Origin of the sequence: Marinobacter shunpengi, assembly GCF_045449695.1 — a bacterium.
GTDB lineage: Bacteria > Pseudomonadota > Gammaproteobacteria > Pseudomonadales > Oleiphilaceae > Marinobacter.
The window spans coordinates 1-57,671 of the sequence record NZ_JBJJKZ010000018.1 but is presented as its reverse complement, the minus strand read 5'-3'; the positions used below and the strand labels follow the sequence as shown (position 1 = coordinate 57,671).

The window sequence follows — 57,671 nt, the reverse complement described above, 5'->3', positions numbered from 1 at the left end:
GCAGCAGGCCCGCCAGCAATGAGCTGATCGCCAGCGAGAGAGCGATGCCCAGACCCTGCCGGTTGAACAGCAGGCGACGCAGGGACAGGCCGGCGTTGCGCAATTGCAGGCCGATCAGGAACAGCAACATCATCAGCGACCAGGTGGCCAGATCCTCCACCCAGGACAACTCCGGCAGCAGGAACCAGCCAGCCAGCAGCCCTGCCAGTACCGAGGCCAGGGGCTTCACCGCCGCCAGGAACAGGCGCCGGTAACTGGTGATGCCCCGCCCTTCTGCGTGTTCTACCGTCATCGGCTGCCAGCGATGCCATAACCACAGTGCCACGACGTTGAGCACCAGCAGGCCGGCGACCAGTATCCCAACCTGGACCGCCATGGCCGCCAGTTGCTGCCCCAGCCCATCCATCTGGCCCAGCCCCACCCCCAGAAGGGCGAGGATGAAGTACACCAGTGCGTCGACACCGTAATGAATCATGGTCATCAGCGGGCGGTAACGGATCGACAGGGCAAAACCGAGAAACAGCGGTACCAGGATCAGCAGGGCATCGGCCAGCATCGAAACCTCGACATGGGGAAATGTTCAGGGCGTAGGGGATCAGAGGGTAGGTTCGAACTGGTCCGGATCAAACACGTACTTGCCCTGATTGGCCTGTGCTTTCAGGCGCAGATCCCGGGCCAGTCGCTGGGCCCGTACCGTCCACTGGGCGGTTTCTTCACGGCAGGGTTCATAGCCCCGTTCCAGCAGGCTGCCGGTCAGCGCCCGCAGGGCGGATCCCGCCCTTTCCTGGTCATGGTAGGGGCCCCGACAGCGGGTGGTATCCGGGTGTCCCTCCGGTTCTCCGGCCAGGGCCACCACCGACCAGATACCGCTGTCCACCTTCTTGATGTGTAGTTCCACGCGGCGCTCACCCCGCCTAAGTACCAGCGTGTGCAGGGGATCGCGTCCGTGGAAGTAGTGGAGTTTCATGACAGGCTCAGTGCAGGTTCTGATCGTTGCGGTCCTGGACCAGCACCCAGGGAGCCACCACCACGGCCCAGAGTTCGGCTTCCCGGTCATACCAGGCACGGGCCAGGTCGGGGCTGACATCTCCCACCTGGTCCTGGCTCATCCAGTGCTGGAACTGAGCCTTGTTGTCGGTGGTCAGTTCCGCAGCCACATCCAGCAGATCCAGTTCCGGCGCCACGCGGACCACGTGCCCCCGTGCATAGTAGGTTTGCAGTTCGCGCCAGCCAATACGGGAGGTTTCCAGGTTGAGCCTGGTCTTGATTTCATCGCGGGATTGGGGGGATGACATGGACGTCCTCAGAAACACATTCAGCTTCAGCCAAGAGCGTCGCATGAAAGACCGCCGGCGGCAAGTGCACCGCCGGCGGTACAGGGTCTAAAGCAGACCGTTTTATGGGGCCTGTTTAATCATCTCCCGCACCACGTAGTGCAGGATGCCGCCGTGGCGGAAGTACACCGCCTCATTGGCGGTATCGATGCGTGACTTGAGGTCGCAGCTTTCGGCGTTCCCGTCCGGATAGGTGACCGTCATGGTCAGGGTCTGCCCGGGCTGGATATCGCCGGACAGGCCCTCGATGCTGATGGTTTCCTCTCCGGTCAGCTTCAGGCTCTTGCGGTCCACGCCCTCCGGAAACTGCAGGGGCATCACACCCATCCCAATCAGATTGGAGCGGTGGATACGCTCGTAGGACTCCGCCACCACGGCCTTCACTCCCAGCAACCGGGTACCCTTGGCGGCCCAGTCACGGCTGGAACCGGTGCCGTATTCCTTGCCGGCAATGACCACCAACGGAGTGCCTTCCTGCTGGTATTTCATGGCCGCATCGTAGATGGCCATCTGCTCACCGGAAGGCACATGCTTCGTGTAGCCGCCCTCGACCCCGTCCAGCATCTCGTTACGGATACGGACGTTGGCGAAGGTGCCCCGCATCATCACCTCGTGGTTACCCCGGCGGGACCCATAGGAGTTGAAGTCATGGGGTTTCACGCCATGCTCCTGCAGGTACTTGCCGGCAGGGGTGTCCGCCTTGAAGGAGCCGGCCGGGGAGATATGGTCGGTGGTCACCGAATCTCCCATCAGGGCCAGGATACGGGCGCCACGGATATCCTCGATGGCATCCGGCTCCGGCCCCAGGCCCTCGAAGAAGGGCGGGTGCTGGATGTAGGTGGACTTGTCGGACCACTCGTACACCTTGCTCTCGGGCACCTTGATGGACTGCCAGGTTTCATCACCGTCGAAGACTTCGGCGTATTCCTTGCGGAACATGTCGGTCTTGACCTTTTCCACCGCCTCGGCGATTTCATCCTGGCTGGGCCAGAGATCCTTCAGGTAGACCGGCTTGCCGTCCTTGTCCGTACCCAATGGATCCTTGGTCAGGTCCACCCGCACGTTACCGGCCAGGGCATAGGCCACCACCAGAGGCGGCGACGCCAGCCAGTTGGTCTTCACCTGGGGATGCACCCGCCCCTCAAAGTTGCGATTGCCGGAGAGCACCGAGGCCACAGTCAGATCACCATCGTTGATGGCCTTTTCCACCGGCTCCGGCAGCGGGCCGGAGTTGCCGATGCAGGTGGTGCAGCCATAACCCACCAGGTTGAAGCCGAGTTTGTCGAGGTCATCCTGGAAGCCACCCACCCGCAGGTAGTCCGTCACCACCTTGGACCCGGGTGCCAGGGAGGTCTTGACCCAGGGCTTGGTTTCCAGCCCCCGCTCTACGGCCTTCCTGGCGATCAGGCCGGCGGCCATCATCACGCTGGGGTTGGAGGTGTTGGTGCAGGAGGTAATGGCGGCGATCACCACCGCCCCCGGGTCCAGCCGGGTCACCTGGCCGCCCAGGGTCAGTTCCTGGCTGGCATGGTGTTCGTAGCTGTCCTCCACCCCGATAGCCGTCTGGCCGCCCTCGGATTCCCATTTCTCCTGACGCAGTCCGTTGGGGCCTTCGGCGGTTTCCATCAGCAGTTCGAAAGCTGCCTTCATGTTCCTCAGGGCCACACGGTCCTGGGGCCGCTTGGGACCGGCCAGGCTGGCCTCCACATCGCCCATGTCCAGTTCGAGGGTATCGGTGTACAGCGGTTCGTGGCCGGGTTCCCGCCACAGCCCCTGGGCCCTGGCATAGGCCTTGACCAGCGCGATCTGGTGGTCATCACGACCGGTGAGCTTCATGTAGGCGAGGGTTTGCTCGTCCACCGGGAAGAAGCCACAGGTAGCACCGTATTCCGGTGACATGTTGGCGATAGTGGCCCGGTCTGCCACAGGCATGTCCTTGAGGCCGTCACCATAGAATTCCACGAACTTGCCGACCACACCCTTCTTGCGCAGCATTTCGGTGACCGTCAATACCAGGTCGGTGGCGGTAATACCTTCCCGGAGCTTGCCGGTGACCTTGAAGCCGATAACCTCGGGAATCAGCATGGATACCGGCTGGCCCAGCATGGCGGCTTCCGCCTCAATACCACCTACACCCCAGCCGAGGATACCCAGGCCATTGATCATGGTGGTGTGGGAATCGGTGCCCACCAGGGTGTCGGGGTAGGCGAAGGTCTTGCCACCCTGCTCCTTATACCAGACAGTCTTGCCCAGGTATTCCAGGTTTACCTGGTGACAGATACCGGTTCCGGGCGGTACCACGCGAAAATTGTCGAACGCCTGCTGGCCCCAGCGCAGGAACTCATAGCGCTCCTGGTTGCGCTCCATCTCTATGGTGACGTTGTCCTTGAAGGCCGAGGCGTTGCCGAAGTTGTCCACCATCACGGAGTGGTCAATGACCAGGTCCACCGGCGACAGGGGATTGATCAGGGCCGGGTCCTTGCCCGCCTTCCTGACCGCCTCACGCATCGCCGCCAGGTCCACAACCCCGGGCACACCGGTGAAATCCTGCATCAGCACCCGGGCCGGTCGGAACTGGATTTCGGTGTCTGAGCGGCGGTCCTTCAGCCATTGGGCCATGGCTTCCAGGTGCGTCTTCTCCACTGTCATTCCGTCCTCGAAACGCAGCAGGTTCTCGGTCAGCACCTTGAGGGAGAAAGGCATCCTGTCGAGGTCACCCAGGGCTTCTCCAGCCTTGGGCAGGCTGTAGTAGTGGTAGGTCTTGCCATCAACTTCCAGGGAAGAGAGGGTGTTGAAACTGTCGTCGCTGGTGCTGTCGTTCGACATGTGTTGCCTCCTTTATTCAGGCTCATCAGATGCGTGAAGGCTGGCAACCGATAACAGGGTGCCCCGCTATCGGCAGAATTGACTATGCTTTACGGGAGTGTGCCCGGAAAGTCCTGTCTGCAGAAGTCTCTATTAACTATCGCACCAATTGTCGGGACTTCAACCCCGTGACTTGATATACCATTTATGTGCTTCAGTAGACACTTTGGCCACCAACATTACGTTACCTTTATTTACATGTTTGGGTCCCAAGAAAAGCCATAACAATCATAGGGAGCCTTTGAAAGAGCCCGGATTCCTTCTGCCGGCCCGCCAACCGGGCAGGCGCCACGGCATCCGGAGCTTTGCAGGAGACTCCCAAGCCCAGCAGGAGCATCCCCCACATGGCGGTCACCCATAACGCCACCATACAATCAACCGAAGCCCCCGTCGGTTACCGGCTGGTCGAGAAGATCGCCGAAGGCGGCGCCACCCAGATTTTCCGGGCAATCCGGAAATCGGATCAGCAACGCGTTATCATCAAGACGCTCAGGCCCGACGACGCCACCCGTGAACACATTGCCATGCTTCAGCATGAGGCGGATATCCTGTCCGGCCTCAACGGCGACAACATCATCCGGCTCGTGGAACAGACGCGGGTCCGCGATCTGCCTGCCCTGATCCTGGAGGACACCGGCGGCCAGTCGCTGGACCGCCTGATTCCCCACCGCCGCATTCCCCTGAAGACCTGCGTCGGTATCGGTATCGCCGTGACCACCGCCCTGAAGGATGTCCACCGGGGCGGCGTTATCCACAAGGACATCAACCCGACCAACATCATTGTCAATGCGAAGAGCAACACCGTGCGGCTGGTGGATTTCGGCATTGCTTCCCGATACGGCACGGAAAAAACCACCATCAAGGCCCCCACCTCGGTACCGGGTACGCCGGGTTATATGTCCCCGGAACAGACCGGCCGCATGAACCGGTCGGTGGATTACCGTTCCGACTTCTATTCCCTGGGCGCCACCCTCTACGAACTGGTCACCGGCCGCCCGCTGTTCACGGCGGAGGAACCCATCGAATGGTTCCACTGTCACATCGCCCGCACGCCGGTCGCCCCCACCGATATCAACAGCAGTATCCCGCGGGCACTGTCCGACCTGATCATGAAGCTGCTGTCGAAGACCGCGGAACAGCGCTACCAGAGTGCGTCCGGCCTGCTCCATGACTTGCGGGAGTGCTACCGCCAGCTCAATGCCCATGCCGCGATCCAGGATTTTCCGCTGGCCTCCCGGGATGTGCCGGACCACTTCCGGATTCCCCAGAAGCTCTATGGCCGCGAAAAGGAAGTGGGCCAGTTACTGCAGGCGTTCGAAGCCGCCTATGACCAGGTCTCCCTGGCCTTGGTGGCCGGGCGCTCGGGCATCGGCAAGAGCAGCCTCATCAACGAACTCCACAAACCGGTGACTGCCCGCCGGGGCTACTTTATCGTGGGCAAGTTCGATCTGGTCCACCGGGATGTGCCCTACAGCGGACTGGCGGTGGCCCTGCGGGACCTGGTCCAGCAGATCCTGACCGAAAGCAATGACCGCCTGGCGGAGTGGAAACGCAAACTGGAGGAAGCCCTGGGACCCAACGGCGCCCTGATGACCGAGCTGTTGCCGGAACTGAAGCTGATCATGGGCCCGCAACCAAAGGTGGTGCCGGTGGGAGCCACGGAATCCGAACAGCGGTTCCGCCTGACCCTGTTCAATTTCATCCGGGTGTTCAGCCACGCCGACCACCCCCTGGTACTGGTTCTGGATGACCTGCAATGGGCCGACAGCAGTACCCTGCGACTGGCGGACCTGCTGGTGGACCAGGTGGAGGGTGACCGGCTGATGGTGGTAGGCGCCTACCGGGACAACGAGATCACGCCGGATCACCCGCTGATCCAGACCCTGCAGCAGATGCAGGGCACCGACGTCTTCCTGACCCATATCGACCTGGCGCCGCTGGAAGTACCGGACATCTGCCGGCTGCTGGCGGATACCCTGATGTCCAGCAACTCCGAGGTGGAACCTCTGGCCCGGGTGATCCGCCAGAAGACCGAGGGTAATCCCTTCTTCGTGGAGGAGTTCCTGAAGGACCAGCACGCCCGTGGCCACATCACCGCCGATCCGGATACCGGCAAGTGGGTCTGGGACATAGGCCAGCTTACCCAGCAGCAGATGACCGACAATGTCGCGGCCCTGATGACCCGCAAGCTGGACCGCCTGCCCGACACGAGCCTGCGCCTGTTGCGACTGGCCTCCTGTGCCGGCAACCGTTTCTCCCTGGCCATGCTGTCACTGATCGCCGAGATGTCGCCGACCAGGGTCGCCGAGGCCCTGCACGTTCCCATTGAGGAGGGGTTGATCACCCCCATCAATGACGCCTACCAGCTCACCGAACTGGAACAGGATACCGACCCCGGCCGGCTCACCGTGCGCTTTGCCTTCAACCATGACCGCATCCAGGAGACCGCCTACAACCTTGTGGACCAGGACACCCGGCTGGCCGCCCACCTGGAAATCGGCCGACAACTGCTGCGCAACCTGAACGCGGTGGAGCGCAAGGAAGGCCTGTTTGCCATCGTCACCCACCTGAACCTGGCGGTCAGCCTGATCACCGACGACCAGGAAAAGCGCGAGCTGTGCCGGCTCAACCTGGAGGCCGGCCACCGGGCCCGGCAGGCGGCGTCCTATCCCATTGCCTACGGACACTTCCAGCGGGCCATCGTGTTGCTGGGCAAACACCCCTGGGACAACGACTATGCCCTGGCCCTGAGCGCCTTCTCCGCAGCCGCCGAGGCCGCCGCCTACGTGGGTGACCACAAGGCCCTACGCGCCTTCCTCAACGCGGGCCTGTCCAATGCCCGCGACCTGCTCAGCCGGGTCACCTTCCATGAGATCGAAATCGGCCACCTGATTACCCTGGGAGAGTTGGAACAGGCCATCGACGTGGCCCTGCCCCTGCTGAAGGAACTCGGGCACCCCTATCCGAGGCACCCCCGCCGGTGGTACGTCGCCCTGCGTTTCCTCAGGCTCCGCAGCCGGCTGAAGTCCATGAATCTGGAGGCTATCAAGGAACTGCCTGACATGACCTCCCCGGAGCACCGGGCAGCCATGCGCCTCGGCGCCAGTATTGGCAGTGCCAGCATGTTCGCCGAACCCATGCTGTTGCCGCTTCTATGCATTAACGGCGCCGAGATTGCCCTGAGGCATGGCCACACGCCGGAGACCACCACCACCTTTTCCATCCTGGGGATGATGTTCGCCCAGTCGATGAACGATCCGGATACCGCCCTGGCCCTGGGGCGGCTGAGCCTGGACCTGAGTGAACGCTTCAACAGCCGCCGGGGGCGTGCGCAACACCTGTACGGCTCGCTGATCCAGCACTGGAAGGAGCCGGTCCAGAACACCTATGACAGCCTTCGCCTCGGGGCCCGCTACTGCATGGAGAACGGTGACTTCGAGTATGCCGTGCATGCCTCCAACGTGCTGGAGGACAACATGTTCAGTGGCGGCGAGGAACTGTCAAAACTCGAGAACCTGTGCCGACACCACCTGAGTGAGTTCCGGGCCCTGCACATGGGTGCCATGCTCTACCACCAGGAGGCCCGCCTGCAGTTGCTCTGCAACCTGAGGGGGCTCAGCAAGCATCCCTCCAGGCTGGTGGGAGAGCACTACAATATTGAGAAGATGCTCCCCGGACACCGGGCCGCGAAGGATCTTCCCCTGGTGGATCATGTCGTATCGAAGGCGGTGTACCTGAACTACCTGTTCAATATGGACGGCACACCTGACGGAAGATCGGGTCCGGTTAAACACGGGGTGTCGGCGGATTCCGGCGCCGACGGTTTCTTCGGCAGCCGGCGAACCCAGTTCCTCCATACGCTGGTCTCGCTACGGGCCGCCGGCAATGCGCGAAATCGCCGCGAACGCCGGCAGGCACTCAAACGCGGCCAGCGGGGCCTGAAGCATCTGCAGGTGCGCCTCAAAACTGATCATTACAACGTTCCCAACAAGTACCATTTGTGCCGGGCGGAACTGCTCCGTGTCCTGGGCCGGGAGTTCGAGGCCCACGAGGCCTTTGATCGCGCCATCGAGCTGGCCCGTGAGAACCGCTTTTTGAGTGAGCAGGCCATGGCCTGTGAGCTCTGCGGCATGATGCACATGCGCTCGGGGCGCAGCACCATTGCCATGCCCTACCTGATGAAAGCGCGGGACCTGTACCGCCGGTGGGGCGCGAATGCCAAGGTCAACCAGCTTGAACAGCAATACCCGGACCTGTCCCGGGAACACCAGTCCACCACCTTTAGCGGTACTCGTGCCATGGCCATGGGTGAGGTGGACATGACCTCGCTGATGAAGGCGCTGAAGGCCATCGCCGATGAACAGATCCACAGCCGGATGGTGGAAGCCATCATCAACATCGCCATTGAGTTTGCCGGTGCCCAGCGGGGCGTGCTGGCCCTGCGGGATGGCGATGGCAAACTGCGTATCGAGGCGGAGGCCTCGGTGGATGAGGATGAGACGGTAATCCTGCAATCATCACCCCTGGATCAGTGCGAGTCAGTGTCCCGAACCACCATCAACTATGTCAGTCGCACACAGGAAAGTGTGGTGGTGGCCGACGCGCTGTCGGTGAACAGCTCGGTGCCGGGGCTGGATCGCGAGGAGTACATCCTGCGGGAGCGCATCCGGTCGATCCTGTGTCTGCCCATTGCCATTGGCAAGGGCAAGGAGCGGGCGCTGACGGGGCTTCTCTATCTGGAGAATAATCACATCAGCAACTGTTTTACTGAAGCCCGTATCGGCGCCCTGGAGATTATCGCGGTGGCCGCCGCAGGCCGTCTGGAACTGTCCCGCAAGGCGGCGGTGGATGGTCTGACCAATCTGTTCAACCACGACTATTTCCAGAACATGCTGCGCCAGGAGTTGGCGGGCGTGTTGCGCTACGGTCGGGAGATGTCGCTGCTGCTGATTGATGTGGACCATTTCAAGCAGTTCAACGATACCTGGGGGCACCAGATTGGCGACCAGGTGCTGCGGGAGGTGGCAGACCTGATCAAGGATAGCTCCCGGGAGAATGATACCGCTGCCCGGTATGGTGGCGAGGAGATGGTAGTGATTCTGCCCGGTGCCGGTCAGGATGAGGCGTCGGAGGTTGCTGAGCGTATCCGCGGGGCGATCGAGCGTCATGAGGTGCGGGTGGACGATGAGGTGCTGAGTGTGACGGTGAGTCTGGGGCTGGCCACGGCTAGTCAGAAGGACTGTGATCCGGAACGGCTGATCAAGCGGGCGGATACGGCGCTGTACAAGTCCAAGGCCAATGGGCGGAATCAGCTTACTGTGGCGGACTGAATAGACTGGGGCTGGTTTGGGAGCTGGGAAAGCATTCCTCGCAGCAATTCAGAGGCCATCCCTGTGTTACGTGCCTTGGGGGCTGGCTCATGGGGTGAAGGGGGGGTTCTCCGCCGCAATTCAGGGGCCATCCTTGGCACCCGCCTTGCTCCGCGCCATCCCTGGCGCTGCTGCGAAAACCCCCTTCACCCCATAAGCCGTCAGACGTTGGTGCCGGATTCTGTTAGAACCGGATAGGCTCCTTTTTTGATCAAAAGCCCACCTTTACACCTGCATAGAATGTCCTCCCCGGCGCCGGTTCGTAGTACCGGTCGAAGCTGGCGTTAATGCGCACGTTCTCGTAGTAGTCCTCGTCGAACAGGTTGCGGATGCCCCCGTAGAGTTCGATGGTGGTGTCGCGCCCCACCCGCCAGCTGTCACCGCCTTTCAGGTCGAACCGCCAGTGGCTACTGACTTTCTCGGTATTGGCGTCGTCGGCGTAGAAATCACCCACGTAGTGAGCGCCCGCTTCGGCGAAACGACCGCCCAGCCCCTGCCAGGAGAGATAACCATGCCAGAGGGTTTCCGGCAGGCCCGGCAGGTCGTTGCCGGAGAGGTCATCACCACTATCGGTGGTGTAGCGGTCGAAGCGGTAGCGGGCCAGGGTCAGGCTGCTGCTGGCTTCCCAGGCGTCCAGGAAGGGGTAGCTGATTGCAGCCTCCAGCCCGTCCCGGGAGGTGCGACCGGCGTTGCGGTAGAAGGTGCGGCCGCCGGGGCTTTCGAAGGGGATCAGTTCGTCGTCGACATTGACGGAGAACAGGGCCACGTCGTATTCCAGCCCCATATCGAACAGGCCCCGGGCGCCGATCTCATAGTTCCAGGCCTGCTGGGGGTCGATGTCCGGGTTGAAGCCACCACTGCCGTCCGGGCGGGCGAATTCGGTGAAGGTGGGGGTTTCGAAGGCGTTGCCGACGGTGGCATACCACTGGTGGGCTGGCTGGTAGCGGTAGCTCAGGCCCAGGCTGCCGGACCATTCCCGGAAGGTGCGGTCGCCGCTGTCATCACTGCCGTCGGCGAGAAAGTCGTCGTCGATTTCCATGCTTACCCGGTCATGGCGAACCCCGGCGCTGAGCGCCAGCTTTTCCGTCAGTGACCACTCACCCTGGGCAAAGACCCCGGTGCTCTGGGCCTGTTGGCGTTCATCGCCGGTGGTACCGGTGATTTCTCCGGTGGCGCTGACACCCCGGCGGCCCCGATCATCCTCCTGCCAGCCCAGGTCCGTACCTACCACCCAGGTGAACGGTCGCCCGGCCAATTGGTTGTCGCGGCTGTACTGCAGGCTGCCGCCGTAATAGTCCCGCTGGTAATTGATCAGGCTGGAGCCGGGGAATGGCAGTTGCTGCTCGAAGTCGCGCCAGGTGTAGAAGACCCGGGCGTCCAGGGTGCCACCTGCCAGGTTTTGGTCCTGGTAGTGAGTGCCCACCAACTGCTGGTCAACGGTCTGGCCGGCGTCGAGGATGTCGGAGAAGCGCCAGGCCTGGCGCGGGTCTTCATCGGCGGCTTCCCGGGTCAGCCCGCCAGGGTCTTCGGCCTTCGGGGTGTCCAGCAGGTTGAGCAGTAAGGTGATAGAGCGTTGGCTATCCAGTTTGTAGCCCAGCTTGCCGTTGAACAGGTACTTCTCTACCTCGCTCTGGTCGCGGTAGCCGTCGGATTTCAATGCCGATGCACTGGCGGAGTAGAACCAGTCGCCCTGCTCGCCACCGGCCCGCACGCCCGCCTGCATCAGGCCATGGCTGCCCCCTTGCAGGTCTATCACCGGCGACTGCCGCATACGTCGGCCATCGGCGGTGGTGATGTCGATGACGCCGCCGGCGGCGTTGCCGTAGAGAACCGAGGATGGCCCCCGGATGACTTCAACCTGGGTGGCGCTGGCCAGGTCCACGGCGTCAATCTGGGCCTGGCCGTCCGGCAGGGTATAGGGAATGCCATCCACCCGGATGTGGAGCCCTCGGATACCGAATGGCGCCCTGGCTCCGAACCCCCGGCTGGAGATGCGTTGGCCCTGGGCGTAGTTCTCCCGGTTCTGCAGGAACAGCCCGGGTACGGCTTCCAGGGATTCATCCAGGTGGACCCGCTGCTGCCCCTGTTGGATTTCCCGCCGGTTGAGTACTGTCACCGCCGCCGGGGTATCGTAGATATCCCTCGATAGCCGGGGAGCGGTCACGGTGATGTCCGGCACGCTGCCGACCGATGTCGTGGTGTCTTCCTGCGCCACCACGCCGCTGTTCCATCCCACCAACAGCGCCAAGGCCGAAAGCGTTCCCTGCCTGTAAACAACCCGCATGCCTGCTCCTATGCCTGTGTTTTTCTTGTCGATAACTAACAGAACGCTACAAGAATAGCAGGTCAGGTCAATGCAATCGGCCTAAATAATATTATAGACATAATATTAAGGTCATAATACTATGGAGGTGATTCGGTTGGCCGGCGGACTGTCAGGATCACCTCAGGCAACTGCCGGGCACCCACCCCACCGCAAGGAGAATGACCATGACCAACATCGTGATTGCCGGCTATGCCCGCTCCCCCTTCCACTTCGCCCGCAAGGGCGGGCTGGTCAACCTGCGCCCGGATGACATGGCGGCCCAGGTGATGCGGGGGCTGGTCAACCGGCTGGATCTGGACCCATCGCTGCTGGAAGACGTGATCATGGGCTGCGCCTATCCCGAGGGCGAGCAGGGCAACAACCTGGCCCGTATCGCCAGCTTCCTGGCCGGTTTCCCGGAAACCCCGGGGGCCGCCACCATTAACCGCTTTTGCGGATCGTCCATGGCCGCCATCCACTACGCCGCCGGTCAGTTGATGCTGGGGGCCGGCGAGGCCTTCCTGTGTGCCGGTGTCGAGTCCATGACCCGGGTGCCCATGGGCGGCTTCAGCAACAGCCCCAACCCGGAACTTCTGGAACACTATCCCCAGGCCTATATGCCCATGGGCCATACCGCCGAGGAGGTGGCCAGGCGCTACGGTGTCAGCCGGCAGGAGCAGGAGGAGATGGCGGTGGAGTCCCATGCCAGGGCCGATGCCGCCAGAGAGGACGGGCGTCTGGCGGATGAGATCGTCGCCATGACCACGCCGGACGGCGAGGTGCGGGAGGATGGCTGTATCCGACCGGGCACCAACCTGGAGACCCTCGCCGGCCTGTCGCCCGCCTTCGACGGCTCGGTAACCGCCGCCACCTCGTCGCCCCTGACCGATGGCGGCTCTGCGGTGCTGGTCTGTACCGAAGCCTTTGCGGACCAGCATAACCTGCCGGTACTGGCCCGGATCCGGTCGGTGGCGGTTGCCGGTTGTCCGCCGGAAATCATGGGCATGGGACCGGTGTACGCCACCCGCAAGGTGCTGGAACGCAGCGGCCTGACCATCGATGACATCGACCTGATGGAAATCAACGAGGCGTTCGCCAGCCAGGCCATTGCCTGCCTGCAGGAACTGGGCATGCCCCGGGAGCGGGTGAACCTGGATGGCGGCGCCCTGGCCATCGGGCATCCACTCGGTGCCACCGGTGCCCGCATCACCGGCAAGGCCGCCTCACTGCTGCGGCGCACCGGTGGACGTTATGCCATTGCCACCCAATGCGTGGGCGGCGGCCAGGGCGTGGCCACACTGCTGGAACGGGTATAGGGAGTCATGGACCGGTTCCGGGGTCCCCTTCCGAGGCTCCCGGACCGGTTATGGTGTAACATAGCAAGCAAATAAAGCCGCAGACTCGCGTAGTACTGCGGCGACGATACTCCAGGAGGCACCCCGATGCGCTATTCTCCCGACCAGAAGGAGAAGACCCACCAGCGAATCCTTGATGAGGCCGCCCGGCAGTTCCGGGAAAAGGGCGTCAGCAATACCGGTCTGCAACCGCTGATGAAGGCCCTGGGGCTGACCCACGGTGGCTTCTATGCCCATTTCCGGTCCAAGGACCACCTGGTGGAGTCAGCCCTGCAGGAGGCCGCCCGGCAGATGGATGAGGAAACCGCCCAGGTCCATGACACGGAGACACCGTTGGCGACCCTGATACGCCACTACCTGTCCCGCAATCATCGCGACACCCCGGGGCAAGGCTGCGCATTACCCACGGTATCCGCGGAACTGGGCCAACTTGGCAAGCCCAGCCAGACCACAGACCGGATCGTAAAGAACCGCCTGGCTCTGATCGACGGCGAGCTGGGCAACGAACAGACCAGCGACCACGGCATCATGATCCTGTCGGCCATGGTCGGCGGGCTGCAGCTGGCCCGAAGCGTCAGCGATCCCGAACTGTCCGACCGGATCCTGCAGGCCACGCGCTCTCAACTGCTGGCCCTTATCGGAGCGGATCCCGGCGCCTGATCCACGGATGCCACCACGCCATGGCAGCCAGCCGGTATGGCCGGGCCCGGACCGCAGGGGCTATACTCAAGCCTACGGATCTTACCAGCCACTAAGGGAACGGCCATGAGCGATCTCGAAACCCGCTTCAACGAGGCAGTTGACTACATCCAGAACGGTCGTGGGGACGCCAGCCCCTCCAACGATCTGAAGCTGGAGTTCTATGCCCTCTACAAACAGGCAACGGAAGGGGACGTCAGCGGCAAACGCCCCGGCATGATGGATTTCGTGGGCCGCGCAAAGTTCGATGCCCGGGAGAAAGTCAAAGGCATGTCCCGGGACGAAGCCATGCAACGTTACATCGACCGGCTGGACGAATTCCGCGGTTGAACCGTGTCACGTTTCCACTCGTTATTACTCAAGAAACGTGGAAGCTCCTGAACTGGTTTTTGCGGTATTAAAACGATTGTCATATGATGCCGCCATCATAACAACAACAGGGTCCGCCCCAGTGACAGGATCCAGGCACCACCATCAGGAAAACTTCCATGCATCTGACCGAAGCGCTTGAGCAAAGCGAACCCGGCCTGTTCAAACGAGTGCGGAACGCCATCCGGAATCGGCAACTGAACCAGAGGACCGAGCAGACGTACCTTCACTGGATTTCCCGGTTCGTCCTGTACCACCAACCGAAAACCCCGGAGACGCTGGAAAGTGCTGACCAACAACTCTTCCTCCTGTACCTCCAGGACCGCATACAGGTGTCCCGTGCCCGTCTCAACCAGGCCAGGCAGGCACTCGCCTTCTTCTACGCCGATGTCCTCCAGAAACACGACCCCGTGCCCGAATCCGCCTGAGCGCCCATGCGCGCCAAACTGATCACCCGCGCCGGATTCGAGGCGCTGAAGGCCGAAATGGAGCACCTGTGGCGCGTGGAACGCCCGGAAGTCACCCGCAAGGTGACCTGGGCAGCCAGCCTGGGGGACCGCTCCGAGAACGCCGACTACCAGTACAACAAGAAGCGGCTGCGAGAGATCGACCGTCGCTTCCGGTACCTGGAGCGCCGTTCCCGGGAACTGCAGGTGGTGGACCCGGCCCCCGAGCAGGAAGGGCGGGTATTCTTCGGCGCCTGGGTGGAAGTGGAAAACGAGGACGGGGAGACCCGACGCTTCCGGATTGTCGGCTACGACGAGCTGGACCTGGACCGGCGTTACATCTCCATCGACTCGCCCATGGCCCGGGCCCTGCTGAAAAAACAGGTGGACGACGAGGCAGTGGTCAGAACACCCGAGGGCCCCGTCACCTGGTATGTCACCGATATCCGGTACGAGAAACCGCCTACCAATCGATAATCGCCCATAAAAAAACCCCGCCAATGGCGGGGTTAAGGCTAGCGCTGTGCTGGAGGGAGAAGCAGACGGAACCTGTGTCTGCTTCACTACTGCAATGCCCATTATGCATACTGGCCGTTAACCCGAAGTGGCCGAGCTATGACATTTTTTTCAGGCCTCCCCCGGCGCCTGATGCCAGCCTTCTAGGTTGTATACTCTAGACCTTGCCCCCATGATTCAGGTATTCCAATCAGGACTTCTGGAGCCACCGTCGGAACCTACACCCATGAACAAAAATGACCTCACCCAGGCCGCCCTGAAGGGCGTTGACCGCCTGGGTTATCAACTGGACAGGCTGGGCATTACCAGCAAGGTGAACCGTCACAACATCGCCGCCTTCATGATGGCCGAGCAACACCACCTGGAAGGAGAGTGGGACAGCCTCCAGACCCGGCTGGACCGTTACCGGCGACGGGCCGGGGACATGCTGGAAAACCTGGAAAAGAGCCACTACCCGGTCCTGCAACCCATGGCTGAGCGCATCAACCGCTGCCGCCGCGGCGACGGCCGTCAGGCGGACTGATCTTCGTGCTGGCTGTCGTCCTTGCTGGCGGGTACCGAACGTAGCCGGCGTTTCTGGGGATTGTAGCGGGGCAGCGTCACCCGTACCCGCAGGCCCGGGTTCTCGGCGCCGGGGTGATGGTCGAACAGGCCAATGGACCCTTGGTGGATCTCAGTGACCGCACTTACAAGGCTCAGGCCAAGGCCGTTGCCGGGTTTGGAGCGGCTCTTGCCCACCCGGTAGAAACGCTGGAAGATCTGCCCCTTCTCGTCGTCGGGTACCCCGATACCGCTGTCCCCTACCTCAAACACCGCCGACTCGTTATCCAGCATGACCCGCACCACGATTTCCCCTTCTTCCGGGGTGTACTTGATGGCGTTATCGATCAGGTTACTGACCATCTGGAACAGCAGATCCCGGTCCCCCTCCACCATCACTTCTTCGTCGATTTTCTGGGTGAAAGTCTGCTGTTTGTCTTCCGCCAGTGCCTCATAAAGTTCGCAGGCGTCACTGACCAGCATGCCCAGGGATACCGGGCGCACATCGGCAGTGGTGTTGCCCCGGGTCTCCAGCCGTGCGATCCGCAGCAGGGCGTTGAACGTGGCCAGTAGCTGGTCGGCCTCCGACACCGCCTTGGCGGCCTGATCCCGGGCCTCGTCGTTGTCCACCATCATCAGGGTGGTTTCCAACTGGTTTCGCAGTCGGGTCAGGGGGGTCCGCAGGTCGTGAGCGATGCTGTCGGAGACGTGACGTATGCCTTCCATCAGGTAAACAATCCGGTCCAGCATCTGGTTCAGGTTTTCGGCGAGCTGGTCGAAGTCGTCCTGGGTACCACGGGTGGGTATGCGCTGGGACAGGTGGCCGTTCATGATCTTGCGGGAGGTGTTGTTGATGACCTCAATGCGCCGGGTAGTGCTGCGGCTCATCATGAAGCCGCCGAGCAGGGCCAGCGCCAGGGTGATCCCCATGCCCCAGTTGATGGCGGTCTCGATCAGTGCCTTCAGGGTATTGAGATCATCCACGTCGCGACCCACCAGCAGCCGCAGGCCACCCTGGACCTCGAAGACCCGTGCCCGGGCCATGCGGGGCGGGCCGGTCCAGCCCAGGCTTTCGTCCAGGGTAAAATTGATCCAGCTACCCTGGGACTCGGCTCCTTCGGGCCAGGTGTTGAGGTTGCCGGCCAGCTTGAGGTAGTCCTCGGTGGTCAGCAGGTACAGGGATTTGGCGTTGGGGTCACGGGCCACCCGCTCACGGATGATCGTGATCAGGCCGTTAACGCCCCGACCCCGGTATTGCTCCGCCAGCCCTGCGATTTCCGCCTCAATGGTTTCGTCGGTCTGGGCGGTCATGAAACCGGCGGTGCGCCAGTAGATGAACGCCAGCAACAGAAAGACAGAGGTGGCAAACACCACCATGTACAACAGGGCCAGCTGGAATGTGGAGGTTCTTAGCTGGCTAAGCAGTTTCACGCAACATGTATCCCGCACCCCGGACTGTCTGGAGCAGCGGGGTCTCGAACTCCTTGTCGATCTTGGCCCTGAGACGGCTGATGTGCACGTCGATCACGTTGGTCTGGGGATCGAAATGATAGTCCCAGACCTTCTCCAGCAGCATGGTACGGGTGACCACCTGCCCGGCGTTCCGCATCAGGTACTCCAGCAGACGGAATTCCCGGGGCTGGACATCGATATTCTGGCCGGCACGCTTGACGGTGCGGGCCAGCAGGTCCATTTCCAGGTCCGCCACCTTGAGCACGGTCTCGGTTTCCGCCGACTGACGGTTACGCCGCACCAATGACTCGATACGGGCCAGCAGTTCGGTGAACGAGAAGGGCTTGGTCAGGTAGTCATCACCGCCCCCGCGCAGTCCTTCAACCCGGTCATCCACGTCGCCCAGGGCGCTCAGGATCAGTACCGGCACCTGGTTGCCCGTGGCCCGCACCGTCTTAATGATGGACAGGCCGTCCATACCCGGTAACATCCGGTCCACGATCATGATGTCGTAGTCCTCGCTGGCGGCCATCATCATGCCTTCCTTGCCGTCAGCAGCGTGGTCCACCACGAAATCGGACTCCTTGAGCCCTTTGACCAGGTAGCTTGCCACGTCGTGATCGTCTTCGATTACCAGTGCTTTCACCGGTTTTCCTCCCGCCTGACTGTCAACTCGTGATTTCAGGGTTCAGGCCCCGTATTACAGGGGCTCTACCGCTGTTAATGTTTGCCCAGAGTAAGGTCTGTCCTGATTGGCTGCCAGTTACGATCCTGTAAGAGGGTGTCGTCAACGACGACGGTCGCACCAGGGCGGCCTATCACCCCACCATCCAGCCCAAACCCTCGACTGTACGGGCTTTTGGGCGATATTCCGCACTGACCCAACCAGCATACCCCGCTTCGTCCAGCGCCTCAAAGATGGACCGGAAGTTAATCTCCCCGGTACCCGGTTCGTGCCGGCCCGGGTTATCGGCAAACTGGATGTGACCGATGCGGGGCATCAGGCGCCGCAGGGTACGGATCAGGTCACCTTCCATAATCTGCATATGGTACAGGTCGTATTGCAGGCGCAGGTTGTCGGCACCCACCTCATCCATCAAACGGATCACCTTGTCGGAGGTGTCCAGCAGGAAACCCGGCATATCCACCCGCGAGTTGATGGCCTCCAGGCACAGGGTGATACCCTCTTCCCCCAGACGCCGCGCCGCATGGGTGACGTTGTCACGCAGGGTTTCCCAGAGCCGGCCCTGATCCGCTTGCGGCGGTACAAGCCCGGACAGGCAGTTGAGCCGCTGGCAGCCAAGGGCACGGGCATAGCGGATGGCGTCGTCGACACCGGCGCGGAACTCCTCCTCACGGCCGGGCAGGCAGGCGATACCGCGCTCACCGGCATCCCAGTCCCCCGGCGGCAGATTGAACAGCACCTGGGTCAGGTCATGCTCCTGCAACCGCCTGGCCAGCTCAACCTCGGGCCAGGCATAGGGAAACAGGTATTCCACACCGTCAAAGCCCGCCTGGCGGGCGGCGGCGAACCGCTCCTCGAACGGCACTTCGTTGAACAGCAGGGTCAGGTTGGCAGCAAAACGGGGCATGGCGTCAGTCCCTGCCCCCGACCCCGGAGCGACCACCACCCAGGCGGACGCCGTTGACGTGTTCCAGTTCCAGCAACAGTCCGCTGTGGTCCACATCCGCATGACCATTGGCCACCAGCGACAGGTAACCGTTGTGGGCCTGCTGGGCCAACGGCAGGGTGAGCCCTTCCGCCCGGGCCTCGTCCAGGATCATGCACAGGTCCTTGAGCTGGATACGGGCGGGGGCACCGGGGGCGAAATCCCGGTCAATCATCCGCTGGCCGTGCTGCTCCAGTATCCGGCTACCGGCGAAGCCGCCCATCAGCGCCTCCCGTACCGCTTCCGGATCGGCGCCACCCCGGGCCGCCAGCAACAGCGCCTCGGAAACCGCGCCGATGGTGACACCAACGATGGCCTGATTGGCCAGCTTCGCAAGCTGGCCGGCACCCACCGGGCCGATATGGGTCACCTTGCCCAGTGCCGACAATGCCGGCGCAGCCTTCTCCAGGTCAGTGGTGATTCCTCCGGCCATGATACTGAGGGTTCCGGCTTCGGCACCCCGGGTGCCGCCGGATACCGGGGCATCCAGGTAGCCCGCGCCCCGTTCCGCCGCCAGCGAACCGTGCCGGCGCGCCAGGGAGGGCTGCACGGAGCTCATGTCCACCAGTACGGCACCGGCCTTCAACGCGTCCATGGCACCCTGCCGGATCAGCACATCGTCCACCACGTCGCCGTTCTCCAGCATGGTGATGACGATATCGGCATCGGCGACCGCCTCTGCCGGGCTGGCGGCAATACCGGCCTGCTCCCTGAACGGCTCACACTTGCTGGCGGTACGGTTCCAGAGGGTCATGGGAAATCCGGCATCCAGCAGGTTGCGGGTCATGGGGGCGCCCATCAGGCCGATGCCCAGGAAGGCGATGTGGGGAGTTGGCATTGAGTGTTCCATCCGGTTAATTCGTTAACTGACCTAGTGTTCCACCGTAGATTAACGAATTCACCAGACAGGAGATCAGTTTCGCTGCAAACAAAAACGCCACCAGCGGGTGCTGGTGGCGTTGTGGAGCTTTCGCCTGGTTGGTCAGTCGGGCATCAGGCCGCCTCGGCCATCCGCGTCCTGATCTTCTTCATGGCGTTCTTCTCGAGCTGGCGGATGCGCTCGGCGGACACGCCATACTTGTCGGCCAGTTCATGGAGCGTGGACTTGCTCTCCGACAACCAGCGTTCCCGCAGGATATCCTGGCTGCGCTCGTCCAGGGTTTCCAGGGCCTGCATCAGGCGACCGTTGGAATCCTCAGTCCAGTCGGACTGCTCCAACTGGGTGGCCGGGTCACCGCGTTTGTCTTCCAGATAATAGGCCGGCGCCTGGTAGGCGTGGTCATCGTCATCGTCCTGGGGACCGTCGAAGGCCGTGTCCTGGGAGGCCAGGCGGCCCTCCATTTCCCGTACCACGCGGGGTTCCACACCCAGGTCGTTGGCCACGGCGTTGAGTTCTTCCTGGTTCAGCCACGCCAGCTTTTTCTTCTGGCTGCGCAGGTTGAAGAACAGCTTGCGCTGGGCCTTGGTGGTGGCCACTTTCACGATGCGCCAGTTGCGCAGGATAAACTCGTGAATCTCAGCCTTGATCCAGTGCACGGCAAAGGACACCAGACGAACCCCATACTCGGGGTTGAAGCGCTTGACGGCCTTCATCAGACCGACATTCCCTTCCTGAATCAGGTCCGCCTGGGCCAGGCCGTAACCGGAATAACTGCGGGCAATGTGGATCACAAAGCGCAGGTGCGACAGTACCAGCGTGCGCGCGGCGTCCACATCGCCTTCGTAGTGAAGACGTTCAGCAAGTTCACGCTCTTCGTCTGCGGATAATACCGGGATCTGACTGGCCGCCTGGATGTAGGATTCCAGGTTGGCACCGGGAACCAGGCGATCAGCCAATTGTAGACTCGTACCCATTCGTATCCTCCGTACTTGGCAGCCTGAGAATATATCAACTCAAACTATGACAGCCAAGTTTCTGATTAGTTCCGCAATCCGCACGCTACACCAGCAATCCATAACCTGTGGTCAGACTGCGATAAACGGTCACAAAGCGCCGTTTTCATGGTACCCCGGCGACCGAACGCCAGCGAGTACCTGTTACCCTACGTAACATAGAGCCGGTCCGCCGGATGCAACCATACGGTGTTTCCCGTACAAGGGTTTACATCAGCAGCACCCGTCACCACATGACATTGTGCGTTCAGGTTAGCACAGCCAGGGCGACAACAAATTAACAAGCCTTTAAAATGATAGCCAGCCGTCATGCACCGGCGATTTCACCGGGTTCTATGGCATCCAGATGACGTCGCACTGCCAGCCAGGCGCCCAGCCAGCCCAGGGCCACCGCCACCAGCAAGAGCCCGGCGGCACCATCCAGGGGCAGCCCACCAAGGGCAAAATCACTGTTATACAGCACCGCCAGCTCCCGGACCGGCCCGTTGAGCCACCAGATGGACAACTGCAGGATCAGCAGCGCCACCACGCCGCCGCCCAGCCCATACCAGGCGCCGGTATAGAGGAATGGGCGACGCACAAAGGCGTCGGTGCCCCCCACCAGCTTGGCCACCAGGATCTCATCGCGACGGTTTTCGATCGCCAGCCGGATGGTGTTGCCAATCACCAGGATCACCGCCGCCGCCAGCAGCAGGGTCAGCACCCACACGGCCCGGGCAATCAGATCGGTCATGGCCGCCAGCCGCTGCAACCAGCCCAGGTCCACCTGCACCCGCGCCACCTGGTTCCCCGATTCCAGAGCATCGGCCAGGGTATCCACACCCGATGCGGTCCGGGCCTCATCCACAGGCGTTACCAGTAACGTATGGGGCAGAGGATTCTCATCCAGGTAGTCCAGGGCATCCGCCAGGCCCGACTCGGCGCGGAATTCCGCCAGTGCCTCGTCCCGGTGGATCATCACCACCTCGGCCACATCATCACGGCCTGACACCCGCTCCTGTAACTCCCGGGCTTCCGCGTCCGACACCTCGTCTGCCAGGTAGACCGTCACCCGGGCGGCACTCTCCCAGCCGGCGCTGACGCCCTGCAGGCTCGACAACAGCAACAACAGGCCCACCGGCAGCGCCAGGGCAATGCCCATCACCGCCCAGGTCATGGTACTGGCCACCGGGGCCTGCCACAGCCGGCGCGCGCTGTCCTTCGCCACCTTCAGGTGATGGGAGCGGTAGCCAGCCAGTATGGAGGCCAGGGACGAACGGGAACGACCGGCCCCACGGGCCCGGCGCTCGCCTGACGGGCGCTCCTGTCGACTCATGATCTCGCTCCCGCCGTCGCCGCCTGGCCAGTCTTCAGCTCTCCATGGGACAGGGTCAGACGTCGCCGACCCATGGACTCGATCAGGGCGATATCGTGGGTGGCGATCAGCACCGTGACACCCACCTGGCTGAACTGTTCGAACAGATGCATGATGTCCGCCGACAGCTCCGGGTCCAGGTTACCGGTGGGCTCATCCGCCAACAGTACCGGCGGTTTGTTGACCACGGCTCGGGCGATGCCCACCCGCTGTTGCTCACCACCGGAAAGCTGGATCGGGTTCATCCGTTCCTTGCTCAGCAGCCCCACCTTGTCCAGGGCCGCCCTCACCCGGCGGCCGATATCCTGATGGGGTACCCCCATCACCTCCAGGGGCATGGCCACGTTGTCGAACACAGTGCGGTCGAACAGCAACTGGTGGTTCTGGAACACGGCGCCGATATGGCGTCGAACGTAGGGAATCTGCCGACGGGGCATAGTGTTGAGCAACTGGCCACCCACCACCACCTTGCCGGCAGACGGACGCTCCATCAGCAGGATCAGCTTGAGCAGGGTACTCTTACCGGCACCGGAATGGCCGGTGAGGAAGGCGAGCTCCCCCCGGTCCAGCTCAAAGGATACATGCCGCAACGCGGTGTGATCGCTGTCGTAACGCTTGGTGACCTGCCGAAACTCAATCATTGCGGCCTACTTCCATATCCAGTGCCAGCCGGATCACCCCACAGGGGGATCTCTCAGTCATCAAACCGTTCAGTCATCAAACAATGCATCCACGAAGGTTTCCGGCTCGAACGGCCGCAGGTCTTCCACCTGCTCGCCCACTCCGATGTAGCGGATGGGCAGGCCAAGCTGACGGGCAATGGCGAAGACAATGCCGCCCTTGGCGGTGCCATCCAGCTTGGTCAGGGTAATGCCGGAAACCCCCACCGCCTGCTGGAACACCTGGGCCTGACTGAGGGCGTTCTGGCCGGTGCCGGCGTCCAGCACCAGCATCACCTCGTGGGGTGCCGACTCGTCCAGCTTCTTCATGACCCGAACCACCTTTTCCAGTTCGGCCATGAGATTGTCCTTGTTCTGCAGTCGCCCCGCTGTGTCCGCTATCACGACATCCGTACCCCGGGCCTTCGCGGACTGCACTGCATCGTAGATCACCGAGGCACTGTCGGCCCCGGTGTGCTGGGCGATCACCGGCACTTCGTTGCGTTCCCCCCAGACCTGCAACTGCTCCACGGCCGCCGCCCGGAAGGTGTCCCCGGCGGCCAGCATCACGCTGCGGCCTTCCTTCTGGAACTGACGGGCCAGCTTGCCAATGGTGGTGGTCTTGCCCACACCGTTCACGCCTACCATCAGCATGACCCAGGGCTTCTTGCTGGTGTCGATGGCCAGCGGCTCACGGCTGCCATCAAGCAGGTGACGAAGCTCATCCTTCAGCGCCGCCTTGAGGGCCGCGCCGTCCTTGAGCTGGCTGCGGTTCAGCTTCTCGGTCAGGGAGTCGATAATCTCGGTGGTGGCAGTGACGCCGACATCCGCCATCAGCAGGGTGGTTTCGACCTCCTCCAGCAGGTCTTCGTCCACCTTGCCGGAGAACAGACCGGACAGGCCGGAACCCAGGTTTTCCCGGGTTTTGCCAAGACCGGACCGTATACGCTGGAAAACGCTGACTTTCTTTTCGGGCTCTGGCTCTGGCTCAGGCTCTGGCTCTGGCTCAGGCTCTGGCTCAGGCTCTGGCTCTGGCTCTGGCTCTGGCTCTGGCTCTGGCTCTGGCTCTGGCTCTGGCTCTGGCTCCCTGACAGGCTGGGGCTCCTCAGCGGGGCTGACCACCGTCTCCTCGGAAACCGGAACGTCGTCCGCCGAGGGCGCCACTTCGGGTTTCGCCTTTTCCCGATCATGGACTTCCGGGGCCGGTCCCCGTCCGGCTTCGGGTTTACGCTGGGGAACCGGTTTCGGGCGGGGCGCCGATGCCCGCCGGCCAGCCACATCCACCACAAAGGCCAGTACCAGCAGCACCAGCAGGCCGATCAGAATCCACTCTGCCATCATTTGTCTTACCATGTTTGCTGGAGGGTCAGCCGCCCAACAGGCGTCTGCGCGGTAGGAAATCGCAGACAGCCAACAGGGCCGCTGTTCAGGAAAGCGCCCATTCTAGCGGCAGGGGCGTTCCGGGTCCAAACCTGCCTGCAATTCCGCTACCATGAGCGTCCCGACCGCGACCACCGGATCTCCCCATGCCCCGACAGTCCCGAAAAATCCGCCCATCCGGCCCCCGACGCCCGCAGCTGCACGGCCAGGGCGAACTGCGCATTATCGGTGGCGACTGGCGCAGCCGGGTGCTGCGCTTTCCGGACGAGGGCGGCGTCCGCCCCACCCCGGCCCGCACCCGTGAAACCCTGTTCAACTGGCTCCAGTTCCAACTGCCCGGCAGCCGGTGCCTCGACCTGTTCAGCGGCAGTGGTGTACTGGGACTTGAGGCCCTGTCCCGGGGGGCCGACCGGGTCACCTTTGTCGACCATACCCCAGCCCTGGCGCGGGCCCTGCGGGACAATCTGCGACTGTTGAAATCGGACCGGGGCGAGGTGGTTTGCGGGGACGTGCAGGCGTTCCTGCAGCAGCCAGCCGACCGGGCGCTGGATATCCTGTTCATGGACGCACCCTTCCGGCAGGGCTGGCTTGAAGCGCTGATGCCCCTCATTGCGGATAATGGCTGGGTTACGACGGGCAGCCGGATTTACCTGGAATACGAAAGTGACCGGGCCGCTCCGGCGGTCCCGGAACACTGGCACCTGCACCGCAGCAAGACCGCGGGGCAGGTCACCTATGCCCTGTACCAGGTATCAGATCCTCAGGAGGCCGGACGCAACGAATAGGCCCGCAGGTGGGCAGCGAAGTCCTCTAGGTAACGGATACCGCTGGCCTCCGCCTCCCGGCACCAGGCCATCAGCGCCTGCAGCTTGTCCTGGGGCTTGAGCCCACGACGGCGCCAGAGTGCCTGCAACTCCTGGTTCATGTCGTAGATCTGTCGCAGCACCGGGTAGGTTTCCAGCACAGACTCCAGGTGCACCTGCTCCTGGGGCTGGATCAGCGAGCTTTCCCGGGACAGCAGCTTCTTCACCCGGCGGTAGCGCGGGCGGATGGTACCGTCCATCAGCGACTTCTGTTGCCGTAACACGGGCTCCATCACCCGCTTGCGGTACTGGCGCATGATATCGAAACGGTTGTTGGCAATGGCCTGCACCGTATCCACATCCACCTCCTGTTTGCCGGGCACCCAGTGCACGACGGGCCGATGCCCCTTGGGATGCGCCAGCCCCAGCACCTGGAACAGGCGGATATAGCCCCAGCCCATGTCGATCTCGTACCAGCGCCGGGACATCTTGGAGGAATTGGGATAGGTATGATGATTGTTGTGCAACTCCTCGCCGCCAATAAGAATGCCCAGCGGGGCAATATTGCGGGCATTGTCGCGGCACTCGAAGTTGCGATAACCAACGTAGTGACCCAGACCGTTCACGACACCGGCCGCCCACACGGGGATCCACATCATCTGAACCGCCCAGATCCAGATGCCGTGAACACCGAACAGCGCCAGGTTCAACACGAACATCAGGGCAATGCCCAGGTTGCGATGGCGGGTATAAAGGTTGCGCTCGACCCAGTCATCCGGCGTATTCTTGCCGAAACGTTCCAGGGTTTCCGGTGTTGTAGCCTCCGCGTATAGTTCAGCCCCTTCGAACAGGACCTTGCGGATACCCTTGACCACCGGACTGTGGGGGTCGTTCTCGGTTTCGCAGGTGGCATGGTGCTTACGGTGGATGGCCGTCCACTCTTTGGTATTGATACTGGTGGTCAGCCACAGCCAGAAGCGGAAAAAATGCTTCAGCACCGGGTGCAGGTCCAGCGAATTGTGGGCGGAATGACGGTGCAGGTAGAGCGTGACACTGACGATAGTGACATGGGTCAGCGCAAGGGTGACGACCACCAGCTGCAGCCAGGACAGGCCAAGAAGACCATTGTACCACATAGAAAACCTCAACTTATTGAAATAACGCCGTTTCTCAACTCTCGGCGATACCGTCCCCATATCGAGGACTGAGTATCACTCTAGCGTACACCTGTTCGCTGAAACAACGGGATTTACACGACGTTTTGTTACGGTTTGATTAGGAGCATTTCCACCGTGCCTGAACTACCTGAAGTTGAAACCACCCGCCGGGGCATCTCGCCCCACAGCGAAGGCAAACAGGTCGCGGAACTGGTGATCCGTGACCCACGCCTGCGCTGGCCGGTACCGGATGACCTGCCACAACGACTGGCCGGCCACACCCTGCGGGAAGCGGACCGGCGGGCCAAGTACCTGCTGCTGCGGTTTGACCACGGCACCGTCATTGTCCACCTGGGCATGTCCGGCAGCCTGCGCGTGATTACTGACGATAGCGCCCCGACGAAGCATGACCACATAGACCTGGTATTCACCGACGGCACCCGCTTGCGCTTCAACGACCCACGGCGCTTTGGGTGCTGGCTGTGGGATGACACCCCCGATACCCACCCGCTGCTTGCCAGCCTGGGCCCGGAACCCCTGGGCGCTGATTTCAGCGGCCCCTACCTGTTCCGCAGATCCCGGAACCGCAGGACACCGATCAAGAGCTTCCTGATGGACAACCGCATTGTGGTGGGCGTGGGCAACATCTACGCCAACGAGGCCCTGTTCAAGACCGGCATCCACCCTAACCGGCCCGCCGGCCGGATCAGCGCCGCCCGCTACCACCAGCTGTGCGAGGCGATCCGGGAAACCCTGAGCGCCGCCATCCTGATGGGCGGCACCACCTTGCGGGATTTCGTCAACAGCGAAGGCAAGCCGGGCTATTTTTCCCAGTCGCTACTGGTCTACGGTCGTGGTGGCCTTCCCTGCGTGGAGTGCCAGCGCCCGCTGCGGGAGGTTCGCATGAACCAGCGCAGCACGGTCTACTGCACCCGGTGTCAGCGATAATCCCCATTGAAGCGCCCACCTAACTGGGGCACCCTGAAACCTCAACCCGACAGATGGCAGTGGCACTATGATTGACTGGTCCCGCGCAGACCATGTGTTCCTGGATATGGACGGAACGCTCCTGGACCTGCACTTCGACAACCACTTCTGGCTGGAGCACCTGCCCCGCCGATACGCGGAAAAACACCGGATGACCGCTGACCAGGCCCGCGACCTGGTGGTTCCCATGATCATGGCCGAGCGGGGCACCCTCAACTGGTACTGCACCGATTACTGGAGCGACCGGCTGGAACTGGACATCACCGCCCTCAAGGCCGAGGTGGGCGACCGAATTGCCTACCGGCCCCAGGTCCGGGAATTCCTCCTGGCACTGCGCGAGAACCGCCTCAAGCCGGTCATCCTCACCAACTGCCATCCGGATCCGCTGCGCCTGAAACTGGACCGCACCGGGCTGGACCGGTTGGTGGACGACGTCATCTCCAGCCACGATCTCGGCGCTGCCAAGGAAGACCAGGCCTTCTGGGACAGCCTCCTGAACCGGCTGCCCCACGACCGGGAGCGGGCCATCATGGTGGACGACAGCATCCCGGTGCTGGAGAGCGCCCACCGCGCCGGCATCGGCCAGTGTCTGACCATCCTGTCGCCGGACAGCCAGCAGCCTGACCGGGCACCTCACCCGGACATTCCCGCCGTGGCGCACTTTGCCGAGGTGCTGCCGACACTGCGGGTGAATGCCCCTGCCATCCCGGAAACAGGACCGTTATAATAGGGCTGGAATCCCTCATTGCCTGCGGAGGATCATGAGCTCAAAAAGCCAGGACACCGGCAAGTCCCAGGTTCGCCTCGACAAGTGGCTGTGGGCCGCGCGCTTCTACAAGACCCGCACCCTGGCCAAGGAAGCCATCGAGGGCGGCAAGGTCCACTACAACGACCAGCGCTGCAAACCCGGCAAGACCGTGGAAACCGGGGCCATGGTGAAACTGCGTCAGGGCTGGCAGGAAAAGATCGTGATCATTGACGGCATCTCGGATAAACGGCGCGGCGCCCCCGAGGCCCAGACCCTGTACCACGAGACCGAGGACAGCGCCCGTCGGCGGGAGGAGTTGTCCTGGCAACGCAAGACCATGCAGGCGGCGCAACTGCCCCCGGCCCGTCGGCCCACCAAGAAGGACCGCCGCGACCTGCAGAAATTCCGCGAGCAGCAGGGGCTCTAGTGAGCCAACGGCACCCCGCCCGTATTGATACAGGATTTCCAATGCAAGCCAAAGACCAGTTCCGCAAGTTCCTCTTCGAACACAGCCAGATCCGGGGCGCCTGGGTGCACCTGACCGACAGTTACGGCGAGATCCTTGCCCAGACCCGCTACCCGACCCCGGTCACCCGGCTGCTAGGGGAATCACTGGCAGCCAGCGTACTCATGAGCAGCACCCTCAAGTTCCACGGCACCCTGTCACTGCAGGCCAATGGTGACGGCCCAGTGACCACCCTGCTGGCGGAATGCAGCCACGACCGTCATATCCGCGGCATCGCACGTTTCGAGGATGCCGACGGCCCCCGCGGCGACAACCTCAATGAACTGCTGGGCCAGGGCCGTATGGCCATCACCATCACCCCGGAACAGGGCCAGCGTTACCAGGGCGTGGTTCCACGGGAGTCGGACACCCTGGCCGGCGCGCTGGAGGAATACTTCGAACGCTCGGAGCAGCTTGCCACCCGCCTGTTTCTGTTCGCCGACGGCGAGCAATGCGCCGGCCTGCTGCTGCAGCGCCTGCCTGGCGCCACCGAGGAAGACAACGAACTCTGGGAGCGGGTGGCCCACCTGGCCGCTACCATCAGCGCCGACGAACTGCTGGGCCTGGACAGTGAAACCGTCCTGCACCGCCTGTTCCACGAAGAGGAAGTGCGCCTGTTCGACCGGGAACCCGTGGCCTTCCGCTGTACCTGTAGCCGTGAGCGCACCCTGGCGGCCCTGCAGTCCCTGGGCAGAGATGAGTGCTACAACATTCTGGAAGAACAGGGTAGCATCGAGATGGACTGTCAGTTCTGCCATGCCCACTACCAGTTCCAGCGCATCGATATCGACCAGTTGTTCTCCGGCCATACGTTGCACTGAAGCGGCATTATCAGAGCGTTCAGGCAAAACGGAACTTCAGCCCGCCCGCCAGCTGTAATAGGGGCTCTCGGGCTGTCGTTTTTTAGGGCCGCCTCTGGCATAATAGCGCGCCTGAATTGACCCGACTGTTCATAATTCCGCCAACCCGCTGCTGTTCCGGGGGCACGTGGGCCGAACAGTCCAAAGACACCTTGAGGGCGAGGTCGAAGTGAGCACAACCTATACTGATCTGAGCTCAGCGCGATTGGTCGAGCTGGCACTGGAAAGACAAGAAGGTCAACTGGCCGCCAACGGTTCGCTGGTCGTCAAGACCGGCAAGCGCACCGGCCGTTCACCGATGGACCGGTTCATTGTTCAGGAACCCGGTACGGAGAACTCCGTCCACTGGGGACCGATCAACCGGCCCTTTGACCCGGACAAATTCAATGCACTGTGGGACCGCGTGGAAAGTTACCTGTCCGCCAAGGAGCACTTCCTCTCCCACGTGCACGTAGGCTCGGACCCGGCACACTACCTGCCGGTGCAGATGCGCACGGAAACCGCCTGGCAGAACCTGTTCGGCCGCAACCTGTTCATCCGCCCGGACAGCTACAACCCCTCTGGCAAGGACGAGTGGCAGATCCTCAACGCCGCCAATTTCGAGTGCGACCCGGACCGGGACGGCACCAACAGCGATGGCTGCGTGATGATCAACTTCGCCGAGCGCAAGGTGCTGCTGGCCGGTATGCACTACGCCGGCGAAATGAAGAAGGCCATGTTCTCGGTGCAGAACTTCCTGCTGCCGGAGAAGGACGTGCTGCCCATGCACTGCTCCGCCAACGTGGGCGATGACGGCGACACCTGCCTGTTCTTCGGCCTGTCCGGCACCGGCAAGACCACCCTGTCCGCCGACCCGGACCGTTACCTGATTGGTGACGACGAGCACGGCTGGGGCACCGGCACCGTGTTCAACATCGAGGGTGGCTGCTACGCCAAGTGCATCGACCTGAGCAAAAAGAACGAGCCGATTATCTGGGACGCCATCCGCTTCGGCGCCATCGTGGAGAACGTGGTCATCGACCCGGACACCCGCGAGCCGGACTACACCGATGTCTCCCTAACCGAAAACTCCCGTTGCGCCTACCCGCTGGAGCACGTCGAGAAGCGCGTCGAGGAGAACCGTGCCGGTGAGCCGTCCCACATTGTCTTCCTGACCTGCGACATGACCGGCGTACTGCCGCCCGTGTCCATCCTCAGCAAGGAAGCCGCGGCCTACCACTTCCTGAGCGGTTACACCGCGCTGGTGGGCTCCACCGAGATGGGGTCCTCCTCCAAGCTGAAGTCCACCTTCTCCACCTGCTTCGGCGCCCCGTTCTTCCCGCGCCCGGCCGGCGTTTACGCCGAGCTACTGATGAAGCGGATGGAAGCCTTCGGCAGCAAGGTGTTCCTGGTCAACACCGGCTGGACCGGCGGCCCCTACGGCGTGGGTGAGCGCTTCAGCATCCCCACCACCCGGGGCATCATCAGCGCCATCCAGAACGGCGACCTGGACAACGCGGAAACCGAGCACCTGCCCACCCTGAACCTGGACGTGCCCAAGGCGGTTCCCGGCGTCGACAGCAACCTGCTGAACCCCCGCAACACCTGGGCCAGCACCGAAGACTACGACGCCAAGGCGAAAGAACTGATCGGTCAGTTCGTGGAAAACTTCAAGAAGTTCGACGTCTCCGACGCCATCGTGGCAGCCGGCCCGAAGCTGTAAACGCAACCGGCTGAACGAAAAAAGCGCCCTGCCTCAAGGCACGGCGCTTTTTTTATACCTGCGGGCCCAAGGCCTCACGCAACGTTATCCCAGCCTGTAGGCCACCTGCCCTTCACATACGGTCCAGTGCGCAACACCTGTCAGGGCCTGCCCCGATACCGGCGCATGCAGTCCACGGGACAGAATACTGTCCGGAGTCGCCTGCCACTGACCAACGAGATCCCATAGGCTGAAACTGGCTTCGCCGCCCTGTTCCAATCCGCCGGTAACGCCAATGACACTGGCGGGACCATCAGTGAGGGCTCGCACCAGGGCCGCCAACGACAACTCTTTCCGCTCCACCAGCGATAGCCCCATGGAAAACACGCTCTCCACGGTGGACAGTCCCGGCTCGCTCACCCCGAGGGGCGCCTGCTTGGCGGCCGAATCGTGGGGCTGGTGCTGGCTGACGATGGCGTCGATGACGCCGTCTTCCACGCCCTGCAGCAGGGCCTTGCGGTCAGCCTCTGTGCGCAGGGGCGGCACCACATGGTAGCGGCTGTCAAAGCCGGACAGGGCCTCTTCGGTAAACAGCAACTGGTGCATGGCCACATCGGCGGTGACCGCCACGCCACGATTCCTGGCGTCGGCCACCATGTCCACACTGCGGGCACAGGACAGTTGGCCCAGGTGCAGACGCACGCCGGTTTCCTCCGCCAGCAGCAGCATTTCCATCACGGCGGCGGTTTCCGCCACTTCCGGCACACCCAGCAAGCCGAGGCGGGCCGCCACCTTGCCGTCGTGGGCGTAGCCGTCTGCGGCCAGGGCCTGATTAACCGGCTGAAGCATCAGGGTCAGGTCGAAGGTGCGGGCATAGGCCATGCAACGGCGCAGGATGCGGGCATTGGCCATGGCCTGGCTGCCATTGCTGAAGGCCACGCAGCCGGCATTGCTGAGCCCCACCATATCGCTGAGCAGTTCGCCGGCCAGGCCCCGGGTGGCAGCGCCCACAGGCAACACGCGGATGGCCGCTTTGGTCCGGGCCACATCGCGGATCAGGTTGGTGACCGCGCCGGAGTCGTTCACCGGCGAGGTATCCGGGGACGCACACACGTTGGTGAAACCGCCCCGGGCGGCAGCCCGGGTTTCGGAGGCGATATTGCCTTTCTGGCCGTTACCCGGCTCCCGAAGATTGCAGCACAGGTCCACAAAGCCGGGCAACAGGGTCAGATCGCTGGCGTCGATTACCGTGTCGGCAGATTCAGCCAGGGGGCCAGAGCCCATGGACTGTATCACCCCATCCCGCACCAGCAGATTAACGGTGGCATCCTCACCCGGCAGCCGGGCGTTGTCGATACGCAGGCTGGCGCTCATTGCTCACCTCCCTGCTGACGGGCCCTGGCAGTTCGATCCGCCACCTGGCCACTCATGGCCATGGACATGACCGCCATGCGGATAGCAATCCCGTTGGTCACCTGGTTGAGGATCACCGACTGGGGCCCGTCCGCCACCGCGGATTCAATTTCCACGCCCCGGTTGATGGGACCCGGATGCATCACGATGCAGTCGGGTTTGGCCAGCGCCAGCTTTTCAGTATCCAGGCCGTAGAGGCGGTAGAATTCCCGCTCGCTGGGCAGTAATGCGCCTTCCATCCGCTCTTTCTGCAATCGCAGCATGATCACCACATCCAGGTCGTCCATACCACGACGCATATCGTATTCCACGGTACAACCCAGGCTGTCCACGTCCGCCGGCAGCAGTGTACCCGGCGCAATCAGGCGCACCTCTTGGGCGCCCAGGGTCTGCAGGGCTCGGATCTGGGAGCGGGCCACCCGGGAATGCAGGATATCCCCCACGATGGCGACTTTCAGACCCTCAAAGCGCTGCTTGTGCTGGCGGATGGTGAGCATGTCCAGCATGGCCTGGGTGGGGTGGGCATGGCGGCCATCGCCGGCATTGATGATAGCCACGCCAGGGGTCACCGATTCGGCGATAAAGTGGGGCGCCCCGCTCTGGGAGTGACGCACCACGAACATGTCGCTGGCCATGGCCTCCAGGTTGAGCAGGGTATCCGACAGGGATTCCCCCTTGGAGGTGGCGGAGGTATTGATGTCCAGGTTGAGCACGTCCGCCGACAGGCGCTTGGCGGCCAGCTCGAAGGTACTGCGGGTGCGGGTGCTGGACTCGAAGAACAGGTTGACCACGGTACGACCCCGCAGCAGGGGCACCTTCTTGATAGTGCGCTCCCCCACCTCGATAAACGAATCCGCGGTGTCGAGGATATCGGTGAGCATGGCCTGGTCGAGGCCATCCAGGGTAATGAAGTGCCGCAACTGGCCCTCGTCGGTCAATTGCAGTTTCCGGGACGCCTGGTCATGGGCACTGAGCGGGGCCGCCACGGTCATGCCTTTACCTCCCGCACTTCAATCTTCAGGGGGGCCGGGCCCACCAGCTTGACTCTCTGAGTCGATGGCAGCTCAAGGCGGTGAGCCACCACATCCGGCTGGATGGGCAGGTCGCGCCCACCCAGGTCAATCAGCGCCACCAGGGTAATGGAACTGGGCCGCCCGTAATCGAACAGCTCGTTCATGGCGGCGCGAATGGTACGGCCACTCATCACCACATCATCCACCAGCACCAGGTCCCGGTCCTCGGTTTCGAATGGCAAGTGGGAAGGGGTGACCCGGGGGTTGAGGCCAATTCGACTGAAATCGTCCCGGTAGAAGGAAATGTCCAGCTCGCCGAAAGGCTCATCCAGCCCCAGGCGCCGGTGCAGTTCCCGGGCAATCCAGACGCCGCCGGTACGGATGCCTACCAGCAGGGGGTCGGCAATGCCCCTGTCACTCAGGGTGTCCCTCAACGACTGCTCCAGGCTGTCGAGCAGTGCCGGAACCTCGGGTATGTCGGTCATGGTGGCGTCAGCCTCCGCTACATCAGTTATTCAGGTCGGGTGCGCTGGTGGTTGAACCAGCTCTCCAGGATCAGCACCGCCGCCAGGTCGTCCACGCCATGGCGACCGAAATCGCTGCTGCCGCCCTCTGCCAGCACCGCTTCCTTGGCCTCGAAGCTGCTCAGGCGTTCATCCATCATCTCCACCGGTACATGGAAGCGGCCATGGATGCGTTTGCCGAACTTCCGCGCACGGGCACACATGTCGCTTTCGGTGCCATCCATGTTCAGGGGCAGGCCAACCACCACCAGGTCCGGGTGCCATTCCCCGATCAGGGATTCAATCCGGTCCCAGTCAGGGATGCCGTCACGGGCGGGTATCATGGTGACCGGACGGGCCGAGCCCAGCAGTTCCTGACCGCAGGCAACACCGATGCGACGCAGGCCGAAATCAAAGGCCAGCACCTGGCGCTGGCGCGCGGTGCCGGAATCTGCCTCAGGCATGGCCCACCGACTGGTCGAGCTGGCCCGGCTCAATACCCATCCGGGCCAGTACGGACCGGTAGCGGTCCTGCCAGGGGGTGTCGAAGAGGATGGCCTCACTGGCCGGACAGGTGAGCCAGGCGTTGCCGGCGAGCTCGTCCTCCAACTGGCCGGCGCTCCAGCCGGAGTAGCCCAGGGCCACCAGGTAGCGCTCGGGGCCCACGTCGTTGCCAATGGCCTGGAGGATATCCCGGGAGGTGGTCACCTGGAGGCCATCGCTCATGGTGACCGTGCTCTGCCATTCCCGACCCTGTGGGTGCAGCACGAAGCCCCGCTCCTGCTGGACCGGGCCGCCGGCGTAGACCGGCTCTTCCAGGTGGCCGCCATCCATGTCCAGTTGCTCCAGGATTTCTCCCAGGGACACGTCCAGCGGCTGATTGATCAGCAGGCCAAAGGTGCCATCGGCATCGTGATCGCAGATATAGACAATCCCGCCATGAAAGTTGGGGTCGCCAAGCCAGGGCGACGCCACCAGGAACTGCCCCTTCAGGTTCTGGGTCGGCTGCGTGTCTCCGCTCATCCTGATGTCAGCCCCCGGCGCTGGAAGGACCAGGTGCGTATGATTTCAAGCTCATCGGTTTTCTCCCGCATTTCATCCGGGAACGGCGCAAACGGCGCCGCCAGGCGAATAATGCGAATGGCGGCGTCGTCCAGTACCGAGCTGCCGGAAGATTCAAGAATGCTCACTTCCTTGACCGTACCATCCTTACGCAAGGATACCAGCAAACGCAGGTCGCCGTAGATACCCTGGGTACGCGCTTCCGGGGGGTAGTTGCTGTTGCCTACCCGGGTGATCTTGTCCACCCAGTTGCGCACGTACCAGGCATTGGACGATTGCAGGGTGGATGCGGCGGTCACCCGGGTGACCCGGGGCCGGCGGGCGTAGGCCTGCTGCTGGGCATCCAGCCGCGCCTCCAGGCTGGCGATCTCCAGGCTGCGCTCCATCAGGCTTTTCTTTTCGGCCACCGGCAGATCTTCCTCCGGCGGCTCCTCCACCTCCTCACGGGCTTCGGCGGTTTCGGACCGGGCCTGTGCCTGCACCACTTCACGCTCTTCCCGGGGCTGATGCTCGGTCACCGTCGGCGGCACTGGCTGCACCTGCTCCACTTCACGGGCGTTGACCTCCGCCATTTCGGTGGTGGTCTGCTCCAGCTTCTCTTCCGCGTCGCCGCTGCCCTGCTGGTTGCTGGCGGCCAGGAAGTCGGCCTCGTCCGGCGCCTTCTGGTCCTCGAACCGGGACAGGGTGATTTCCATGGTGGAGGCGCTTGTGGCGGGCTCCTCGGGAGCAAAGGTCACCCCCAACAGCACCACCGCATGCACCGCGAGCGCCATGAACAATGTAAACATCAGGCGATCATTCGCCGTGACCTGTGCTGCCATTCCTGCCACTTCCAGGGGGTTTCCTATTCAGGTGTCGTCACAAACAACCCATTATCCCAGACGACGCTCGATGGCATCCATGAGCTGGCCCGCAATATCGATACCGAACGCCCGGTCCAGTTCCCGAACGCAGGTGGGGCTGGTGACGTTGATCTCCGTGAGGTAGTCGCCGATGACATCAATACCCACAAAGATCAGGTTTTTCTCCTTCAGCACCGGCGCCACCCGCGCACAGATCTCCCGGTCACGGGCGGTGAGCTCCCGGCCCTCACCGCGCCCGCCGGCGGCCAGGTTGCCACGATTCTCGCCCACGGAGGGGATGCGGGCCAGGGCGTAGGGTACCGGCTCACCGTCGATCAGCAGGATGCGCTTGTCGCCGCCCTCGGTAATCTCGGGAATGTACTTCTGGGCCATGCACTGGTGCTGACCGTCATTGGTCAGGGTTTCGATGATAACACCCAGGTTGAAGTCGTTCTCACGGATGCGGAAGATCGACTTGCCGCCCATGCCGTCCACGGGCTTCATGATGACGTCACCGTGTTCGTGGTAGAACCCCCGCAGGCGATCGGCGGACCGGGTTACGATCAGCGGTGGCGTGCAGTCCTCGAACTGGGTCGCGAACAGCTTCTCGTTGCAGTCCCGCAACGCCTGAGTCGGGTTGACCACCAGACAACCCTGGCGCTCCGCCGCTTCCAGGATGTAGGTAGCCATGAGGAATTCCCGGTCCACCGGCGGATCCTTGCGCATGAGAATGACGTCCAGGTCGCCCAGGGCCACATCCGCCTCACGGCCGAAGGTGTACCAGTCCTCCGGGTCCATGCGCACGTCCAGCTCCCGGACACTGGCCCGGGCCTGGCCGCCCTTCATATAGAGGTCGGGCAGCTCCATGTACTCGATCTGCCAGCCCCGCTGCCGTGCGGCCCACAACATGGCCAGAGAAGTGTCTTTCTTGAAATGGATATCCTGGATCGGATCCATCACCACGCCGATTCTCAGAGTCATCGAATATCCCCGGTCAATTGATGAAAAACAGGAACCCGTCTACAGAGCATACTTGTTAAACAGTGCTATGCTGAGCAGGAGCCCAAGAATAAGCCGCTGGCACAGTCAGGGCCTATTCGGAAGTTCCGTGAATGGTATTGCACCCGGCCCAGGAATGCACCTGCCATTGCCTGGCGCCGGAAAACCGTCACTGCCGGCGGCCCAAACTGTGCGCGTGTACAATACGTCACAAACAAAAACTTTGTTGCAGGTCACGAATAACCTATAAATAGAGCGGCTTGATAGCACACCTTCACTTTGTGTGTTAAAAAGCGAATCTCTGAATACCGACACCCGCAGAGCGCAAGGCAGTTGCACAATGGACGACAACTTCGAGAACCTGAAAATCATGGTGATCGACGATAGCAAGACTATCCGTCGCACCGCAGAGACGCTGCTCAAAAAAGTTGGCTGCGAAGTAATCACCGCGACCGATGGCTTTGATGCGCTCGCCAAGATAGCCGATTCCCATCCCGACATCATTTTCGTGGACATCATGATGCCGCGGCTGGATGGTTATCAGACCTGCGCCCTGATCAAGAATAATTCTGCCTTCCGCAAGACGCCCGTTATCATGCTGTCGAGCAAGGACGGGCTGTTTGATAAAGCCAAAGGGCGCATTGTCGGGTCGGACCAGTACCTGACCAAACCCTTCAGCAAGGACGAGCTGCTTAACACAATTCGCCAGTATGTTCCCCAGGCGGAACAGTGAGTCCATGCTGTAAAGAGAACCATTGAGGATAACATGGCCCGTATTCTGATCGTTGACGACTCCCCCACCGAAATCAAGAAGATCTCCACCATCCTGGAGAAGCACAAGCATGAAGTTCTGACGGCCGACAACGGCGCCGACGGCGTCGCCATGGCCCGGGCCGAGAACCCGGACCTGGTCCTGATGGATGTCGTCATGCCCGGACTGAACGGCTTCCAGGCCACCCGACAACTGACCCGTGCTCCTGAGACCGCTTCCATCCCGGTGGTCATCGTGACCACCAAGGACCAGGAAACCGACCGCGTCTGGGGTACACGCCAGGGCGCCAAGGGGTATCTGGTCAAGCCGGTCAACGAAAGTGACCTGATCAGCACTATCGAGAGCCTCGTTTCCTGATCCGTCCCATGGAGTAAGCATGTCTGCCCAGGCCGCACCCTTTGCCGTATTGACGGATATTGCCCGGCGAAGCCGGTCCCTGGCGGCCGGCCTGCCGGAACAGCAGCAAGCCGTTACCCTCTGGAATGGTATCGGCTTCATGCTGGCCGGCCAGCGCTACGTCGCCCCCATGGGCGAGGTCGTGGAAATCCTTCACGTCCCCCGCTACACCCATGTACCGGGGGTCCGTCCGTTTATGCTGGGTGTGGCCAATGTCCGTGGCCGCCTGCTTCCCCTGATCGACCTGGCCCATTTTTTCGGTCTGCCACGGGGCGCCCGCAGCAACCGGGACCGCCGCATTCTGGTGGTGGAGCAGGACGATATTTTCACCGGCCTGGTAGTCGATGACGTGGCGGGCATGCAGTATTTCGCCGAGGACAGCTTTCAGGCCCATCCTGGCGAGGTTCACGAGGCGGTCCAGCCGTTCGTCCAGGGCGGTTACGTCCGTGACGATGAAACGTGGAACGTGTTCTCAACTTTTGCGCTAATCGATGATGAGCGCTTTCTGGATGTGTCACAGTGGTAATGTTTACGGCCGTGCCGGCATCGCTGGCCGACTTACCCTCTGAAACCTAATTGCCAATAAGAGAAGAGGCCGGGAGCCAAAGATGAAAAACAAAGCCGGAAGATTCAGCATGGGACAGGGCGCCAACAAGCTTGTTGCCGGCCTGATCGCAACGCTGATCGTACTGACCGTGCTGCTCGTTGTGGTGCTGTTCATTGTGAACCAGGACAGCCAGAACGATCAGGAATACATCGCCTACTCCGGTGAACTGCGGGTACTGTCCCAGGAGATCACCAGTAACGCCACCGAGGCCGCGGACGGCAACGCGGAAGCATTCGCCCGGCTCCAGGGCAGCCGCAACGAGTTCTCCGAGCTGTGGGGTTACATCCTGGAAGGTAATCCGGAAACCGGCCTCCCGGCCAGTAACCTGGCCGCCAAGAGCGAAGTCCAGCCTTACTGGGATACCGTTCGCGACAACGCCGACCGTATCGTGAACACCAAGGACGACGTACTCGCCCTGCACGAAGTGGCAAACCGGCTCAACAGCACCATTCCCAACCTGCAGCGGGACTATCGTGACATCGTCACGGTACTGCTGGACAATGGCGCCCCGGCCCAGCAGGTGGCCCTGGCCCAGCGCCAGTCACTGCTGGCGGAACGTATTGCCCGGGCGGTAAACAGCGTACTGTCCGGTGACGAGGACGCGGTCGTGGCCGCCGACCGTTTTGGTCGTGACGCTACCGAATTCGGTCGTATCCTTCAGGGTCAGCTCGAGGGCAACCCGGCCCAGAACATCTCCCGCATCGATATTGAGGAAGCCCGTTACGGCCTGGAAGCCATCCAGGAACAGTTCCAGTTCGTGTCCCAGAACATCGACGCCATCCTGGACGCCTCCCCCTACCTCAAGCGGGTCCGTGAAGCCTCCAACGAGATCTTCCAGAACTCCCAGCTGCTGCTGCAGGAAATCTCCACCCTGGCGAACAACTTTGCCAACCAGGCAGGCGCCCGGATTATCAGCCCGCTGCTGGCCTACCTGATCCTGGCCCTGATGGTGGCCACCGTTGTTGCCATCGGTGTGGTTCTCTACCGTGCTGCCCAGGAGCGCCTGGCCACTACCCAGGCCCAGAACGAGCAGAACCAGAACGCGATCCTGCGACTGCTGGACGAACTGGCCGACCTGGCCGATGGTGACCTGACCACCGAGGCCACGGTAACCGAAGACTTCACCGGCGCCATCGCCGACTCCATCAACTACGCCATCGACCAGATGCGCGGCCTGGTACAGGCCATCCGGGGCACGGCGGTACGGGTTGCATCCGCCGCCCAGGAATCCCAGTCCACGGCCATGCAACTGGCCGACGCCTCCGAGCACCAGGCCCAGGAAATCGCCGGCGCCTCCGCGGCGGTGAACGAGATGGCGGTGTCCATCGACCAGGTATCCTCCAACGCCGCCGAATCCACCGCGGTTGCGGAGCGCTCGGTTGCCATCGCCAAGAAAGGCGCCGAGGTGGTACAGAACACCATCCGCGGCATGGATAACATCCGTGAGCAGATCCAGGAAACCTCCAAACGGATCAAGCGTCTGGGTGAGTCTTCCCAGGAAATCGGCGACATCGTATCGCTGATCAACGACATCGCCGACCAGACCAACATCCTGTCCCTGAACGCTGCCATCCAGGCCTCCATGGCCGGTGACGCAGGCCGGGGCTTCGCGGTGGTTGCCGACGAGGTTCAGCGCCTGGCGGAACGTTCCTCCGCGGCAACCAAGCAGATCGAGGCACTGGTCAAAACGATCCAGTCGGATACCAACGAAGCGGTTATCTCCATGGAACACACCACCGCCGAGGTGGTCCGTGGTGCACGCCTGGCGCAGGACGCCGGTGTTGCCCTGGAGGAAATCGAGAACGTATCCATGAGTCTGGCGGAACTGATCCAGAACATCTCCAACGCCGCACGCCAGCAGGCGTCCTCGGCGGCCCACATCTCCAACACCATGAACGTCATCCAGGAAATCACCTCCCAGACGTCCTCCGGTACCAATGCCACCGCGCAGTCTATCGGTAACCTGGCCGAGATGGCTTCCGAACTGCGGTCTTCCGTTGCCGGCTTCACCCTGCCGGAGGAAGAGTCCGCCGATACCATGGACAGCGAGGAAGACAGCAACGTACCGGTGGTCAGCTGACCACCCTGGCCAGGGGCGATGAGTGTTTATGTCAGAAACACCCCGCAACCTGTCACCCGGCTCCGAACACTGGGCACTGCGCCCGCTTCCGGATATGGACGAGGCGCAGTTTCACCAGTGGAAGACATTGCTGGAGCACCGGACCGGCATGGCCCTGGCGCCTGAACGCAAGTCCTTCCTGGAAACCAACATCGGTATCCGCATGCGCGAGATCGGATGCGGCAGTTTCCAGGCGTATTACGAAAAGATCGTGGCAGGACCGGAAGCGGTGGTGGAATGGGCCACTCTGGTGGACCGCCTCACCGTCCAGGAAACCCGTTTCTTCCGGGATCCGGATGCCTTCCGGCTGGTGTCCGACTACGTCATGACCCGGCCACGGGAGCAGCTTCGCAAGCGCCCGCTGGAGGCCTGGAGCGTAGGCTGCTCAACCGGCGAGGAGGCCTACACCCTGGCTATCCTGCTGAACGAGAGTATGGAGCAGCTTGGGCTGCCGCCGCTGTACGGAATCACCGGTTCTGACATCAGCAAGCCGGCTCTGGAGAAGGCGCAGAAGGGGTTGTTCAACCCCCGTCGCCTAAACGGCATGGATGACAGTCTCCGGCAGCGGTACTTCCGGGCAGGTGCCCGTAACAGTGCAGAAATTACAGAGGGAATTCGCGAACGTGTCTGTTTCACCCGGCTCAATGTGCTCGATCTGAAACAGGCCCCCATGCAGGGGATGAATATTATCTTCTGCCAGAATCTGCTGATCTATTTCCGCCGCTGGCGCCGGCGGGAAATCGTCAGCCGGCTGGCAGAGCATCTGGCTCCCGGCGGCCTGTTGGTGCTGGGCCAGGGTGAGATCACCGGCTGGCAACCTCCCGGAATGCAGCGGGTTCCCTCGGAACATGTACTGGCGTGGATACGCCGCCAGTCAGACGACGAATAACCGGAGTGGTTATGGGCAACAACCATGACAGCATCGCCCTGGACTGGGTTCGCGGCGAAATAGAACAAACCCTCAAACAGGGCCAGCAGGCGCTGGAAGCTTACGTTGAGAACCGTGACGATACAGCGCGCCTGCGTTTCTGTCTGAACTACCTGCACCAGGTCAACGGCACCCTCCAGATGGTCGAACTGCAGGGTGCCGCCCTGCTCACCGAGGAAATGGAGAAGCTCACCCAGAGCATTCTCAAGGAACAGGTGGACAGCCCGGACCAGGCCGTCGACATCCTGATGGAAGCCATTCTGCGTCTCCCCCGTTACCTGGAGGGACTGCGCTCCAGTGCCGACGACCTGCCGCTGACTCTGCTGCCGCTACTGAATGACCTGCGGGCGGCCCGGGGAGAAGGCCTGCTGTCCGACCTGTCGCTGTTCCGCCCGGACATGAGCCAGGCCCTGTTCGAGGCCTCACCGCGAGTGGCGCGCCTGCTGCAGGATCCGAAGATCCTCGATAATGTGGGCAAACTGGGCAAGATGTTTCACCGTGCGGTGGAAAGCACAGCGCCGGGCGCCGACAACACTGTCCACTATGAAAACCAGCAGAAGGTGATCCAGCGGCTGGTCAAGCTTTGCACCGGCACCCCGCGCGAAGAACTCTGGCGCTCCGCCGGCGGTTTTATCGAAACCCTGCAGCAGGACATCAACGAGCTGGCCCCGGCCACACGCGCCCTGCTGCAGGAGCTGGACCACGAGATCGATCGCCTGACCCGGGAGCCCAAGGACATCCTGCGCCAGCCGGTGCCGGAAACCCTGTTCCGCAACCTCCTCTATTACGTGGCGCAGGCCAGGGAAGCCACCTCTTCCTATATCACCGACCTGCGCGAACGCTACCGCCTGGACCAGGCGCTGCCGGGGGATGTGACGGAAAATACCGGCAGCGGTCCCGGTCGTGAGGCCATCCAGTCGGTTGTGCTGGCCCTGAACGAGGAAGTGGCGCGACTGAAGGACCAACTGGACCTGTTTGTACGGGACCAGAACCGGCAGAACCAGGACCTGGAAGAACTGCTCCCGGGCCTGCGCCAGGTGGCCAATACCCTGGCGGTGATCGGCCTGGGTAACCCCCGCCGGATCATCGGCGAGCAGTTGGACACCGTTGAGCGCCTGCTGGAGCAGAGTGAGACCGCCGATGACGGCACCCTGCTGGATATCGCCGGCGCCCTGCTGTATGTGGAAGCCACCCTGTCCGGCCTGGACCAGGACAGCCAGATGTCTCCACGGAGCGATACCGGAGACGACGAGCAAGCCGGCCAGGCCGGCCCCGGCTCCCGGGAGCTGGGGGATGCCCACACCGCCCTGCTGCGGGAATCCCGCAACGCGCTTGAACAGGTCAAAAGTGCGGTGGTCAACTTCATTGCCTCCCAGTGGGATCCCCGGGAAATCGAGCATGTTCCGGAGATGCTGGCCAGCATCGAAGGTGGCCTGAAGGTCATCCCCCTGACGCGTCCGGCGGATATCCTCGCCGCCGCCCGTCACTATATCCAGCAGGTACTGCTGGAGCGCAAACGGATTCCTGACTGGAAGCAGCTTGATACGCTGGCAGACACTGTGACCAGTGTCGAGTATTACATGGAGCGGCTGGCGGACGGCATTTCCGACAACGAGTCGGTGCTGCGGGTGGCGGAAGAAAGCCTGCGCAGCCTCGGCTTCCCACCCGGGGAGACTCCCACCTGGGTCGAAGACGAGCCTGTAACCGCCGAGCCCGAGACCATCGTTGACCAGGACGTCCCCCTGGAAGCACCAGAACAGAGTGCCAAGCGTTCCGACCTGGACCTGGTGGACGACGAGATCCTGGAGATCTTCGTCGAGGAAGCCGACGAGGTCATGGACACCATCCGCAACTGGTATCCCAGGTGGCGCCAGCAGCAGGACGATCGTGAGGCACTCACCGAAGTCCGCCGTGCCTACCATACCCTCAAGGGCAGTGGTCGCCTGGTGGGTGCCACCAGCATCGGTGAACTGGCCTGGTCCATCGAGAATCTGCTGAACCGGGTGCTGGACCAGACCCTCCGCCCCACCGAGGACCTGTTCCAGCTCGTGGATGAGGTCAACAACCGCCTTCCGGGGCTGATCGATGAATTTCGCACCGGTCACGCCACCGGGGATGTGGACGCCCTGATCGGCCGGGCCGAGGCCATGGCCGACACCCGCAAGACCGGTCACGACGACGCAGCCGGGGACACCGCTGCAGCCGCCGGGAGTTCGGAACCGGCACTGACGGAATCCACCACCACCGCACAGGAAACGCCCGCCGAAGCGCCCCGAGCGCCGGAACGGATCGAGGACGAAGACGATCTGATCGATGACGAGATCATCGAGATCTTCGTGGAGGAAGCCGGTGAGGTACTGGACACCATCAACGAGTACCTGCCCACCCTGCTCCGCCAGTACGACGATCGCAGTGCCATGGCCGAGGTCCGGCGGGCTTTCCACACCCTCAAAGGCAGCGGTCGTATGGTCGGCGCCAGTGTCGTGGGCGAACTGGCCTGGTCTGTGGAGAACATGCTGAACCGGGTCATCGATGGCTCCGTGTTCATGAACGACGACATCGCCACCCTGCTGCGGGACGTGACCGACCAGATCCCCGCACTGGTTGCCGATTTCGAGCACCGTCGCCCGGCCTCGCTGGACACCGCACCGCTGGAGGCCCGCGCCAACGCCCTGGCCAATGGTGAGATTCCCGACAGCCGTGAAATGCCGTCCGCCGAGGTGGATCAGGAGACGGCCACCACTCCGGCACCGGCCGACACCGGGGCAGATGCCCCTGAACAGGACACTGCCGGGGAAGCAATGGCCTCCCTGGGAGAGGATCAGGGCGACGATCTGGTCGACCCGATCCTGGTGGAAATTTTCGAGAGCGAGGCACGTACCCACCTCAGCGCCCTTGAGGCATTCCTCGACGACGCCGGTGATCGCACCAGCGTGGCATACACCGACGGGGTATCCCGTGCCCTGCATACACTCAAGGGCAGCGCCAATACCGCTGCCATCGAACCCATTGCCCGGGTGGTCACTCCCCTGGAACAGTTCGTCAAGCAGGCCCGGGCCGAGAACCGCCGGGCCGATGCCGACGTCATCGAGTTGATCCGCCAGTGCTGCAACTTCCTCAAGGCGGGCCTGGACCAGCTCCACAGCACACCCCAGGAGCCGCTGCACGGCACCGAGGCCTACCTGGAGCAACTCGCGTCGGTCTCCGCCCGCACCCTCGGGCGCAGCGGCCAGGATGACCCGCAGGCAACCGGGGCGCAGGACACCCAGCTGATCACACTGTTCCTCAGCGACGGGCTGGATGTGCTTCTGGATGCCGACCGTATCGTCAGGGAATGGGCCGACACCCCATCGCAAACCGACAATATGGACCGGCTCTCCCATGAGCTTGAGCAGCTAACCAAGGGCGCCCGGGAGGTTGGCCTGGTGGATGTGGCTGAGCTCACCGACGCGCTGGCCGGTGTCTATCACAACGCCCTGTCCCATCCCGAGGGCCCTGACGAATGGTTCATGGAAACCGTGCAATCGGCCCACGAACACCTGATTGACCTGATGGACCAGGTGGCAGCCGGCCTGGCAACCAAACCGGACCATACCCTGCAGACTGAACTGCAGTTGCTGGCGGACTCCCTGTCCACGCCGGACGAGTCTGCGGAAGAAGTGGACTACGGCAGTTTTGACCTGCCCACCGCCGACGTGGAAGAGGATACGGCCACCAGCGGTGATGACCGGGCTTCCGAGGATGTGGACGAGGAGCTGGCCGCTATCTTCCTGGAGGAAGCCGAAGACCTGATTGCCAGCACCGCCGACGCCCTGGAATCCTGGCAATCCCGCCCGGACAACAATGAACTGCTGCGCCTGCTGCAGCGGGACCTGCATACCCTGAAGGGGGGCGCCCGCCTCGCCGACATCCATGCCATCGGCAACCTGGCCCATGACCTGGAGAGCCTGTTCGAAGGCTTGGCCGAACACCGCCTAGGCGTGACCGACGAGCTGTCGGACCTGCTGTTCCGCTGCCACGACCGGCTGGCGGGCATGGTGGACTCACTGGCCAATGGCGAGCCGCCCCGACCGGCACCGGATCTGGAAAGCGATATCCGGCACTACATGGATACCGCCAGCGGCAGCCGCCCGGTCACCGACGTGCACGACGACATGGGCACACCGCCGGAGGAAACATCCGACGCTGCGGAGACACCGACCGACGACACCGGGGAAACCGCCGACGGGGACACGGTTGAGGACAGTGAAGCCGCCAATCTCGAGGAAACCGCCGCCGGGGAGGACGACGAAGACCTGTCCGAACTGGATGTCAGCGACCTGGAAAACGAACTGGAACAGCTCCACGAGGATATCGGTGAGGTTCAGGACCAGGCCCCGTCCGATGATGCCGAGGCGGACGAACCGGCGGAGACCTTCGACCTGTCTCACCTGGACCCGGACCTGGTGGCCATCTTCCTTGAGGAAGCCTACGACCTGGTCAACTCCACCGGCAGTGCCCTGCACAGCTGGAGCGAGAACCCCTCCGACACCAGCCTGGCCGGTGAGCTTCAGCGGGATGTGCATACCCTCAAGGGCAGCGCCCGCATGGCCGGGGTCAACCCCATTGCCGATCTGACCCATGTGCTGGAGGACCTGTTCGAGCGGGTTGCCGACGGTCGTATCAGCCCCAGCAAGGACATGCTGGACCTGCTGTTCGCCTGCCATGACCGGCTCGCCAACATGGTGGACGAGGTCGCCACCTCCCGTCCCTGCGCCCCGGCCAAACAGCTGGTGAGCCGGGTGCGCGCCATCATCGACGGCAAGGTCCCCCCCGCCGCCGAAGCGCCTACCACCAGCGTGACGGCAGAGTCTGAGGACGCAACCACATCGGAGAACGCTGAAACCACCGGTGACAACGCCGACCTGGAACTGAGCGCCGACGAGATCACCGGCATGTTCCTGGAGGAAGGGCTGGATATTGCCGAGTCCATCGAGGAAGCCCTGGTGCAGTGGCGCGAGGACCCGGAACAGCTCACCGGCATCACCCAGCTCCAGCAGGAACTGCATACCCTTAAGGGCGGTGCCCGGCTTGCGGATATCGACGCCGTGGCCGACCTGGCGGAAGCCTGGTCCGATGCCCTGGGACCACTACTGGAAGGGTCCGGCAACCAGCCCCTGGTGCTGTCCCTGAGCGAACGGGCCAACGAAGGCCTGCGCACCATGCTGGGCGAGCTGGAGGAAGGCAACCGGCCGCAACCGGACAATGGCCTGCTGCGCCTGCTGAAAGAAGCGGCCAGCCACCTGGACGACGCCGACACCGGCCAACCGGACGCCCCCGAGACCAAGGCCGACGCCGAAGAGGAGCCGGATACCGAGGTACTGGAAATCTTCCTGGAAGAAGCCCAGGAAATCCTCGACCAGCTTGAACAGCTGCTGGCGGACTGGCGCCAGGAGCCGGACAGCCATCACTTCAGCCAGGAAGCCCAGCGGGCCCTGCACACCCTCAAGGGTGGCGCGCGCCTGTCAAAGCAACTGGAACTGGGGGATCTGTCCCACGATTTCGAAACCCTGCTGACGGACCTGGGTGAACAGGCGCCGTCCCAGGACGACTGGAAGAGGATCACCAAACACCATGACGGCCTGATTGCCGCCGTGGGCGAGGTTCGCAAGTCCTTCGACGACTACCTGGCCAGCCACGACACCGGCGGGGCGGACACCAGACCGACGGACAAGGACACCCGCAAAGCCGACGACACCGGGAAGGCACCCGCCAAATCCGATGCCGGCACCAAGCCGCCGCAACCGGCCCGCAAGGCCATCGAGCAGCGCCGTAAAGACAGCGCCCGGGCGGCCCAGGAAACCATCCGTGTATCGGCGCCGCTGCTGGACGACCTGGTCAACCTGGCCGGTGAAACCAGTATTACCCGTGGCCGCCTGGAGCAGCAGAACAGCGACTTCGGCCACACCCTGGACGAAATGGCCGCCACCATCGACCGTCTGCGCGAGCAGCTTCGCCGGATGGACATCGAGACCGAGGCCCAGATCCTGTTCCGGGCCGAGCAGGAGCATGGTCCGGACTACGGCGAGGACTTCGACCCACTGGAAATGGACCGCTACTCCTCCATCCAGCAGCTGTCCCGGGCCCTGAGCGAGTCCTCTTCAGACCTTGCCGACCTGCGGGAGACCATGTCCGACCGGGTGCGCGACACCGACACCCTGCTGGTGCAGCAGTCACGGATCAACACCGAGCTGCAGGAAGGTCTGATGAAGACCCGGATGATCCCGTTCGCCTCCATGGTGCCGAGGCTGCGCCGGATCGTCCGCCAGATCAGTGGTGAACTGGAGAAGAAGGTGGAGTTCGACGTCCGCAATGCGGAAGGCGAACTGGACCGGAACATCCTCGAGCGCATGATCGCGCCCCTGGAACACATGCTGCGTAACGCCCTGGACCACGGTATCGAGACACCGTCCGACCGGGCCAGGGCCGGCAAACCGGAAACCGGGCAGGTGACCCTGAACCTGACCCGGGAAGGCGGTGAAGTGGTGCTGCGGATGAGCGACGACGGCGCCGGCATCCCCAGCGGCGTGATTCGCCGCAAGGCCATCGAACGGGGTCTGCTGGGCGAGCAGGAGGACCTGAGCGAGCGGGAGATCCTGCAGTTCATCCTGCAGCCCGGCTTCTCCACCGCCCAGGCCGTGACCCAGATCTCCGGCCGTGGCGTGGGCATGGACGTGGTGGCCAGCGAAATCAAGCAACTCGGTGGCAGCCTGGATATCGACTCCACCCTCGGTGAGGGCACCACCTTTACCGTGCGCCTGCCCTTCACGGTATCGGTCAACCGGGCGCTGATGGTGTCCACCGGCGAAGACTTCTACGCCATTCCGCTGAACACCATCGAGGGCATCGTGCGGGTCAGCACCTGGGAACTGGAAGAGTACTACCAGCCCGAGGCGCCGCTGTACGAATACGCCGGTCAGGAATACCGCCTGCAATACCTGGGCGGTCTTCTGCACAGCGACCACCGCCCCAAACTGCAGGGTCAGGCCCTGCCGCTGCCGGTGATCCTGGTACGCGGTTCCGAGCAGCCCATGGCCCTGCAGGTGGACAGCCTGCTGGGTAGCCGGGAGATCGTGGTGAAATCCCTTGGGCCACAGTTCAGTTCCGTACGGGGCGTATCCGGTGCCACCATCCTGGGTGACGGTAACGTGGTGGTGATCCTCGACCTGCCGGCGATGATCCGCTCCGACATCCTGTCCGAGCGCCAGCGCCTGGCAGAACAGGCAGCCCAGCAACAACAGTACCGGGAAGACCGCCCCACCCTGGTCATGGTGGTGGACGACTCGGTCACGGTACGGAAGGTGACCTCCCGTCTGCTGGAGCGGAACGGTATGGAAGTGGTCACGGCGAAGGACGGTCTGGACGCGGTGGCCCAGCTCCAGGACCATCGACCGGACATCATCCTTCTGGACATCGAGATGCCGCGGATGGATGGTTTCGAGGTCGCCAGCTTTGTGCGCCACGACGATGACCTGCGGGAAGTGCCCATCTGCATGATCACGTCCCGTACCGGTGCCAAGCACCGGGAGCGGGCCCTGGGTCTGGGCGTCAACGAATACCTGGGCAAGCCATTCCAGGAGACCGAGCTGCTTGAAACCATTGAACGTCTGACCGGCGAGGAGACCGGAGGCGGGGACGCCTGATGTCCACCGGGGGCGGGCGACCGGCGGTCGCAATTGTCTCTGACGACGTCTTGCAGCGCCATCGCCTACAGGAGGCTACAGGTCGTTTCGGGCTACGCCCGGGGTTCTCGGGGGCCCCGGAGCGTATCCTGGGCTATGAGGTGCTGCCAGATGTGGACCTGTGGCTGGTGACGCTGGAAGATGAGGCCGACCACCCCGCCCTGTTCGATCATCTGCTGGACCATACCGAGGCGTCGATCCTGTTCGGTATCGACCCGGCACCCAAGCCCGGAACCCGGGACTTCGTGCGCTGGGAACGGCGCCTGCTGAAAAAACTGGAAAAACAGCTGGGCCCCCTGGAGGAGACGGAATCCGAGGAGGCCCTGGAAGAGCTGGGGGAAAAACCGCCGGAACTGCCGGCAGCGGTGGAACTGCCGCCCTGGATCACCCCGGCGGCCCCCGGTCAGGCGGCGGAGGACATCTGGATACTGGGCGCGTCCCTGGGGGGACCGGCGGCGGTCAAGAGTTTCCTGGACCACCTGCCCCCGGGGCTTCCGGTGGGCTTTGTCTACGCCCAGCATATTGACGGCAATTTTACCGAGGTGCTGACCCGGGTACTGGGCCGTCATGCCCATTACCGCCTGCAGCGGGCGGAGGAAGGCATGCGCCCGGCCTGCGGCCAGGTCACCGTGATACCGGTGGAGCGGGAGTGGGGGCTCACCCCCGAAGGCACACTGACAGAGAAGGACACTGCCTGGCCCGGGCCCTACGGTCCGTCCATCGACCAGGTGCTGTTGAATTTTGGCGACCATTTCGGCGCCCGCTGCCATGCCATACTGTTCTCCGGCATGGGCAACGACGGTGCCGTGGCCGCCCCCATGCTGAGGGCCTTTGGCAGCAACATCTGGGTGCAGACCAGCGAAACCTGCGCCAACAGTGCCATGCCCGAGGCGGTTGCCGCCACCGGCTGCACCAGCCTGGCCGGTTCGCCGGAGGAACTGGCCAAGGCCCTGGTGCGTACCCTGGCGGACGCGGCCCTGCTGAAACAGACATCGTCGCAGGATGTAACCTGAGGACAGAGAACCATGAGCGATACCACCACAACAACGCTACCCTGTGTACTGATCCCCATGAACCACCGGCAGTTGCTGCTGCCCAACGTTTCCATAGCGGAAGTGGTGGACCACGATGCCAACCTCGCCAGCGGCGAGGGCCCGGACTGGCTCGCCGGCTACCTGGAATGGCGCGGCCAGAAACTGCCGGTGATTTCCTACGAGGGGGCCAACGAGCAGGAAGCCATCATTCCCGGTGCCGGTCGCGGCCGTATCGTGGTGCTCAACACCATTGGTCCCAACCATGACAAGCTGCCCTTCCTGGCCATTGTGACCCAGGGTATTCCCAGCCAGACACGCCTGGAGCCGGAACAGGTCCAGGGGCGCGAGGCAGCCGACCAGGGACCGGCCGACCTGATGCAGGTGGAACTGGAAGGGGACACGGTCTGGATTCCCAACCTGGAGTACCTGGAGAGCCTGGGCATCGAGGCCCTCGGGAAGGCCTGAGGAATCCCGGTCGGATAACGCCCGGCGGATTCCCCACGGCATCTCTCTCCGGCCTGGCAGGTCCGTACTTGGTTATCGGCGCTTAAATGTTATACTGTTACATTATTTGCCGGAAACCAGAGTCATGTCCGCCAACGCACTGCCCTATCGCCCCCACAATCATGACGCCTGCGTGCGTGATGCTCTGGCCGAGGCCCGGACCATCTGCGACGCCCGCAATGCCCGCCTGACCCCTATCCGTCAGCGGGTGCTGGAACTGATCTGGGAGTCCCACAGGCCCCTGGGAGCCTATGACCTGCTCGGAGTACTGGCCCAGGAGGGCCATAACGCGGCGCCCCCGACCGTCTACCGGGCACTGGACTTCCTGCAGCAGCACGGCCTGGTGCACCGTATTGCCTCCCTCAACGCCTTTATCGGCTGCAACCATGCGCGGGAACATCATACCGGCATGTTCCTGATCTGCCGGCAGTGCCGCAACGTCCACGAACTGACGTCGGACGCGGTCTCCGGCGCGGTGGCGGACACTGCCGCCGAGCAGGGCTTCGCCCCCACCGAGACCACCATCGAGGTGGCGGGGCTGTGCCCCCGCTGCCAGTCCGGACAGACGGGCACCCCATGACCGGGACCGACGATGCTCCCCTGGTCCGTCTGGACCGGGTATCGGTGACGTTGAACGACACCCCGGTGGTGGACCGGGTCAGCCTGGAAGTCCGCAGGAACGACATCGTCACCATTATCGGCCCCAACGGCGCGGGCAAGACCACACTGATCAAGGCAATACTGGGTATCCAGCCGGTGACCGACGGCCACGTCCACAAGGCCCGGGGCCTGCTCACCGGCTATGTGCCCCAGCACCTCCAGCTGCAACCCACCCTGCCCCTGAGCGTGCGCCGTTTCCTGGCCCTGACCGGTGCCTCCGAAAGCGACTGCCAGGCTGCCCTGGCCCGCACCGGCATCCGGCACCTGTTCCGTCAATCCGTGCACCACCTGTCCGGCGGCGAGATGCAGCGCCTGCTGCTGGCCCGGGCGCTGGTGCGCAAACCGGACCTGCTGGTGCTGGACGAGCCCGCCCAGGGGGTCGACATCAACGGCCAGGCGGCACTCTACGAACTGATCCGTGAGGTGCGGGACGAACTGGCCTGTGGCGTAATCATGATCTCCCACGACCTGCACCTGGTAATGGCGGCCACCGACCGGGTCATCTGTCTGAACCAGCACGTCTGCTGCAGTGGCTACCCCGCCGATATCTCCCACGACCCGGCGTTCGTGGAGACCTTCGGTCGCCCGGTGGCGGAAAGTCTGGCGGTCTACCACCACCATCACAACCATAGCCATGACCTCCACGGCGACGTGGTGGATCACCAACACTCCGAGCACTGCGACCACCATGTCCCTTCTTGACCCGGTCCTCGACGACTTCTTCTGGCGTGCCCTTCTGGGCGGCCTGGGCATCGCCCTGGTGGCCGGCCCCCTGGGCTGCTTCGTGGTCTGGCGACGCATGGCCTACTTCGGCGATACCCTGGCCCATTCGGCACTGCTCGGGGTGGCCCTGGGGTTCCTGTTCCAGACCAGCATCAACCTGAGCGTGGCCGTCACCTGCGTCATCCTGGCGCTGGTCCTGGTGTCCCTGTCCCGCAGCCGGGCACTGGCCACCGACACCCTGCTGGGCATCCTGGCCCACAGTTCCCTGGCCATCGGCCTGGTGGCCCTGAGTTTCATGCCGGACGTGCGGGTGGACCTCACCGGTTACCTGTTCGGCGACCTGCTCGCCATGTCCCGGCAGGATCTGGCCTGGATTTTCGGTGGTGCGGTGGTGGTGCTGGCGTTGTTGCGCTGGCTCTGGCAGGGCCTGCTGATGGCCACCATCCACGAGGAACTGGCGCGGGTGGAAGGCTTCCCGGTGGAACGCCTGCAACTGGTCCTGATGCTGATTTTCTCGCTGGTGATTGCGGTGGCCATGAAGATGGTGGGCGTGCTGCTGATTACCGCCCTGCTGATCATTCCCGCCGCCACCGCCAGACGACTGGCCAGCAGCCCGGAAAAGATGGTACTGATGGCCATTGGTTTCGGCATGATCGCGGTAGCCAGCGGTCTGGGCCTGTCCTGGAACCTGGACACACCCGCCGGCCCCTCCATCGTGGTGGCGGCGTTCGTGGTTTTCCTGCTCATCTATACCGTTATCCGGCGAGCCAGAGCCTAGTGTACGGCCCGGGTCGTTCGTTTACCTCAAGCACGGCCACCCCTGGATTTGGCAGGCCCTGACTGCTGGGCTAGAGTGAAAACTGATTGCAGGGCCCGGCACTCCGCACCGGGATCATGGTGAACAGGAAACCAACATGGACCCCGAACAGGCGTCAGGAAGACACGTCTATCGCTGGTGGCTGATACCCGTACTGGTACTGGTAGGCGGCATCGCGCTGACCGCTATCATTGCCCCGCGCACGCTTGTGCCGGTGCGGGCACTGATCACGGAGGTCACCGAAGCGCGCCATGACCGGCTCCACGACATCCTTGCGCAACGACTCGCCGATTCCCTCGATTCCGCCCGAGACCTGACGGCACGTCACCCCCAGGCCTTCAGTACGCAGGCCAACGCCTTCCTCGACACCTACCCGGAAATCCGCGGACTGGAACTGCTGACCCGGGTCAGCCACTCCCAGCGCCCCATGGTAGAACGACAGCTGAGCGAACAGAGCGGACAGTTCATCCGCTTTGCCAACTGGATCGGCTCGTTCGACAGTCAGGTCGCCGAACCCGCCGACCACTACCTGATTATCCGCCAGGCGCTCCCGGCGGAGGATATCGGCGCGGCAAGCCTGGGCCTGGAGGCCACCTCCGTGCCTCATTGGCGTGACGCCATCCTGAAAGCACGGGAGGACAACCGGGTTACCGCCACCACGGTGACCCGTGTGCACCGCAACGGTGACGAGCAACGGGCCATGCGGCTGTTCGTACCCTTGGGGCAGCAGGGTGAAGGCGCCGCCGACACGGGCCGGCTTATCGCGCTGGTGATCGATCCCCAGCAGTGGCTGGAACAACTGCTGGTGGGTGCTCACGACCCACGCTGGCAGCTGGAAATCCACGATATCAGCCAGTATGCCAGGCGCCCCCTGGCGTCACTACAATCATCGGGGATCCCCGCCGGTGCCGAGGCAACAACCCGCTCGACACTGACTGTCGGAAGCCGTCAGTGGATGCTGAGCACCAGTCCATCCCGCGCCTGGATGGACAACCTCGAACACCAGGCACTCTGGCCGGCGTGGATAACCGGGCTGGCCGTGACCCTGCTGGCCACGGCACTGACTGCCTGGGCAATCTGGCTGATGCTGCGAACCAACCGGCTGCTCGCCCACAGAACCCGCCGGGCCCGCCACCTGGGCCAGCAACTGGACAATACACGGCTGGAGAAGAACATTCTGCACCACTCCCTGCAGGAGAGCGACCGCCGGACGCGGGACCTGATCGAACTGGGCGCGGGGATTTTCGCGGAACTGGATGAAGGGCGGCACGTGGGCTACATCTCACCACAGGCAGCCACGCTGCTGGACATTCCGTCCACCGAATTGTTGGGCAAGGCCCTGGATATCCTGTTCCCGGAAGACTGCCAGATGGACCTGACCATGGCCTTCGACGCCGCCCGCCGGGACCAGTCCCTCCAGCGGCTGGACACCAGGGTCACCACCCGCAACGGCAACCCGCTTCCGGTGGCCCTCAGGATCAAGGCGCTGAAGGACCCCCTCAGCGGCTGCTCCGGCTACCGGGTGTCATTGATGCCGAGGCAGTGACCATCACGACAGCGGACGGAGAACGTCCTGAATCCGCCCCGTCTCCACCAGCTCCATGAACTCCTCACCCAGTCTCTCACTGCGGGCAATCGCCGTACGCCAGGTCCGTTCGCGGCCGGCATCGTCGCCGGCGAAACGTTCGAAGTCCTTCCGGTCCGGCAGTTTCCGATCCGGCAGCGACGCCAGGTAATCGCGGGACGGGGCGACCAGCAACACGTCCTGCAACCGGGTGGCATCCCCCCGACGCCAGGGCAGGCTCTTGTCGAACCAGCCGGGCACCACCCTGTCGGTGAAATGGGGGTACAGCACGATGCCGGGTTGCTGGTATGGCAGGTCCAGATGGTAGTCGAGCAGGCCGCCATCCCGGTAGACCCCTTCCGGTGCCCCGGGGATGTTGCGGATGCCGGACATCACCAGTGGAATGGACGCCGAGGCCAGCAGCGCCGGGATCAGGTTTTCCCGGCTCAGGGGCACATGGTGGCTGGGGAAATCCACCAGCTTGGCCAGCGGCGCGGGCAGTCGCTGGTCGTGGATAATACCTCGCTCGAAGAAACGGCCCAGATGCCGACGGCTGACCATATTGGCGCTGATGGCCCGCATCAGGCCCAGGGCCAGTCGCCCGCGGGCATCGTCCTCCAGTCCCCGGCCACTGCGGACCACGACGATGTTAAGCCGGTACCAGGGATGTTCGAGGATGGTCTGTTCGCGACCGCCCAGCAGTTCCTCCAGGAACAGCGTGCTCTTGCGAGTCACCTCCGCCGGACTCACGCCCCTGGAGAACCGCTGGCAGGTGTAGAGTTCCGCCAGCTTGGCCAGTTGCGACGCCGGGTCGTCCGAGGACGCCACGGCGGCGAAGCGCCAGCTCCCGATGGACGAGCCAATCAGGGCGCGTTCCTGGGGCGCCCGCAGCAGCCAGTCACCGAAGATGGCCCGGTCAAGCCCAGACAGGCCAAGGGCCTTTGGTCCCCCGGCTGCACCGGGGATCACATGGACGTCCTCCGGTTTCAGCCCCTGCTCCCGGATCCGTTCCATGGCCCGGCGCCCGGCCTTGATGGTCAGTGCCGGCTGGCGGGTGTGAATGGCTGGCATGACGGAACCTCCCTGGAACATTCGTGCGACGGCCGGCGCCGCTTGCCGGCCTGCGGATTGAGCGCGAGTTTAACGAACTCCGCCAGCCACTGCCAGAACCGGGCCGGCGCAACCTTGCCGTCCTTTCATGCCCACTGGTCCTTTCGCCCGGTGGCTGCGTAAATGGTACTGTTCACATGAAACTTCACTTACAATGGCGGGTTTACCCGCACCGCAACGGAAACAGTCATGACAGACCAACTCGACTCCCTATCCGCCCATTACCGGGGCATTATCGAAGGCCTGGGCGAGGACCCGGACCGCGAGGGCCTGATGGACACGCCCAAACGTGCCGCCAAGGCCATGCAGTTCCTGACCCGGGGCTATGGCCAGACCCTGGACGAGCTGGTCAATGGCGCGGTGTTCGAATCCGCCATGGATGAAATGGTGCTGGTCAAGGACATCGAACTCTACAGCCTGTGCGAACACCACCTGCTGCCCTTTATCGGCAAGTGCCATATTGCCTATATTCCGGACGGCAAGGTACTCGGCCTGTCCAAGTTCGCCCGCATCGTGGACATGTACGCCCGGCGACTGCAGATCCAGGAGAACCTGACCCGGGAGATCGCCGAAGCCGTGGAACGGGTGACCAACGCCGCTGGCGTCGCTGTGGTGATCGAGGCCCGTCATATGTGCATGATGATGCGTGGTGTCGAGAAACAGAACTCGGTGATGAAGACCTCCATGATGCTGGGAGGCTTCCGCAAGTCCCAGGCCACCCGCACCGAGTTTCTGCAGCTGATCACCGCCGGGGGCTGACGCCATGACCGCTCCCGTTGCCGTCGTCACCGGTGCCGGCCGCCGCCTCGGGTTCCACACCTGTCAGGCACTACTGGAGCGGGGCTACCAGGTGTTCGCCCTCTACCGCAGCACCACCGATGAGGTGGAGAAACTGGCGCGACTGGGCGCCCACACCCTGTCCGCGGACCTGGCAGACCCCGCCAGTGTCGAACAGGCCCTGGACGACATCCGTAACCGCACGTCACAGGTGCACCTGCTGGTGAACAACGCCTCCGAGTTCACCCCGGACAGCCGGAACCACGGGGAACTGGCCCGACAGGCGGCACGATTGTTCCAGATCAACAGCACCGCGCCCATGATGCTGATGGCCGGACTGGCAGACTGCCTGCGGGCAGGCTGTACCTCTCCCGGCACGCCAACGCTGGTGGTGAACATCACCGACATCTTTGTGGAAAAACCCAATCCGAAGTTTGCCGCCTACTGTGCCAGCAAGGCGGCCCTGAGCAACCTGACCCTGAGCTATGCCCGACTGCTGGCGCCGGATGTGCGGGTCAATGCAATCATGCCGGGGCCGATCCGGTTCCTGCCGAACCATACGGAAGCGGAGCAGGCCAGCGTGCTGTCGGAAACCCTGCTAGCCCGGGAGGGCGGTTTTGACAGCGTGGTACAGCAGATTATCGCCCTGCTGGACAACTATTTCGTCACCGGCGCCCTGATTCCAATCGACGGTGGCCGGCGCCTCGCCTAGTGGCCAACCGTCAAGTAGCAGGGGCTCACCGCGAACGGCTTCACCTGCCAGCAACCGCCGGTAATAGTCCTCGGTAATGGCCTGCCCCGAAAACCCGGGGCGGTTCCGGCTTTCCAGGATATCCACGTCAATGGGCCGGTCCCGAACGCTACTGTCGGGGTCAGAGCGGTCACGACCGAGGGCTTCCTCCAGTTCATTGAGGTGCTGCTTCACCCGATCCGGTGGCAGATCACTATGGAACACCGCCAGGGCATTGAGGAAGCTGTTGTCCGACGCCATGCCCTGGGGGGCGGTGCGGACAACCGGGGATAGGGACACCGGGCCGAACAGGCGCGCCAGTTGCGCCACAGCCAGGGGCAGGTTATGTTCCGGGGCGATGTTGCTGCCCAGTCCGCACAGGTACCACATACCGGTTGCTCACGTTATGACAGTATAGTCTGCCGTGTGG

At 63.1% G+C, this 57,671-nt stretch carries 50 protein-coding genes (1 of these 50 running past the window's edge); 27 read left to right on the top strand and 23 right to left on the bottom strand.

Annotated features, from left to right (window positions below):
* The 4 genes from ACJO2E_RS16775 to acnA form a co-directional block, all read right to left on the bottom strand.
* A protein-coding gene (locus ACJO2E_RS16775) for a LysO family transporter (protein WP_406965357.1) crosses the window boundary here: on the bottom strand, positions 1-556 show its 5' portion. It extends 353 nt beyond the left edge of the window; only the first 556 of its 909 coding nucleotides appear in the window; it begins with the start codon at positions 554-556; its stop codon lies beyond the left edge, outside the window.
* Positions 557-595: 39 nt separating this feature from the next.
* Positions 596-967, bottom strand: coding sequence for a PA4575 family protein (locus ACJO2E_RS16770; RefSeq protein ID WP_406965355.1), 372 nt, complete (start codon positions 965-967; stop codon positions 596-598).
* Positions 968-974: 7 nt separating this feature from the next.
* Positions 975-1,295: a DUF2288 domain-containing protein gene (locus ACJO2E_RS16765; protein ID WP_328189648.1), complete on the bottom strand. Its 321-nt coding sequence runs from the start codon at positions 1,293-1,295 to the stop codon at positions 975-977.
* Positions 1,296-1,397: 102 nt separating this feature from the next.
* Positions 1,398-4,160: an aconitate hydratase AcnA gene (gene acnA / locus ACJO2E_RS16760; protein WP_406965354.1), complete on the bottom strand. Its 2,763-nt coding sequence runs from the start codon at positions 4,158-4,160 to the stop codon at positions 1,398-1,400.
* A 383-nt stretch (positions 4,161-4,543) separates the two neighbouring features.
* Between acnA and ACJO2E_RS16755 the strand changes: the two genes are divergently transcribed.
* A complete protein-coding gene (locus tag ACJO2E_RS16755) occupies positions 4,544-9,529 on the top strand; it encodes a diguanylate cyclase (protein ID WP_406965352.1) in 4,986 nt (1,661 codons plus the stop codon).
* Between the two features lie 250 nt (positions 9,530-9,779).
* Here ACJO2E_RS16755 and ACJO2E_RS16750 read toward each other — a convergent pair whose 3' ends face one another.
* Positions 9,780-11,852 carry a TonB-dependent receptor family protein gene (locus tag ACJO2E_RS16750; protein ID WP_406965350.1) on the bottom strand — a complete coding sequence of 691 codons (2,073 nt, stop codon included), beginning with the start codon at positions 11,850-11,852 and terminating at the stop codon, positions 9,780-9,782.
* Positions 11,853-12,052: 200 nt separating this feature from the next.
* Here ACJO2E_RS16750 and ACJO2E_RS16745 point away from each other — a divergent pair, with 200 nt between their 5' ends.
* The 6 genes from ACJO2E_RS16745 to ACJO2E_RS16720 all read left to right on the top strand — a co-directional run bounded on the left by ACJO2E_RS16745 (position 12,053) and on the right by ACJO2E_RS16720 (position 15,781).
* Positions 12,053-13,189, top strand: coding sequence for a thiolase family protein (locus tag ACJO2E_RS16745; protein ID WP_406965349.1), 1,137 nt, complete (start codon positions 12,053-12,055; stop codon positions 13,187-13,189).
* 126 nt (positions 13,190-13,315) lie between these two features.
* Positions 13,316-13,888 (top strand): TetR/AcrR family transcriptional regulator, encoded by a 573-nt coding sequence (locus ACJO2E_RS16740; protein ID WP_406965348.1) that lies wholly within the window; start codon positions 13,316-13,318, stop codon positions 13,886-13,888.
* A 105-nt stretch (positions 13,889-13,993) separates the two neighbouring features.
* The gene (locus ACJO2E_RS16735; RefSeq protein ID WP_406965347.1) at positions 13,994-14,257 is read left to right on the top strand and encodes an acyl-CoA-binding protein; all 264 of its coding nucleotides are present in this window, start codon (positions 13,994-13,996) and stop codon (positions 14,255-14,257) included.
* 158 nt (positions 14,258-14,415) lie between these two features.
* Entirely contained in the window at positions 14,416-14,724 is a 309-nt protein-coding gene (locus tag ACJO2E_RS16730) for a site-specific integrase (RefSeq protein WP_406965345.1), read from the top strand.
* Between the two features lie 6 nt (positions 14,725-14,730).
* A complete protein-coding gene (gene greB / locus ACJO2E_RS16725) occupies positions 14,731-15,219 on the top strand; it encodes a transcription elongation factor GreB (protein ID WP_406965344.1) in 489 nt (162 codons plus the stop codon).
* Between the two features lie 265 nt (positions 15,220-15,484).
* Positions 15,485-15,781: a hypothetical protein gene (locus ACJO2E_RS16720; RefSeq protein WP_406965343.1), complete on the top strand. Its 297-nt coding sequence runs from the start codon at positions 15,485-15,487 to the stop codon at positions 15,779-15,781.
* On the opposite strand, the gene ACJO2E_RS16715 is transcribed toward ACJO2E_RS16720, so the two are convergent.
* From ACJO2E_RS16715 to ftsY, 8 genes are all read right to left on the bottom strand, one after another.
* Positions 15,769-17,229 (bottom strand): HAMP domain-containing sensor histidine kinase, encoded by a 1,461-nt coding sequence (locus tag ACJO2E_RS16715; RefSeq protein ID WP_406965342.1) that lies wholly within the window; start codon positions 17,227-17,229, stop codon positions 15,769-15,771. The genes ACJO2E_RS16720 and ACJO2E_RS16715 overlap by 13 nt on opposite strands.
* Positions 17,216-17,896, bottom strand: a complete 681-nt coding sequence (locus ACJO2E_RS16710; protein WP_328186454.1) for a winged helix-turn-helix domain-containing protein — start codon at positions 17,894-17,896, stop codon at positions 17,216-17,218. Before ACJO2E_RS16710 ends, ACJO2E_RS16715 begins: the two co-directional genes overlap by 14 nt.
* A gap of 172 nt (positions 17,897-18,068) precedes the next feature.
* Positions 18,069-18,842, bottom strand: a complete 774-nt coding sequence (gene hyi, locus ACJO2E_RS16705; protein ID WP_406965341.1) for a hydroxypyruvate isomerase — start codon at positions 18,840-18,842, stop codon at positions 18,069-18,071.
* A gap of 4 nt (positions 18,843-18,846) precedes the next feature.
* Complete coding sequence (locus ACJO2E_RS16700) at positions 18,847-19,758, bottom strand: NAD(P)-dependent oxidoreductase (RefSeq protein ID WP_406965340.1); 912 nt, start codon at positions 19,756-19,758, stop codon at positions 18,847-18,849.
* Between the two features lie 155 nt (positions 19,759-19,913).
* Positions 19,914-20,774 (bottom strand): RNA polymerase sigma factor RpoH, encoded by an 861-nt coding sequence (gene rpoH / locus ACJO2E_RS16695; protein ID WP_406965338.1) that lies wholly within the window; start codon positions 20,772-20,774, stop codon positions 19,914-19,916.
* Positions 20,775-21,120: 346 nt separating this feature from the next.
* On the bottom strand, positions 21,121-22,128 hold the full coding sequence (gene ftsX / locus ACJO2E_RS16690; protein ID WP_406965337.1) for a permease-like cell division protein FtsX: 1,008 nt from the start codon (positions 22,126-22,128) through the stop codon (positions 21,121-21,123).
* Positions 22,125-22,808 carry a cell division ATP-binding protein FtsE gene (gene ftsE, locus ACJO2E_RS16685; RefSeq protein ID WP_406965335.1) on the bottom strand — a complete coding sequence of 228 codons (684 nt, stop codon included), beginning with the start codon at positions 22,806-22,808 and terminating at the stop codon, positions 22,125-22,127. The genes ftsX and ftsE overlap by 4 nt, the downstream gene beginning before the upstream one ends.
* Positions 22,809-22,877: 69 nt before the next feature.
* Positions 22,878-24,167, bottom strand: coding sequence for a signal recognition particle-docking protein FtsY (ftsY, locus tag ACJO2E_RS16680; RefSeq protein ID WP_406965333.1), 1,290 nt, complete (start codon positions 24,165-24,167; stop codon positions 22,878-22,880).
* Between the two features lie 185 nt (positions 24,168-24,352).
* Between ftsY and rsmD the strand changes: the two genes are divergently transcribed.
* Positions 24,353-24,991: a 16S rRNA (guanine(966)-N(2))-methyltransferase RsmD gene (gene rsmD / locus ACJO2E_RS16675; RefSeq protein WP_406965332.1), complete on the top strand. Its 639-nt coding sequence runs from the start codon at positions 24,353-24,355 to the stop codon at positions 24,989-24,991.
* Here rsmD and ACJO2E_RS16670 read toward each other — a convergent pair.
* Positions 24,967-26,145: a DesA family fatty acid desaturase gene (locus ACJO2E_RS16670; RefSeq protein WP_406965331.1), complete on the bottom strand. Its 1,179-nt coding sequence runs from the start codon at positions 26,143-26,145 to the stop codon at positions 24,967-24,969. The genes rsmD and ACJO2E_RS16670 overlap by 25 nt on opposite strands.
* Before the next feature lie 156 nt (positions 26,146-26,301).
* Here ACJO2E_RS16670 and mutM point away from each other — a divergent pair, with 156 nt between their 5' ends.
* The 5 genes from mutM (at position 26,302) to ACJO2E_RS16645 (ending at position 30,968) form a co-directional block, all read left to right on the top strand.
* On the top strand, positions 26,302-27,114 hold the full coding sequence (mutM, locus tag ACJO2E_RS16665; protein ID WP_406965330.1) for a bifunctional DNA-formamidopyrimidine glycosylase/DNA-(apurinic or apyrimidinic site) lyase: 813 nt from the start codon (positions 26,302-26,304) through the stop codon (positions 27,112-27,114).
* Positions 27,115-27,181: 67 nt separating this feature from the next.
* Entirely contained in the window at positions 27,182-27,880 is a 699-nt protein-coding gene (gene yrfG, locus ACJO2E_RS16660) for a GMP/IMP nucleotidase (RefSeq protein WP_406965328.1), read from the top strand.
* A 34-nt stretch (positions 27,881-27,914) separates the two neighbouring features.
* Positions 27,915-28,328 carry a ribosome-associated heat shock protein Hsp15 gene (gene hslR / locus ACJO2E_RS16655; protein ID WP_406965327.1) on the top strand — a complete coding sequence of 138 codons (414 nt, stop codon included), beginning with the start codon at positions 27,915-27,917 and terminating at the stop codon, positions 28,326-28,328.
* A gap of 41 nt (positions 28,329-28,369) precedes the next feature.
* Entirely contained in the window at positions 28,370-29,227 is an 858-nt protein-coding gene (gene hslO / locus ACJO2E_RS16650; protein ID WP_406965326.1) for an Hsp33 family molecular chaperone HslO, read from the top strand.
* A gap of 166 nt (positions 29,228-29,393) precedes the next feature.
* Positions 29,394-30,968 (top strand): phosphoenolpyruvate carboxykinase, encoded by a 1,575-nt coding sequence (locus ACJO2E_RS16645; RefSeq protein ID WP_406965324.1) that lies wholly within the window; start codon positions 29,394-29,396, stop codon positions 30,966-30,968.
* Positions 30,969-31,052: 84 nt separating this feature from the next.
* Here ACJO2E_RS16645 and ACJO2E_RS16640 read toward each other — a convergent pair whose 3' ends face one another.
* Genes ACJO2E_RS16640 through gshB form a run of 7 tightly spaced genes read right to left on the bottom strand, consistent with a single transcriptional unit; the run spans position 31,053 to position 36,761 of the window.
* Positions 31,053-32,321, bottom strand: a complete 1,269-nt coding sequence (locus ACJO2E_RS16640) for a dihydroorotase (RefSeq protein ID WP_406965323.1) — start codon at positions 32,319-32,321, stop codon at positions 31,053-31,055.
* Positions 32,318-33,352, bottom strand: coding sequence for an aspartate carbamoyltransferase catalytic subunit (locus ACJO2E_RS16635; RefSeq protein WP_406965321.1), 1,035 nt, complete (start codon positions 33,350-33,352; stop codon positions 32,318-32,320). The genes ACJO2E_RS16640 and ACJO2E_RS16635 overlap by 4 nt, the downstream gene beginning before the upstream one ends.
* Entirely contained in the window at positions 33,349-33,858 is a 510-nt protein-coding gene (gene pyrR, locus ACJO2E_RS16630) for a bifunctional pyr operon transcriptional regulator/uracil phosphoribosyltransferase PyrR (protein ID WP_406965319.1), read from the bottom strand. Before pyrR ends, ACJO2E_RS16635 begins: the two co-directional genes overlap by 4 nt.
* A gap of 26 nt (positions 33,859-33,884) precedes the next feature.
* Positions 33,885-34,340: a Holliday junction resolvase RuvX gene (gene ruvX / locus ACJO2E_RS16625; RefSeq protein WP_406965318.1), complete on the bottom strand. Its 456-nt coding sequence runs from the start codon at positions 34,338-34,340 to the stop codon at positions 33,885-33,887.
* The gene (locus ACJO2E_RS16620) at positions 34,333-34,899 is read right to left on the bottom strand and encodes a YqgE/AlgH family protein (RefSeq protein WP_406965317.1); all 567 of its coding nucleotides are present in this window, start codon (positions 34,897-34,899) and stop codon (positions 34,333-34,335) included. The genes ruvX and ACJO2E_RS16620 overlap by 8 nt, the downstream gene beginning before the upstream one ends.
* Positions 34,896-35,759 carry an energy transducer TonB gene (locus tag ACJO2E_RS16615; protein ID WP_406965316.1) on the bottom strand — a complete coding sequence of 288 codons (864 nt, stop codon included), beginning with the start codon at positions 35,757-35,759 and terminating at the stop codon, positions 34,896-34,898. The genes ACJO2E_RS16620 and ACJO2E_RS16615 overlap by 4 nt, the downstream gene beginning before the upstream one ends.
* Positions 35,760-35,810: 51 nt before the next feature.
* Positions 35,811-36,761 carry a glutathione synthase gene (gene gshB, locus ACJO2E_RS16610; protein WP_406965315.1) on the bottom strand — a complete coding sequence of 317 codons (951 nt, stop codon included), beginning with the start codon at positions 36,759-36,761 and terminating at the stop codon, positions 35,811-35,813.
* Positions 36,762-37,119: 358 nt separating this feature from the next.
* On the opposite strand from gshB, the gene pilG reads away from it, so the two are divergent.
* The 12 genes from pilG to ACJO2E_RS16550 all read left to right on the top strand — a co-directional run bounded on the left by pilG (position 37,120) and on the right by ACJO2E_RS16550 (position 54,606).
* Complete coding sequence (gene pilG, locus ACJO2E_RS16605; protein WP_091852009.1) at positions 37,120-37,512, top strand: twitching motility response regulator PilG; 393 nt, start codon at positions 37,120-37,122, stop codon at positions 37,510-37,512.
* A 33-nt stretch (positions 37,513-37,545) separates the two neighbouring features.
* Positions 37,546-37,908, top strand: a complete 363-nt coding sequence (gene pilH, locus ACJO2E_RS16600; RefSeq protein WP_406965313.1) for a twitching motility response regulator PilH — start codon at positions 37,546-37,548, stop codon at positions 37,906-37,908.
* Between the two features lie 19 nt (positions 37,909-37,927).
* On the top strand, positions 37,928-38,473 hold the full coding sequence (locus tag ACJO2E_RS16595) for a chemotaxis protein CheW (protein WP_406965311.1): 546 nt from the start codon (positions 37,928-37,930) through the stop codon (positions 38,471-38,473).
* 82 nt (positions 38,474-38,555) lie between these two features.
* Positions 38,556-40,634, top strand: a complete 2,079-nt coding sequence (locus tag ACJO2E_RS16590) for a methyl-accepting chemotaxis protein (RefSeq protein WP_406965310.1) — start codon at positions 38,556-38,558, stop codon at positions 40,632-40,634.
* A gap of 28 nt (positions 40,635-40,662) precedes the next feature.
* Positions 40,663-41,562: a CheR family methyltransferase gene (locus tag ACJO2E_RS16585; protein WP_406965308.1), complete on the top strand. Its 900-nt coding sequence runs from the start codon at positions 40,663-40,665 to the stop codon at positions 41,560-41,562.
* Between the two features lie 11 nt (positions 41,563-41,573).
* Positions 41,574-49,283: an Hpt domain-containing protein gene (locus tag ACJO2E_RS16580; protein ID WP_406965306.1), complete on the top strand. Its 7,710-nt coding sequence runs from the start codon at positions 41,574-41,576 to the stop codon at positions 49,281-49,283.
* Positions 49,283-50,335, top strand: a complete 1,053-nt coding sequence (locus ACJO2E_RS16575; RefSeq protein WP_406965304.1) for a chemotaxis protein CheB — start codon at positions 49,283-49,285, stop codon at positions 50,333-50,335. The genes ACJO2E_RS16580 and ACJO2E_RS16575 overlap by 1 nt, the downstream gene beginning before the upstream one ends.
* Positions 50,336-50,347: 12 nt before the next feature.
* A complete protein-coding gene (locus ACJO2E_RS16570; protein WP_406965303.1) occupies positions 50,348-50,821 on the top strand; it encodes a chemotaxis protein CheW in 474 nt (157 codons plus the stop codon).
* 124 nt (positions 50,822-50,945) lie between these two features.
* Entirely contained in the window at positions 50,946-51,440 is a 495-nt protein-coding gene (locus ACJO2E_RS16565) for a Fur family transcriptional regulator (protein ID WP_406965301.1), read from the top strand.
* A complete protein-coding gene (gene znuC, locus ACJO2E_RS16560) occupies positions 51,437-52,222 on the top strand; it encodes a zinc ABC transporter ATP-binding protein ZnuC (RefSeq protein WP_406965300.1) in 786 nt (261 codons plus the stop codon). The genes ACJO2E_RS16565 and znuC overlap by 4 nt, the downstream gene beginning before the upstream one ends.
* A complete protein-coding gene (gene znuB / locus ACJO2E_RS16555) occupies positions 52,209-53,021 on the top strand; it encodes a zinc ABC transporter permease subunit ZnuB (RefSeq protein WP_406965299.1) in 813 nt (270 codons plus the stop codon). Before znuC ends, znuB begins: the two co-directional genes overlap by 14 nt.
* Before the next feature lie 136 nt (positions 53,022-53,157).
* Positions 53,158-54,606, top strand: a complete 1,449-nt coding sequence (locus tag ACJO2E_RS16550) for a CHASE domain-containing protein (protein ID WP_406965298.1) — start codon at positions 53,158-53,160, stop codon at positions 54,604-54,606.
* Positions 54,607-54,609: 3 nt separating this feature from the next.
* On the opposite strand, the gene ACJO2E_RS16545 is transcribed toward ACJO2E_RS16550, so the two are convergent.
* Positions 54,610-55,695 carry a patatin-like phospholipase domain-containing protein gene (locus ACJO2E_RS16545; RefSeq protein WP_406965297.1) on the bottom strand — a complete coding sequence of 362 codons (1,086 nt, stop codon included), beginning with the start codon at positions 55,693-55,695 and terminating at the stop codon, positions 54,610-54,612.
* Between the two features lie 228 nt (positions 55,696-55,923).
* Here ACJO2E_RS16545 and folE point away from each other — a divergent pair, with 228 nt between their 5' ends.
* Positions 55,924-56,493, top strand: coding sequence for a GTP cyclohydrolase I FolE (gene folE / locus ACJO2E_RS16540; RefSeq protein ID WP_406965296.1), 570 nt, complete (start codon positions 55,924-55,926; stop codon positions 56,491-56,493).
* Between the two features lie 4 nt (positions 56,494-56,497).
* Positions 56,498-57,223, top strand: coding sequence for an SDR family NAD(P)-dependent oxidoreductase (locus tag ACJO2E_RS16535; protein WP_406965295.1), 726 nt, complete (start codon positions 56,498-56,500; stop codon positions 57,221-57,223).
* Here the strand turns inward: ACJO2E_RS16535 and ACJO2E_RS16530 are convergent.
* Positions 57,110-57,631 carry a 2-amino-4-hydroxy-6-hydroxymethyldihydropteridine diphosphokinase gene (locus tag ACJO2E_RS16530; protein WP_406965294.1) on the bottom strand — a complete coding sequence of 174 codons (522 nt, stop codon included), beginning with the start codon at positions 57,629-57,631 and terminating at the stop codon, positions 57,110-57,112. The genes ACJO2E_RS16535 and ACJO2E_RS16530 overlap by 114 nt on opposite strands.
* Between the last annotated feature and the right edge of the window lie 40 nt (positions 57,632-57,671).

What these genes read in the sequence shown, in the direction of transcription:
- ACJO2E_RS16640 (WP_406965323.1), bottom strand. Translation starts at nt 32,321, where the DNA reads ATGAGCGCCAGCCTGCGTATCGACAACGCCCGGCTGCCGGGTGAGGAT.
- ACJO2E_RS16550 (WP_406965298.1), top strand. Translation starts at nt 53,158, where the DNA reads ATGGACCCCGAACAGGCGTCAGGAAGACACGTCTATCGCTGGTGGCTG.
- folE (WP_406965296.1), top strand. Translation starts at nt 55,924, where the DNA reads ATGACAGACCAACTCGACTCCCTATCCGCCCATTACCGGGGCATTATC.
- ACJO2E_RS16565 (WP_406965301.1), top strand. Translation starts at nt 50,946, where the DNA reads ATGTCCGCCAACGCACTGCCCTATCGCCCCCACAATCATGACGCCTGC.
- ACJO2E_RS16755 (WP_406965352.1), top strand. Translation starts at nt 4,544, where the DNA reads ATGGCGGTCACCCATAACGCCACCATACAATCAACCGAAGCCCCCGTC.
- pilG (WP_091852009.1), top strand. Translation starts at nt 37,120, where the DNA reads ATGGACGACAACTTCGAGAACCTGAAAATCATGGTGATCGACGATAGC.
- pilH (WP_406965313.1), top strand. Translation starts at nt 37,546, where the DNA reads ATGGCCCGTATTCTGATCGTTGACGACTCCCCCACCGAAATCAAGAAG.
- ACJO2E_RS16535 (WP_406965295.1), top strand. Translation starts at nt 56,498, where the DNA reads ATGACCGCTCCCGTTGCCGTCGTCACCGGTGCCGGCCGCCGCCTCGGG.
- ACJO2E_RS16545 (WP_406965297.1), bottom strand. Translation starts at nt 55,695, where the DNA reads ATGCCAGCCATTCACACCCGCCAGCCGGCACTGACCATCAAGGCCGGG.
- rpoH (WP_406965338.1), bottom strand. Translation starts at nt 20,774, where the DNA reads ATGGGTACGAGTCTACAATTGGCTGATCGCCTGGTTCCCGGTGCCAAC.
- ACJO2E_RS16585 (WP_406965308.1), top strand. Translation starts at nt 40,663, where the DNA reads ATGTCAGAAACACCCCGCAACCTGTCACCCGGCTCCGAACACTGGGCA.
- ACJO2E_RS16620 (WP_406965317.1), bottom strand. Translation starts at nt 34,899, where the DNA reads ATGAGCGGAGACACGCAGCCGACCCAGAACCTGAAGGGGCAGTTCCTG.
- ACJO2E_RS16615 (WP_406965316.1), bottom strand. Translation starts at nt 35,759, where the DNA reads ATGGCAGCACAGGTCACGGCGAATGATCGCCTGATGTTTACATTGTTC.
- greB (WP_406965344.1), top strand. Translation starts at nt 14,731, where the DNA reads ATGCGCGCCAAACTGATCACCCGCGCCGGATTCGAGGCGCTGAAGGCC.
- ftsX (WP_406965337.1), bottom strand. Translation starts at nt 22,128, where the DNA reads ATGAGTCGACAGGAGCGCCCGTCAGGCGAGCGCCGGGCCCGTGGGGCC.
- gshB (WP_406965315.1), bottom strand. Translation starts at nt 36,761, where the DNA reads ATGACTCTGAGAATCGGCGTGGTGATGGATCCGATCCAGGATATCCAT.
- ACJO2E_RS16770 (WP_406965355.1), bottom strand. Translation starts at nt 967, where the DNA reads ATGAAACTCCACTACTTCCACGGACGCGATCCCCTGCACACGCTGGTA.
- ACJO2E_RS16530 (WP_406965294.1), bottom strand. Translation starts at nt 57,631, where the DNA reads ATGTGGTACCTGTGCGGACTGGGCAGCAACATCGCCCCGGAACATAAC.
- znuB (WP_406965299.1), top strand. Translation starts at nt 52,209, where the DNA reads ATGTCCCTTCTTGACCCGGTCCTCGACGACTTCTTCTGGCGTGCCCTT.
- acnA (WP_406965354.1), bottom strand. Translation starts at nt 4,160, where the DNA reads ATGTCGAACGACAGCACCAGCGACGACAGTTTCAACACCCTCTCTTCC.
- ACJO2E_RS16735 (WP_406965347.1), top strand. Translation starts at nt 13,994, where the DNA reads ATGAGCGATCTCGAAACCCGCTTCAACGAGGCAGTTGACTACATCCAG.
- hslR (WP_406965327.1), top strand. Translation starts at nt 27,915, where the DNA reads ATGAGCTCAAAAAGCCAGGACACCGGCAAGTCCCAGGTTCGCCTCGAC.
- ACJO2E_RS16635 (WP_406965321.1), bottom strand. Translation starts at nt 33,352, where the DNA reads ATGACCGTGGCGGCCCCGCTCAGTGCCCATGACCAGGCGTCCCGGAAA.
- ACJO2E_RS16745 (WP_406965349.1), top strand. Translation starts at nt 12,053, where the DNA reads ATGACCATGACCAACATCGTGATTGCCGGCTATGCCCGCTCCCCCTTC.
- znuC (WP_406965300.1), top strand. Translation starts at nt 51,437, where the DNA reads ATGACCGGGACCGACGATGCTCCCCTGGTCCGTCTGGACCGGGTATCG.
- ACJO2E_RS16595 (WP_406965311.1), top strand. Translation starts at nt 37,928, where the DNA reads ATGTCTGCCCAGGCCGCACCCTTTGCCGTATTGACGGATATTGCCCGG.
- ruvX (WP_406965318.1), bottom strand. Translation starts at nt 34,340, where the DNA reads ATGCCTGAGGCAGATTCCGGCACCGCGCGCCAGCGCCAGGTGCTGGCC.
- pyrR (WP_406965319.1), bottom strand. Translation starts at nt 33,858, where the DNA reads ATGACCGACATACCCGAGGTTCCGGCACTGCTCGACAGCCTGGAGCAG.
- ACJO2E_RS16590 (WP_406965310.1), top strand. Translation starts at nt 38,556, where the DNA reads ATGAAAAACAAAGCCGGAAGATTCAGCATGGGACAGGGCGCCAACAAG.
- rsmD (WP_406965332.1), top strand. Translation starts at nt 24,353, where the DNA reads ATGCCCCGACAGTCCCGAAAAATCCGCCCATCCGGCCCCCGACGCCCG.
- ACJO2E_RS16570 (WP_406965303.1), top strand. Translation starts at nt 50,348, where the DNA reads ATGAGCGATACCACCACAACAACGCTACCCTGTGTACTGATCCCCATG.
- yrfG (WP_406965328.1), top strand. Translation starts at nt 27,182, where the DNA reads ATGATTGACTGGTCCCGCGCAGACCATGTGTTCCTGGATATGGACGGA.
- ACJO2E_RS16750 (WP_406965350.1), bottom strand. Translation starts at nt 11,852, where the DNA reads ATGCGGGTTGTTTACAGGCAGGGAACGCTTTCGGCCTTGGCGCTGTTG.
- ACJO2E_RS16575 (WP_406965304.1), top strand. Translation starts at nt 49,283, where the DNA reads ATGTCCACCGGGGGCGGGCGACCGGCGGTCGCAATTGTCTCTGACGAC.
- ACJO2E_RS16730 (WP_406965345.1), top strand. Translation starts at nt 14,416, where the DNA reads ATGCATCTGACCGAAGCGCTTGAGCAAAGCGAACCCGGCCTGTTCAAA.
- ACJO2E_RS16670 (WP_406965331.1), bottom strand. Translation starts at nt 26,145, where the DNA reads ATGTGGTACAATGGTCTTCTTGGCCTGTCCTGGCTGCAGCTGGTGGTC.
- ACJO2E_RS16700 (WP_406965340.1), bottom strand. Translation starts at nt 19,758, where the DNA reads ATGCCAACTCCCCACATCGCCTTCCTGGGCATCGGCCTGATGGGCGCC.
- ACJO2E_RS16765 (WP_328189648.1), bottom strand. Translation starts at nt 1,295, where the DNA reads ATGTCATCCCCCCAATCCCGCGATGAAATCAAGACCAGGCTCAACCTG.
- hslO (WP_406965326.1), top strand. Translation starts at nt 28,370, where the DNA reads ATGCAAGCCAAAGACCAGTTCCGCAAGTTCCTCTTCGAACACAGCCAG.
- hyi (WP_406965341.1), bottom strand. Translation starts at nt 18,842, where the DNA reads ATGCCCCGTTTTGCTGCCAACCTGACCCTGCTGTTCAACGAAGTGCCG.
- ACJO2E_RS16580 (WP_406965306.1), top strand. Translation starts at nt 41,574, where the DNA reads ATGGGCAACAACCATGACAGCATCGCCCTGGACTGGGTTCGCGGCGAA.
- ACJO2E_RS16740 (WP_406965348.1), top strand. Translation starts at nt 13,316, where the DNA reads ATGCGCTATTCTCCCGACCAGAAGGAGAAGACCCACCAGCGAATCCTT.
- ftsE (WP_406965335.1), bottom strand. Translation starts at nt 22,808, where the DNA reads ATGATTGAGTTTCGGCAGGTCACCAAGCGTTACGACAGCGATCACACC.
- ftsY (WP_406965333.1), bottom strand. Translation starts at nt 24,167, where the DNA reads ATGATGGCAGAGTGGATTCTGATCGGCCTGCTGGTGCTGCTGGTACTG.
- ACJO2E_RS16720 (WP_406965343.1), top strand. Translation starts at nt 15,485, where the DNA reads ATGAACAAAAATGACCTCACCCAGGCCGCCCTGAAGGGCGTTGACCGC.